The 57,671-nt window shown below is 72.2% G+C and carries 48 protein-coding genes (2 of these 48 running past the window's edge); 33 read left to right on the top strand and 15 right to left on the bottom strand.

All coding sequences use genetic code 11. The features are described 5' to 3' along the window. On the top strand, positions 1-1,160 hold the 3' portion of the coding sequence (locus O7631_RS23920) for an ROK family transcriptional regulator (RefSeq protein WP_278146280.1). 40 nt of this gene lie to the left of the window's left edge; only the last 1,160 of its 1,200 coding nucleotides appear in the window; its start codon lies beyond the left edge, outside the window; the stop codon is at positions 1,158-1,160. 228 nt (positions 1,161-1,388) lie between these two features. Continuing rightward, positions 1,389-3,614: a discoidin domain-containing protein gene (locus tag O7631_RS23915; protein WP_278146278.1), complete on the top strand. Its 2,226-nt coding sequence runs from the start codon at positions 1,389-1,391 to the stop codon at positions 3,612-3,614. 98 nt (positions 3,615-3,712) lie between these two features. Here O7631_RS23915 and O7631_RS23910 read toward each other — a convergent pair whose 3' ends face one another. After that, entirely contained in the window at positions 3,713-5,038 is a 1,326-nt protein-coding gene (locus O7631_RS23910) for an FAD-dependent oxidoreductase (RefSeq protein WP_278146277.1), read from the bottom strand. Positions 5,039-5,758: 720 nt separating this feature from the next. On the opposite strand from O7631_RS23910, the gene O7631_RS23905 reads away from it, so the two are divergent. Next, the gene (locus O7631_RS23905) at positions 5,759-6,118 is read left to right on the top strand and encodes a YciI family protein (protein ID WP_278146276.1); all 360 of its coding nucleotides are present in this window, start codon (positions 5,759-5,761) and stop codon (positions 6,116-6,118) included. Positions 6,119-6,120: 2 nt separating this feature from the next. Then, complete coding sequence (locus O7631_RS23900; protein WP_278146275.1) at positions 6,121-7,329, top strand: RNA polymerase sigma factor; 1,209 nt, start codon at positions 6,121-6,123, stop codon at positions 7,327-7,329. A 12-nt stretch (positions 7,330-7,341) separates the two neighbouring features. Here O7631_RS23900 and O7631_RS23895 read toward each other — a convergent pair whose 3' ends face one another. Next, entirely contained in the window at positions 7,342-8,070 is a 729-nt protein-coding gene (locus O7631_RS23895; RefSeq protein ID WP_278146274.1) for a hypothetical protein, read from the bottom strand. 164 nt (positions 8,071-8,234) lie between these two features. Here O7631_RS23895 and O7631_RS23890 point away from each other — a divergent pair, with 164 nt between their 5' ends. Next, entirely contained in the window at positions 8,235-9,368 is a 1,134-nt protein-coding gene (locus tag O7631_RS23890; protein ID WP_278146273.1) for a glutamate--cysteine ligase, read from the top strand. 32 nt (positions 9,369-9,400) lie between these two features. Here the strand turns inward: O7631_RS23890 and O7631_RS23885 are convergent, their stop codons facing one another. Further along, positions 9,401-11,185: an N-acetylglutaminylglutamine amidotransferase gene (locus tag O7631_RS23885; protein WP_278146272.1), complete on the bottom strand. Its 1,785-nt coding sequence runs from the start codon at positions 11,183-11,185 to the stop codon at positions 9,401-9,403. 143 nt (positions 11,186-11,328) lie between these two features. After that, on the bottom strand, positions 11,329-11,748 hold the full coding sequence (locus O7631_RS23880) for a MarR family winged helix-turn-helix transcriptional regulator (protein ID WP_278146271.1): 420 nt from the start codon (positions 11,746-11,748) through the stop codon (positions 11,329-11,331). Positions 11,749-11,846: 98 nt separating this feature from the next. Between O7631_RS23880 and O7631_RS23875 the strand changes: the two genes are divergently transcribed. Then, on the top strand, positions 11,847-13,625 hold the full coding sequence (locus tag O7631_RS23875) for an ABC transporter ATP-binding protein (RefSeq protein WP_278146270.1): 1,779 nt from the start codon (positions 11,847-11,849) through the stop codon (positions 13,623-13,625). Positions 13,626-13,672: 47 nt separating this feature from the next. On the opposite strand, the gene O7631_RS23870 is transcribed toward O7631_RS23875, so the two are convergent. Further along, positions 13,673-14,455 (bottom strand): TetR family transcriptional regulator, encoded by a 783-nt coding sequence (locus O7631_RS23870; RefSeq protein ID WP_278146269.1) that lies wholly within the window; start codon positions 14,453-14,455, stop codon positions 13,673-13,675. A 109-nt stretch (positions 14,456-14,564) separates the two neighbouring features. Here O7631_RS23870 and O7631_RS23865 point away from each other — a divergent pair, with 109 nt between their 5' ends. The 5 genes from O7631_RS23865 (at position 14,565) to O7631_RS23845 (ending at position 20,015) form a co-directional block, all read left to right on the top strand. Next, on the top strand, positions 14,565-15,602 hold the full coding sequence (locus tag O7631_RS23865) for an ABC transporter ATP-binding protein (protein WP_278146268.1): 1,038 nt from the start codon (positions 14,565-14,567) through the stop codon (positions 15,600-15,602). After that, positions 15,599-17,224: an anibiotic ABC transporter gene (locus tag O7631_RS23860; protein ID WP_278146267.1), complete on the top strand. Its 1,626-nt coding sequence runs from the start codon at positions 15,599-15,601 to the stop codon at positions 17,222-17,224. The genes O7631_RS23865 and O7631_RS23860 overlap by 4 nt, the downstream gene beginning before the upstream one ends. Positions 17,225-17,355: 131 nt before the next feature. Next, positions 17,356-18,873, top strand: a complete 1,518-nt coding sequence (locus O7631_RS23855; protein ID WP_278146266.1) for a hypothetical protein — start codon at positions 17,356-17,358, stop codon at positions 18,871-18,873. Between the two features lie 51 nt (positions 18,874-18,924). Further along, positions 18,925-19,263 carry a hypothetical protein gene (locus tag O7631_RS23850; protein ID WP_269679144.1) on the top strand — a complete coding sequence of 113 codons (339 nt, stop codon included), beginning with the start codon at positions 18,925-18,927 and terminating at the stop codon, positions 19,261-19,263. A gap of 182 nt (positions 19,264-19,445) precedes the next feature. After that, positions 19,446-20,015, top strand: a complete 570-nt coding sequence (locus tag O7631_RS23845; RefSeq protein ID WP_278146265.1) for a carboxymuconolactone decarboxylase family protein — start codon at positions 19,446-19,448, stop codon at positions 20,013-20,015. Between the two features lie 352 nt (positions 20,016-20,367). Here the strand turns inward: O7631_RS23845 and O7631_RS23840 are convergent, their stop codons facing one another. Beyond that, positions 20,368-20,661, bottom strand: a complete 294-nt coding sequence (locus O7631_RS23840; protein ID WP_278146264.1) for a DivIVA domain-containing protein — start codon at positions 20,659-20,661, stop codon at positions 20,368-20,370. A gap of 313 nt (positions 20,662-20,974) precedes the next feature. Between O7631_RS23840 and O7631_RS23835 the strand changes: the two genes are divergently transcribed. Both O7631_RS23835 and O7631_RS23830 read left to right on the top strand, forming a co-directional pair. Next, complete coding sequence (locus O7631_RS23835) at positions 20,975-21,214, top strand: winged helix-turn-helix domain-containing protein (RefSeq protein ID WP_030490587.1); 240 nt, start codon at positions 20,975-20,977, stop codon at positions 21,212-21,214. 120 nt (positions 21,215-21,334) lie between these two features. Further along, positions 21,335-22,294, top strand: coding sequence for a DUF559 domain-containing protein (locus O7631_RS23830; protein WP_278146263.1), 960 nt, complete (start codon positions 21,335-21,337; stop codon positions 22,292-22,294). Positions 22,295-22,429: 135 nt separating this feature from the next. On the opposite strand, the gene O7631_RS23825 is transcribed toward O7631_RS23830, so the two are convergent. Next, on the bottom strand, positions 22,430-23,266 hold the full coding sequence (locus tag O7631_RS23825; protein ID WP_278146262.1) for a hypothetical protein: 837 nt from the start codon (positions 23,264-23,266) through the stop codon (positions 22,430-22,432). Positions 23,267-23,534: 268 nt separating this feature from the next. On the opposite strand from O7631_RS23825, the gene mptB reads away from it, so the two are divergent. The 17 genes from mptB (at position 23,535) to O7631_RS23740 (ending at position 43,855) form a co-directional block, all read left to right on the top strand. Next, complete coding sequence (gene mptB / locus O7631_RS23820) at positions 23,535-24,938, top strand: polyprenol phosphomannose-dependent alpha 1,6 mannosyltransferase MptB (protein WP_278146261.1); 1,404 nt, start codon at positions 23,535-23,537, stop codon at positions 24,936-24,938. Then, positions 24,935-26,137: a glycosyltransferase 87 family protein gene (locus O7631_RS23815; RefSeq protein ID WP_278146260.1), complete on the top strand. Its 1,203-nt coding sequence runs from the start codon at positions 24,935-24,937 to the stop codon at positions 26,135-26,137. The genes mptB and O7631_RS23815 overlap by 4 nt, the downstream gene beginning before the upstream one ends. 252 nt (positions 26,138-26,389) lie before the next feature. After that, complete coding sequence (locus tag O7631_RS23810; protein WP_278146259.1) at positions 26,390-27,331, top strand: hypothetical protein; 942 nt, start codon at positions 26,390-26,392, stop codon at positions 27,329-27,331. Between the two features lie 37 nt (positions 27,332-27,368). Beyond that, entirely contained in the window at positions 27,369-28,538 is a 1,170-nt protein-coding gene (locus O7631_RS23805) for a hypothetical protein (protein WP_278146258.1), read from the top strand. Positions 28,539-28,555: 17 nt separating this feature from the next. Next, positions 28,556-28,984, top strand: coding sequence for a hypothetical protein (locus tag O7631_RS23800; RefSeq protein ID WP_278146257.1), 429 nt, complete (start codon positions 28,556-28,558; stop codon positions 28,982-28,984). Between the two features lie 28 nt (positions 28,985-29,012). Continuing rightward, on the top strand, positions 29,013-29,267 hold the full coding sequence (locus O7631_RS23795) for a hypothetical protein (RefSeq protein ID WP_088989350.1): 255 nt from the start codon (positions 29,013-29,015) through the stop codon (positions 29,265-29,267). A gap of 2 nt (positions 29,268-29,269) precedes the next feature. Then, positions 29,270-32,503 carry a hypothetical protein gene (locus tag O7631_RS23790; RefSeq protein ID WP_278146256.1) on the top strand — a complete coding sequence of 1,078 codons (3,234 nt, stop codon included), beginning with the start codon at positions 29,270-29,272 and terminating at the stop codon, positions 32,501-32,503. Beyond that, complete coding sequence (locus O7631_RS23785; protein ID WP_278146255.1) at positions 32,500-33,978, top strand: hypothetical protein; 1,479 nt, start codon at positions 32,500-32,502, stop codon at positions 33,976-33,978. The genes O7631_RS23790 and O7631_RS23785 overlap by 4 nt, the downstream gene beginning before the upstream one ends. 2 nt (positions 33,979-33,980) lie before the next feature. Continuing rightward, positions 33,981-34,481, top strand: a complete 501-nt coding sequence (locus O7631_RS23780; RefSeq protein WP_053659787.1) for a hypothetical protein — start codon at positions 33,981-33,983, stop codon at positions 34,479-34,481. Continuing rightward, positions 34,481-35,146: a hypothetical protein gene (locus O7631_RS23775; RefSeq protein ID WP_278146254.1), complete on the top strand. Its 666-nt coding sequence runs from the start codon at positions 34,481-34,483 to the stop codon at positions 35,144-35,146. The genes O7631_RS23780 and O7631_RS23775 overlap by 1 nt, the downstream gene beginning before the upstream one ends. Then, on the top strand, positions 35,143-37,170 hold the full coding sequence (locus O7631_RS23770) for a hypothetical protein (protein WP_278146253.1): 2,028 nt from the start codon (positions 35,143-35,145) through the stop codon (positions 37,168-37,170). Before O7631_RS23775 ends, O7631_RS23770 begins: the two co-directional genes overlap by 4 nt. A 10-nt stretch (positions 37,171-37,180) precedes the next feature. Then, the gene (locus tag O7631_RS23765; protein WP_278146252.1) at positions 37,181-37,504 is read left to right on the top strand and encodes a hypothetical protein; all 324 of its coding nucleotides are present in this window, start codon (positions 37,181-37,183) and stop codon (positions 37,502-37,504) included. 1 nt (position 37,505) lies between these two features. Beyond that, positions 37,506-38,009, top strand: coding sequence for a hypothetical protein (locus O7631_RS23760; RefSeq protein WP_278146251.1), 504 nt, complete (start codon positions 37,506-37,508; stop codon positions 38,007-38,009). Next, positions 38,002-39,438: a baseplate J/gp47 family protein gene (locus O7631_RS23755; RefSeq protein ID WP_278146250.1), complete on the top strand. Its 1,437-nt coding sequence runs from the start codon at positions 38,002-38,004 to the stop codon at positions 39,436-39,438. The genes O7631_RS23760 and O7631_RS23755 overlap by 8 nt, the downstream gene beginning before the upstream one ends. A gap of 11 nt (positions 39,439-39,449) precedes the next feature. Beyond that, entirely contained in the window at positions 39,450-41,795 is a 2,346-nt protein-coding gene (locus tag O7631_RS23750) for a hypothetical protein (protein WP_278146249.1), read from the top strand. Between the two features lie 13 nt (positions 41,796-41,808). Beyond that, positions 41,809-42,936, top strand: a complete 1,128-nt coding sequence (locus tag O7631_RS23745) for a hypothetical protein (protein WP_278146248.1) — start codon at positions 41,809-41,811, stop codon at positions 42,934-42,936. A gap of 136 nt (positions 42,937-43,072) precedes the next feature. Beyond that, complete coding sequence (locus tag O7631_RS23740) at positions 43,073-43,855, top strand: BTAD domain-containing putative transcriptional regulator (RefSeq protein WP_278146247.1); 783 nt, start codon at positions 43,073-43,075, stop codon at positions 43,853-43,855. A 324-nt stretch (positions 43,856-44,179) separates the two neighbouring features. Here O7631_RS23740 and O7631_RS23735 read toward each other — a convergent pair whose 3' ends face one another. From O7631_RS23735 to O7631_RS23700, 8 genes are all read right to left on the bottom strand, one after another. Next, complete coding sequence (locus O7631_RS23735; protein WP_278146246.1) at positions 44,180-45,667, bottom strand: FAD-binding oxidoreductase; 1,488 nt, start codon at positions 45,665-45,667, stop codon at positions 44,180-44,182. 146 nt (positions 45,668-45,813) lie between these two features. Then, positions 45,814-46,539, bottom strand: a complete 726-nt coding sequence (locus O7631_RS23730; RefSeq protein ID WP_278146245.1) for an HD domain-containing protein — start codon at positions 46,537-46,539, stop codon at positions 45,814-45,816. A gap of 84 nt (positions 46,540-46,623) precedes the next feature. Beyond that, positions 46,624-47,967: a polysaccharide lyase family 1 protein gene (locus O7631_RS23725; RefSeq protein WP_278146244.1), complete on the bottom strand. Its 1,344-nt coding sequence runs from the start codon at positions 47,965-47,967 to the stop codon at positions 46,624-46,626. A 49-nt stretch (positions 47,968-48,016) separates the two neighbouring features. Next, the gene (locus tag O7631_RS23720; RefSeq protein ID WP_347403519.1) at positions 48,017-49,276 is read right to left on the bottom strand and encodes a Gfo/Idh/MocA family oxidoreductase; all 1,260 of its coding nucleotides are present in this window, start codon (positions 49,274-49,276) and stop codon (positions 48,017-48,019) included. Between the two features lie 24 nt (positions 49,277-49,300). Beyond that, positions 49,301-50,794 carry a mannitol dehydrogenase family protein gene (locus O7631_RS23715; RefSeq protein WP_278146243.1) on the bottom strand — a complete coding sequence of 498 codons (1,494 nt, stop codon included), beginning with the start codon at positions 50,792-50,794 and terminating at the stop codon, positions 49,301-49,303. After that, positions 50,785-52,089 carry an enolase C-terminal domain-like protein gene (locus O7631_RS23710; RefSeq protein WP_278146242.1) on the bottom strand — a complete coding sequence of 435 codons (1,305 nt, stop codon included), beginning with the start codon at positions 52,087-52,089 and terminating at the stop codon, positions 50,785-50,787. Before O7631_RS23710 ends, O7631_RS23715 begins: the two co-directional genes overlap by 10 nt. Beyond that, positions 52,086-53,519 (bottom strand): glucuronate isomerase, encoded by a 1,434-nt coding sequence (gene uxaC / locus O7631_RS23705; RefSeq protein WP_278146241.1) that lies wholly within the window; start codon positions 53,517-53,519, stop codon positions 52,086-52,088. Before uxaC ends, O7631_RS23710 begins: the two co-directional genes overlap by 4 nt. Before the next feature lie 24 nt (positions 53,520-53,543). Next, complete coding sequence (locus O7631_RS23700; RefSeq protein WP_278146240.1) at positions 53,544-54,872, bottom strand: Gfo/Idh/MocA family oxidoreductase; 1,329 nt, start codon at positions 54,870-54,872, stop codon at positions 53,544-53,546. A gap of 238 nt (positions 54,873-55,110) precedes the next feature. Here O7631_RS23700 and O7631_RS23695 point away from each other — a divergent pair, with 238 nt between their 5' ends. The 3 genes in view from O7631_RS23695 to O7631_RS23685 are tightly spaced (at most 31 nt apart) and all read left to right on the top strand, a layout consistent with a single transcriptional unit that may run on beyond the window. Next, a complete protein-coding gene (locus tag O7631_RS23695) occupies positions 55,111-56,241 on the top strand; it encodes a LacI family DNA-binding transcriptional regulator (RefSeq protein WP_278146239.1) in 1,131 nt (376 codons plus the stop codon). 19 nt (positions 56,242-56,260) lie between these two features. Then, the gene (locus tag O7631_RS23690) at positions 56,261-57,610 is read left to right on the top strand and encodes an extracellular solute-binding protein (RefSeq protein ID WP_278146238.1); all 1,350 of its coding nucleotides are present in this window, start codon (positions 56,261-56,263) and stop codon (positions 57,608-57,610) included. 31 nt (positions 57,611-57,641) lie between these two features. Then, positions 57,642-57,671, top strand: the 5' end (the start) of a protein-coding gene (locus tag O7631_RS23685) for a sugar ABC transporter permease (RefSeq protein ID WP_278146237.1). Its footprint extends 954 nt past the window's final position; the window shows 30 of its 984 coding nt (coding positions 1-30); its start codon is at positions 57,642-57,644; its stop codon lies off the right edge, out of view.

Here is a 57,671-nt window from a genome sequence, read left to right as displayed (position 1 = left end):
GCAACAGGTCCGCCCTGCTGACCAAGCTCTTCCTCGACGGTCCGCTCACCCGGCAGGACCTGGTGCGCAGCACCGGGCTGAGCCAGCCGGCGGTCAGCAACGTGGTGGCCGACCTGATCGACGAGGGGTTGGTCGTCGAGGCGGGGGCCGCCGAGTCCGACGGCGGCCGGCCCAGCATGCTGCTGCGCATCGCGCCCCGCTACGCGTTCCTGGTCGGCGTGGACGTCGGCGAGACCCGGGTCCGGGTGGAGCTGTTCGACTTCGCGATGACCCTGCTGGCGAGCATCGAATACCCGCTCGACCCGGCCCGTACCGAGCCGGACCTCGTGGCCGGGCACGTCCTGGCCGGGATCGACGCGGTCACCGGTCGGGCCGGCGTGGCCACCGGCGACGTGCTCGGCGTCGGCATCGGCGTCTCCGGCGTGGTCGAGCAGGGCACCGAGGCCGTCGTGCACGCCCAGGCCCTCGGCTGGGACCGGGTGCCGCTGGAGCGACTGATCGGCGCCGGCACCGACCTGCCGCTGCACATCGACAACGGCGCCAAGACCCTCGGCCAGGCCGAGATGTGGTTCGGCGCCGGTCGGGGCACCCGGCACGCCGTGTTCGCGCTGGTCGGCTCCGGTGTCGGCGCGTCGGTGGTGACCAACGGCGCCACCTACCGGGGCGCGTCCAGCAGCGCGGGGGAGTGGGGACACACCACCCTCGTGTACGGCGGGCGGGCCTGTCGGTGCGGCGCGCGCGGCTGCCTGGAGGCGTACGTGGGCGCGGAGGCGATCATCGACCGCTACCGGGAGGCGCGCCGGGGTCGACCGGTGCCCGGTGCGGACGAGGAGTCCCAGATCGCCGCCCTGGTCGACGCCGCCGCGACCTCGGCCACCGCCCGACGGGTCCTCGACGACACCGCCGGCTACCTCGGGGCCGGGGTGGCCAACCTGATCAACCTGTTCAACCCGGAGCGGGTGGTGCTCGGCGGCTGGGCGGCGATGGCGTTGGGCGACCTGCTGCCGGCCGTCCGGGAGGCCGCCGGCCGGCAGGCGCTGCGCCAGCCGTTCGACCAGGCGTCGATCGAGCTGTGTCAGCTCGGGGTGGACGCGGTGGCGCTCGGCGCGGCCACCCTCCCGATCGCCCGCTTCCTCACCGAGGGTGGCGTCCGGCGCTGACGGGGCGCGACTCCGCAGGCCGGCGGCAAATTACACAAACAGAATGCTCGGGATAAATAACGAAGTTATAGATCGATGTCTTGACGCCGTCGCAATCTCGCCGCAACACTCCTACGAGAGCGCTCTCCATCCCGCGGCGTCGCCTCGGCGGCACCACCCCCGGCGCTACGGGCGAGCCTGACCCCCATCCGTGCGGCAACCCGTAGCCCTCTATCGACAGGCGATGTCATGACATCTCGCGCTACATCCGTACGCCCGCGTCCCCGGGTCGTGCGGCACCTGCTCGCCGGGCTCACCGTGGCCCTGGTCGCGGCGCTCACCCCGACCGGCACCACGGCACCCGCGCAGGCCGCCCCCGTCCTGCTCTCCCAGGGCCGCACGGCCACCGCCTCGTCCACCGAGAACGGCGGAACCCCCGCCGCCGCCGCGGTCGACGGCAACACCGGCACCCGCTGGTCCAGCGCGTTCAGCGACCCGCAATGGCTCCAGGTCGACCTGGGCGCCCGCGCCACCATCACCCAGGTCAACCTGCTCTGGGAGGCCGCCCACGGCCGGGCCTTCCAGCTCCAGACCTCCGACGACGGGTCCACCTGGACCACGATCTACTCGACCACCACCAGCACCGGCGGCACGCAGAACCTCACCGTCTCCGGCGCCGGCCGCTACGTCCGCATGTACGGCACCGCCCGGGGCACCGGCTACGGCTACTCGCTCTGGGAGTTCCAGGTCTACGGCGAGACCGGCGGCGGCACCAACGAGCCCCCGGTGACACCCACCGACCCGTACAACCCCAACCTCGGGTCGAACACGTTCGTCTTCGACCCGAGCACGCCCACGTCGACGATCCAGAGTCGACTGAACACCCTCTTCACCCAGCAGGAGACCAACCAGTTCGGCCCGCAGCGCTACGCGGTGCTGTTCAAGCCCGGCACCTACACCGCCGACGTCAACCTCGGCTTCTTCACCCAGGTCGCCGGCCTCGGTATGAGCCCGGACGACGTCAACCTCAACGGCCACGTCCGCGCCGAGGCGTTCTGGTTCGGCGGCAACGCCACCCAGAACTTCTGGCGGGCCGCCGAGAACCTCTCCGTCACCCTGCCCGCCGGGCAGACCGTGGAGCGCTGGGCGGTGTCCCAGGCCGCCCCGTACCGGCGGATGCACCTGCGCGGCGCGCAGAACCAGATCCAGCTCTGGAACGGCGGCGACGGCTGGTCCAGCGGCGGCCTGATGGCCGACACCCGCGTCGATGGGCTGGTCGTCTCCGGCTCGCAGCAGCAGTGGTACTCCCGTAACAGCGAGTTCGGCAACGGCTGGACCGGCTCGGTGTGGAACATGGTCTTCCAAGGCGTCACCGGTGCCCCCGCGCCGAGTTTCCCCAACCCGTCGCACACCGTCATCGGTCAGACCCCGCAGGTCCGGGAGAAGCCGTTCCTCTACGTGACGAGCAGCGGCGAGTACCGGGTGTTCGTGCCCGCCCTGCGCACCAACTCCACCGGCACCAGCTGGTACAACAAGACCCCGGCCGGCTCGTCGCTGTCGCTGTCGCAGTTCTTCGTCGTCCAGCCCGGCACCAGCGCCGCCACCATCAACGCGGCTCTCGCCCAGGGCAAGCACCTGCTCTTCACCCCGGGCGTGCACCGCATCACCGAGCCGATCCAGGTCAACCGGGCCGACACGGTGATCCTCGGCCTCGGCCTGGCCACCATTCAGGCCGACAACGGCACCGTGGGAATGCGGGTGGCCGATGTGGACGGCGTCAAGGTCGCCGGCATCATGTTCGAGGCCGGCACCACCAACTCGCCGGTTCTCATGGAGGTCGGGCCGTCCGGTTCGTCCGCGAGCCACGCCTCGAACCCGACCTCGCTGCACGACGTGTTCTTCCGCATCGGCGGCCCACACGTCGGCAAGGCCACCAACACGTTGACCGTCAACAGCGACAACGTGATCGGCGACCACATGTGGCTGTGGCGGGCCGACCACGCCGCCAGCGGCGTACCCACCGGGTGGACGCTGAACACCGCCGACACCGGGCTCACCGTCAACGGCGACAACGTCACCATGTACGGCCTCTTCGTCGAGCACTACCAGAAGTACCAGACCATCTGGAACGGCAACGGCGGCCGGACGTACTTCTACCAGAACGAACTGCCCTACGACCCGCCCAACCAGGCCGCCTGGATGAACGGGTCGACCCGGGGCTACGCCGCGTACAAGGTGGCCGACTCGGTGACCAGCCACCAGGCATGGGGGTTGGGTAGCTACAGCTACTTCAACGTCAACCCCGCGGTGGTGGCGGAACGCTCCTTCGAGGTACCCAACAACCCGAACGTGCGCTTCACGAACATGGTCACCGTCTCGCTCGGTGGCGTCGGCACCATCAACCGGGTGATCAACAACGCCGGTGGCACCGCGAACGCGGCCAACCAGACGGTGTACCTGACCACCTACCCCTGACCGGGGCGCCCGCGCCGACCCGGTCGTCTCATCGGACCGGGCCGGTGCGGGTGGCACCCAGGGCCGAGGCCGGCCCGGTCCCGCCGAGACCGGGCCGGCTACGGTCGTGCCAGCACCTCCGCCGCCGCCCGCTCACCGGCCCGCACCGCGCCCTCCAGGTAGCCGGTCCAGCGGGTCGCCGTCTCGGTACCCGCCCAGTGCACCCGGCCCACCGGGGTCCGCAGGTGCGGGCCGTACGCGCCCCAGGCCCCCGGGGTGAGCGCGCCGGAGAAACAGCCCCGCGTCCACTCCTCGGCCGACCAGTCGTACTCGATCAGGTCCACCGGATCACCGGCCTGCGGCCCGACCACCGTGGCGAACGCGTCCAGCAGGCACCGCCGACGTCGCTCGGGGGACATCTCCCGCAGCGCGGCGGCGTCCGAGGCGTAACTGAACCCGGTCAACACCCCGAGCGGCGAGGTCGGGGTGGAGTTGTCGACCGTCTCGGTGAGCGGACCGGCGCTGCTCGTGGACACCCCGGACAACCCGTCGGCGCGCCAGAACGGTTCCGGGTAGACGGCGTGGACCTTCAGCGCCGAACCCATCGGCATCCGCTGGGTCAGTCCGTCGCGCAACGGAGGCAGCGGTGGGGCGTACCGGATGCGACCCGCCAGAGCCGGGGCCAGCGCGACCACCAGAGCGTCGCCGTTCACGCGCCCGGTGTCGGTCCACGCCGTCACCCCGTCGACGCTCTGCTCCACGGCCCGCACCGGCGCGGCCAGCGTCAGTGCCCCCGGCGGCAGGGCGGCGGCCATCCGCTCGGCCAGTGCCGGGGGCCCGCCCACGATCCGGTCCTGCTGCGCGCCGCCCGCCATTCCCAGCAGGGGCCCGGTCCCACCTGCGCTGCGCAGGTAGAACAGCAGGTGCAACAACGACACCTCGTCCGCGCCGGTGGCCAGCAGCCCGCCGGCGAGCAGCCGCCCCAGGTAGTCGGCGGTGTCGTCGTCCCCGGCCGTGGCGCGCAACCAGCCGCCGAGGACCGTCCGGTCCCACTGCGTGGCCTCCGGCGCCTGCCAGGGCGCGGCCGGGTCCAGGCGGGCGGCGTATTCGTCCAGCAGATTGAGGACCCGGGCGGCCCGCGCCGGAGGATCGGCCCGACGCTCCCCCGCCCACAGCACAGTGGGCGCGCCGAACGCCGCCGACGCGAACGTGGCCAACCCGTGCTCGGCGACCAGCGCGTACATCCGATCCTGCGTCGGGCCGATCCACTGCGCGCCCAGGTCGAGTTGGGTGACGTCGGGCAGCCAGCGGGTCAACACCCGACCGCCCACCCGGTCGCGGGCCTCCAGCAGTCGCACCTGCGCGCCGGCACGGGTGAGCGCCAGCGCGGCGGCGAGCCCGGAAAAACCGGCGCCGACCACGACCACCCGCAAGCCGTCGGCCACGTTGGGGTCTACCCACAACCACGGAAGGCATGACTACCGGCCTCAGTCCCGGCTGCTTGCTCTGGTCGGCTGCCTGTCCCGGCTGCTTGCCTTGGTCGGCTGCTTGCTCCGGTTGCGGCTGCGGCTGCGGCTGGGCCGCGGCCGCGGCCGCGGCTGCAGCTGCGGCTGGGGCTGCGGCTGGGGCTGCGGCTGCCGGCGGACCGTACCCCTGTCCTCCGTCCTTTGCTCTGCACCTGCGGAGGCACCACCCGGGCCGGCGCCCCCGTCGCATCCGTGGGTGCAGAGCAAAGGGCACAGCACCACCGGCCGGCCCGGGTGGCCTGGGCGGCCCGGGTGGTCTGCGCGGGCCGGGTGGTCTGCGCGGGCCGAGTGGTCTGCGCGGGCCGAGTGGTCTGCGCGGGCCGGGTGGTCCGCGCGGGCCGGGTGGCCTGGCTGGCCTGCGCGGCCTGGGCAGGTCGGGTGGCCTGGACGGGCTGGGCAGCGCGGGCCGACTGGCCTGGGTGGCCGCGACGGCCTAGGCGGTCCGGGTGGCCTGTGACGGGCATGGCGGACCCGGTGGTCCGGGTGGTCCGGGTGGTCTGGATGGTCCGGCCGGCCTGGCCGGGCCGTCCCGACCCGGGACGCCGAGAATTTTCTGCCGGGCCTGTCGATCCGGGCGGTCGCCGATCGTGTGGAGGATGAGAGGTCGGTGTACGGCCGGCCGCCCCGCGAGGAGGAACGATGACGTTGTACCTGCTCAGCCTTCACCAGCCCCAGGGTGAGCTGCCACCGGACCCGGAGTTCCTGGCCGGCGTGATGCGTCAGCTCGCCGATTTCCGCGACGAGTTGGCGTCGACCGGGTCGTGGGTGTTCGGGCACGGTCTGCACGGCCCGGAGACCGCCACCGTGCTGCGGGCCCGCGAGGGCGGAGAAGTGCTGGTCACGGACGGGCCGTTCGTCGAGGGCAAGGAGTACCTGGGCGGCATCGCCATCATCGATGTACCGGACCTGGACGTCGCCCTGGACTGGGGCCGCCGCTACGCGGTGGCCACCACGCTGCCGATCGAGGTCCGCCCCTTCCAGGACGGGTCCGGAGACTGACCGTGCCAGACGTCGAGGCGGTGTTCCGCGCGGAGTACGGGCGCGCGGTCGCCGTCCTGGTTCGCCTCCTCGGCGACATCGACCTCGCCGAGGAGGCCGTCCAGGAGGCTTTCGTCATCGCGGTGGCGAAGTGGCCGACGACCGGCCCGCCACCCAGCCCGGCCGGTTGGATCATCACCACCGCCCGCAACCGGGCGTACGACCGGCTACGCCGCGAGGCGTCGCGGGTCGACCGGCACGCCCAGGCGTCCCTGCTCTTTGCCACCGACGGCCCCGTCGAGGAGGGACCCGTGCGCGACGACCGGCTACGGCTGATCTTCACCTGCTGTCATCCGGCGCTCGCCCCGACCGCCCGGGTCGCGCTCACCCTGCGCCTGCTCGGCGGACTGAGCACCGCCGAGATCGCCCGAGCGTTCCTGGTGCCGGAGCCGACCATGGCGCAACGGCTGGTCCGCGCCAAGTCGAAGATCCGTCACGCCCGGATCCCGTACCGGATACCCCGCGACGCCGACCTACCCGACCGGCTGTACGCCGTCCTCGCGGTGCTCTACCTGATCTTCAACGAGGGGTACACGGCCAGTGCCGGGCGACATCTGGTCCGCGCCGAGCTGTGCGTCGAGGCTGTCCGGCTGACCCGTCTGCTGGTCGAGCTGATGCCGGACGAACCCGAGGCGCTCGGCCTGCTCGCACTGATGCTGCTCACCGAGTCGCGCCGCGCCGCGCGGACCACCGCCGACGGCGACCTCGTGCCGCTGCCCCGGCAGGACCGGCGCCTGTGGGACGCCGAACTGGTGGCCGAGGGGCAGGCGCTGGTCCGCCGCTGCCTGCGTCGCGACCAGCCCGGGCCGTACCAGATCCAGGCCGCGATCGCCGCCGTGCACAGCGCCGCACCGCGTGCCGCCGACACCGACTGGGGGCAGATTCTCCAGCTGTACGACCACCTGACGAGGATCGCCCCCAGCCCGGTGGTAGCGCTGAACCGTGCGGTCGCCCTCGCCGAGGTGGCCGGACCGACCGTCGCGCTCGCCGAGGTGGACCGTCTCGACCTGGCCGGTTACCACCCGCACCATGCGGTCCGCGCTGACCTGCTGGCCCGGCTCGGCCGCAACGCCGAGGCCGTCGACGCGTACCGGACCGCCGTCGCGCTGACGGACAACGCGGCGGAACGGGCCTTCCTCACCGCCCGCGCGGCGGCCCTGAGGCCGCAGTGACCCGGGCCGACGCTACTGGCCCGCCACCGCCGACCGTCGTGTCGGCTGACCGGGAACTGTCGGTGGTTCGGCGATGATGCCGCCCATCACGTCCTCGACGTTGGGCACCTGGGCGAGCTCGCCCAGCCCCTCGACATAGCGCAGCAACCGGAGCTGCATCGCCGCCAGCTCCGCGCGGCACTCCGCGTCGTCGGGCCAGGCCGACTCGGGCGCGTCGGGGTTGGCCAGCTCCCACGCCCGCAGGCGCGGATGCCACGTGGAGAGGAAGGGCCGGAGCTCGTTGTTGAGCATGGCGATCCCGAGATGCTCGACGGTCGGACGACCGGTGGTCCGGATGGTCGGCGCCGCCTCGCTCAGCACCTCCCGGGTGATCGCGAACAGCTGGTAGAGCGACGTCATCGCCTCCCGGACGAGACCCGTGCCGGTCGCCAGCGGTTGACCGGACACCCGGGTGACCGCCTCCACGAACAGACGCCAGGCGGTCTGCTTGTTGTCCCTGGTGACGGCAAACCTCAGCTCGCTGAACTGCGGAACCGAGACGGTCACCTCCGCCAGCTGGAAGAACCGCGAATAGGCCGACGCCACCACGGCCGCCACGCCACCCGCCGTCGTGCCGCAGAGCACGAAGAGGGCGGGCCCGGTCAGTCGACTGGCCAGGTACACCGCCAACCCCACGGCGGCACCGGCCACCAGACCCAGGGCGATGTGGAGCCAGCGGGAACCACGCCAACGCATCAGCATCCCTGCATCGTCCCAGACGTTTTCCACTGTGTGCCGTCGGTGTCCGGTTCGCTCGACGGCGGGGGAGAACCCCGGGTGGGCGTGTTTGCCGCCGGGTGCGCCGGGAACCCGAGCCGCCCCGGCCATGGGTCCACCCGTGGCCGCAGCAGTGGATGGAGGCGGCCATGGCATACCGTCCGACCGTCGCCGACACCACGCCCGACCTGTCCACCCTCACGCTCGGCGTGGAGGAGGAGTTCCTGCTGCTCGACCCGGACAACGGGCGCAACCTGCCGGTGGCGGACCAGGTGCTGGACGCACTGCGTGGCCACGCCCGCGACCAGAGCCGCCAGGAGTTCCGGCACAGCATGGTGGAGATGGTCACACCGGTCTGCGCCGACCTCAACGAACTGCGCACGCACCTGGTGTCGCTGCGTCACTCCGCCGCCGAGGCCGCCACGGCGGCCGGGGCCCGACTGGTGGCCGTCGGCGCGACCCCCGTGGCCGAGCCGCACCTGACCGTGCCCGACCGGCCCCGCTACCACGCGATGTCGCGCCGGTACGGTCCGGTGGCGCACGACCCGGCGGTCTGCGGCTGTCACGTGCACGTCGGGCTGCCCGACCGGGAACTGGCCGTGCAGGTCTGCAATCATCTGCGCACGTGGCTGCCGGTGATCCAGGCGATCACCACCAACTCGCCGCTGCACGACGGGCGCGACACCGGCCACGCGAGTTGGCGGTCGATGCAGCTGGAACGGTGGCCCAGCATCGGCCCGACGCCGTACTTCGACTCCGCCGCCGACTACGACCGGACCGTGGACGAGCTGATCGCCGCGGGCATCATGCTCGACGCCGCGATGGTCTACTGGTACGCCCGGCCGTCGTCGGCGTACCCGACGGTGGAGGTGCGGGTGGGCGACGTCTGCTCCGACGTGGACGACACGGTGCTGGTTGCCGCGCTGGTCCGGTCCCTCGTCGCGACCCTGGCCGACGACGTACGCGCCGGGGTGACCGCACCGCGCACCCGGAACTGTCTGGTCGCCGCCGCGCACTGGCGGGCCGCCCACGACGGCCTCGACGGCGAGCTGATCGACCTGCGCGCCGGCGGCACCCGACCGGCCTGGGCGATGGTCGACGAGCTGATGGCGGTGATCGCCCCGGCCCTGCTGCGCCACGGCGACCTCGGGTACGTGCTGGCGCACCTGGCCCGGCTACGCCGCGACGGGACCGGCGCGACACGGCAGCGCCGGGTGCTGGAGCGTACCGGTGACCTGCGCGCCGTCATCGACGACCTGGCCGACCGCACGGCCGCCACCTGACCGCGACCTGACGTCACGGGGAGCAGCGCGGCTCAGCTGATGTCGTGCGTCTGCAGCCACAGCTCCAGCAGGCCGAGCTGCCACAGCTTGTTACTGCCGGCCGCTGCCTCGGCCCGGTCCGGCTCGGCGAGCAGGTGGGCCACGTACTCCGGTCGGAACAGCCCTCGCTCGCGCGCGGCCGGCGCCTGCAACGCCTCGGCGACCAGTTCCCGCACCGGGCCGTCCACGTTGCGCAACGCCGGAACGGGGAAGTACCCCTTGCGACGGTCGACCACCTCGGCGGACAGCACCTCCCGGGCGACCTCCTTGAGGACGCCCTTGCCGCCCTGCGCGACCTTGTGCTCCGGCGGGCAGTGCGCCGCCAGGGTGACCAGGTCCTGGTCGAGGAAGGGCGTGCGCACCTCCAGGCCCCACGCCATGCTCATGCTGTCCACCCGTTTGACCGGGTCGTCGGGGAGCATCAGGTGGGTGTCCAGGCGCAGCACGGCGTCCAGCGCGGTCTGCGCCCCCGGCGCGGCGAGATGCCCGGCGAGCAGTTCCCGGCTGGCGTCGTGCTCCAGCGCGTACTCCGGGCTGACGAGACTGCGCAGCTCGTCGTGGTCGCGGTCGAAGAACGCGGCGGCGAACGTCTCGGCGGCGCTGTGCCGGGGCGCCTCGGTGAGCGGCTGGTGGTAGCCGTAGCCGGCGAACACCTCGTCGGCGCCCTGCCCGGACTGCGCCACCTTCACGTGGCGCGCCACCTGCTCGGACAGCAGGTGGAACGCGACCACGTCGTGGCTGCCCATCGGCTCGGTCATCGCCAGCACGGCACGCCGTACGGCGGGCACCAGGTCGTCGTCGGCCAACCGGATGCGATGGTGGTCGGTGTCGAACGCGCGGGCCACCAGGTCGGAGTAGTGGAACTCGTCGCCGGACTCGCCGTCGCGGCTGTCGAAGCCGATGCTGAACGTCCGCAGGTGCTGCTGGCCGGCCTCGGCGAGGAGCGCCACGATGAGGCTGGAGTCCAGACCACCGGACAGCAGCACCCCGACCGGTACGTCGGCGACCAGCCGTCGGCGTACCGCCGCGCGCAGCGCGTCCCCGATGGCGGCCCGCCAGTCGGCGGCGTCCATGCCGGTGTCGGCGGGTTCCCGCACGTAGTCGGGTCGCCAGTACACCTCCTCGCGGCTGCGCCCGTCCGCCTCGATCACCCGCAGGGTGGCCGGCGGCAGCTTGCGCACACCGCGCAGCACCGTCCGGGGCGCGGGCACGATGGAGTGCCAGGACAGGTAGTGGTGCAGCGCCACCGGGTCGATGCCGGTGTCGACGTCGCCGGCGGCCAGGAGCGCCGGTAGGGTGGAGGCGAACCGGAGCCGCCCGGGGGTCTCGGCGAGGTAGAGCGGCTTGATGCCGAGCCGGTCGCGGGCCAGCACCAACCGCTGCCGGGCCCGGTCCACCAGGCCGATCGCGAACATGCCGACCAGGTGGTCGACGAAACGCTCACCCCAGTGCGCGTACGCCACCAGGATCACCTCGGTGTCGCTGGTGGAGTGGAACGCGTACCCGGCGTTGCGCAACTCCTCGCGCAGCTCCGGGTAGTTGTAGATGCAGCCGTTGAAGACCAGCGCGAGGCCCAGGTCGTCACGGACCATCGGTTGCCCGCCCGCGTCGGACAGGTCGATGATGGTCAACCGGCGGTGCCCGAGGGTCACCCAGCCGTCGGCGAACAGGCCCTCGTCGTCCGGGCCACGGGAGCGCATCGCCTCGGTCATCCGGGTGACCGCCGCCGCGTCGGGGGACCGGCCGTCGAACCGTGCCTCCCCGCTGATCCCGCACATCAGGCGGGGCGGTGCTGGTCCAGGGCAGACATGGCCCCTCCTGTCAGGTCTCCCCGACTGGTGGTGGCGGGGCCCGCGGTGGGAACGGGGCCGCTGGCTACCCGGGTAGCGGGTGGGCAAACTTGCAGGTGGTCCCGTGGCCCTTAATCGAGCAGGGTGCGCAGGATGCGGGCCAGTTCGGCGCGGTCGGTGTCGTCGAGGTGCCCGAAGAAGCGGTCGGCTTCGGCCCGACGGGCGGCTCGGATGGCGGCGCCGACCCGGTTGCCCTCGTCGGTGAGGGCGACAAGTGTGGCGCGCCGGTCGGCCGGGTCGGGGCGGCGCTCGACGAGCCCACGGGTCTGCAGGTCGTCGATGACCTCGGTCGCCGAGCGGGGCGCGATGCGCAGGTGTTCGGCGAGTGTGCCGGGGCGTACCTCGCCGTGGCGGCCCAGGACACCGAGCGCCCGGGACTGGCTGGGGGTGATGTCCCACGGTGCCAACGACTCCCGGGACTGCCGCCGCAAGCGGGACGCGACCGCCCAGAACGTCTCGGCCAGGTTGTCGTCGGCGGTGTCCTCGGTCACCGGAATACGGTAGCAGGAGATGTGGTTGTTCCCTCATGTTGAGGTAACCTCAGTAATGTCGTCGACCGAAAGGCAGTTGCTCCTTGGAACCCACCCCCATGGGCCGCGACCGCGGCCACCGCACCGTCAGCGCCGAAGAGAAGACGCAGGCCCGCCAGGTGTCCCTGCGCCGGATCGGCCGCCTGTTCACCAGCCACCGGCCCGCGCTCGCCGCCGTCACCGCGATCATCGTGCTCTCCTCGATCATCGCGATGGCCAGCCCGTTCCTGCTGCGTGCCGTCATCGACCGCGCGCTACCGCAGGGCGACGTGACACTGTTGGTCTGGCTGGTCCTCGGCATGGTCGCCGTGGCGGCCGTGACCTCCGCCCTCGGCGTCGTGCAGACCTGGATCTCCACCCAGGTCGGCCAGCAGGTCATGCACCGGCTGCGCACCGACGTCTTCAGTCACCTCCAGCGCCAGTCGCTGGGCTTCTTCACCCGCACCCGCACCGGCGAGGTGCAGTCCCGGATCACCAACGACATCGGCGGCATGCAGTCGGTCGTCACCTCCACCGCCACCGCCGTCGCGGCCAACCTCACCACTGTGGTCGCCACCGCGGTCGCCATGGTGGCCCTCTCCTGGCAGCTGTCCCTCGTCTCGCTCGTGGTGCTGCCGCCCGCCGTCTGGCTGACCCGCCGGGTCGCCCGGATGCGCCGGGAGATCACCGCCCAGCGCCAACGCGAACTCGCCGACCTCAACGTCACTGTCGAGGAAGGGCTCTCGATCAGCGGCGTCCAGTTGGCCAAGACCCTCGGCACCGGGCCGGCGCTCATCGAGCGGTTCAGCGCCTCCTCGGCCCGCCTGGTCGACCTGGAGCTGCGCAGCGAGCTGGCCGGCCGCTGGCGGATGGCGTCGATGAGCATCATCTTCGCCGCCGTACCGGCGGTCATCTACCTCGCCGCCGGGCTACCCGGCGCCGCCGGGACGTTGAGCATCGGCACCCTGGTCGCCTTCACCGCCCTTCAGGGCGGCCTGTTCCGGCCACTGATGGGTCTGCTCAACGTGGGTGTCTCGCTCACCGCGTCGCTGGCGCTGTTCGCCCGGATCTTCGAATACCTGGACCTCCCTGTCGACGTGGCCGATCCCGCCGAGCCGGTCCGCCTCGACCCCGCCCGGGTGCGCGGCCACCTGCGCCTGGAGGACGTCACCTTCGGCTACCCCGGTAACGACACCGCCGCCCTCGCCGGGATCACACTGGACGTGCCCGCCGGCACCAGCCTCGCGCTGGTCGGGGAGACCGGATCCGGCAAGAGCACCCTCGCCGGGCTGGTCAGCCGGCTGCACGACCCGACCGCCGGCCGGATCACCGTCGACGGCGTCGACCTGCGCGACCTGCGCCTGGCCGACCTGGCCGCGATCGTCGGCGTGGTCAGCCAGGAGACGTACCTGCTGCACACCACCGTCCGGGAGAACCTGCGCTACGCCCGGCCGGACGCCACCGATGCGGAGATCGAGGACGCCGCCCGCGCGGCCCAGATCCACGACCTGATCGCCGGGCTGCCCGACGGGTACGACACCATGGTCGGCTCCCGCGGCCACCGCTTCTCTGGCGGCGAGAAGCAGCGGCTGGCCATCGCCCGCACGTTGCTGCGCGACCCGTGCATCCTCGTCCTCGACGAGGCCACCAGCGCGCTGGACACCGAGACCGAGCGCGCCGTGCAACGCGCGTTCGACGTGCTCGCCGAAGGCCGGACCACGATCACCATCGCCCACCGGCTCTCCACCGTCCGGGACGCCGACCAGATCGCGGTGCTCGACCACGGCCGCATCGTCGAGGCCGGCACCCACGACAGCCTGCTGGATCGCAACGGCCGCTACGCCACATTGGCGGCCTGAGCATCCGCTCAGAAAACCGTCTCACAACCGTCGCTAAACCCGTCTCATTATTCCGATTCGAGGTGTCGGTAGACGGTGGCCCGCGAGACACCCAGCGTGGCGGCGATGGCATCCACCGAGTGGGTGCCCGCCGCGTGCATCCGCCGGGCCGTCTCCACCTGCTCCCGACCCAGCGCCCGCGGTCGTCCCGGCCGCCGCCGGCTCCCGCTCGTCGGGGCCGCGTCCGGTGCGGTGCCGCGCGCCGGCGCCGGGGCCGCCGTGGTCCCGTCCGGCTCGGGTACGGCGGCGGCCGGCGTCAACAGCCGGCGTACGCCGTCGAGCATGTCGGCGCGCAGCACCTCGTCGGACACGTCGACGAAGAAGACGATCGGATCGCTGCACGCCGCCACCGCCTGCGTCGCCAGGACCCGCTCCCGCCGGCCGGCGTCCGGCCCGGCGATGAGGTCGTTGGCCCGCATCGCGATCTCCATCAGGCGGTGGTACGTGTCGCCCCGACCGACCAGCGCGATGTCGTGGAACAGCATGCCGAGCGGGCGGCGGTGGGCGAGCATGACGTCCACCCAACCCTCCAGCACCGTCCACCGCGCCTGCTCGACGGGCTGCGTCCGCGCGGCGTCGAGCAACGCCTCCAGATCGGCCAACAACGGCTCGACCAGCGCAGAGAGCAGGTGTTCCTTGGCCGGGAAGTGGTACAGGATCGCGGCTTTGGTCAGCCGTAACCGCTCGGCGATCTGCCGCAGCGAGGTGCGCTGGTAACCGTGCTCGGCGAACAGGTCGAGCGCGGCGCGCAGGATCCGGGTGCGGGTGTCGTCCCCGGGCTCGACGGTCATGCCGGCCAGCCTAGCCACGTCCTGACCGGTGGGCACCATCACCGTTGATTCGACTGACCATCGGTCAGTACAGTGGTGGTGGTCGACGCAGCCAACGGCAGGAGGGGCGATGCCCGTCATCTCGATCGGCAACCTGGTCAAGACCTTCGGCGCGATCCGGGCACTCGACGGGCTGGATCTGCGCGTCGAGCAGGGGGAGGTGCACGGCTTCCTCGGGCCCAACGGCTCCGGCAAGTCCACCACCATCCGGATCCTGCTCGGGCTGCTCCGCCGCGACTCCGGAGACGCCCAGGTGCTCGGGGCCGACCCGTGGCGCGACGCGGTCCGCCTGCACCGCCGGCTGGCGTACGTGCCGGGCGACGTCAGCCTCTGGCCCAACCTCACCGGCGGAGAAGCCATCGACCTGTTCGGGCGGCTCCGCGGCGGCCTCGACCGGCAACGCCGTGACGAGCTGCTGCAACGGTTCGACCTGGACCCGACCCGCCGCTGCCGCACGTACTCCAAGGGCAACCGGCAGAAGGTCGCCATCGTCGCCGCCTTCGCCTCGGCGGTGGAGCTGTACGTGCTCGACGAGCCCACCTCCGGCCTCGACCCCCTGATGGAGGCGGTGTTCCAGGACGAGGTCCGACGGGTCAAGCGGGCCGGCGCGACGGTGCTGCTCTCCAGTCACGTGCTCGCCGAGGTCGAGGCCCTCTGCGACCGGGTCAGCATCATCCGCGAGGGCCGCACCGTCGAGTCCGGCACCCTGGCCGAGCTGCGCCACCTCACCCGCACGGCGGTCACCGTCGAGACCGCACGTCCGCTCACCGGCCTCGACGCGCTGCCCGGTGTGCACGACGTGCACGAGGTCGACGGGCGTACCCATCTGGAGGTCGAGCCGGCGCACTTCGACGAGCTGCTCGGTCAGCTCGTCCGCTCCGGTGTCCGCGCCCTGACCAGCACCCCGCCCACGCTGGAACAGCTCTTCCTGCGCCACTACGGCGACGACCCCGCCGCCGGTGCCGGACCGGTCGATGCTGCGGGGCCGGTCGATGCTGCCGGGTCGGCTGACGGTCCGGCCGTCGATGCCGCGTCGGCTGGTGCTCCGGCCGCCGGTGCCTCCGACACCGACTCGCCGGCTGACGCCCCGCAGGCCGGTGCCCGGTGAGCGCCCTCACCGGCACGGCCCTGCTGGCCCGGCTCGTGCTGCGCCGCGACCGGATCCGGCTGGTCATCTGGGTCCTCGGCACGCCGCTGCTCGGCTACGCCCTGGCCGGCAGCGTCGCCGGCATCTACCCGGACGAGACAGCCCGCCAGGGCTACGCCGCCACCTCCGCGTCCAGCCTCGTCGCCCGCGCGTTCAACGGTCCGATCGCCGGCACCGACCTCGGTGCCGTGGTGGTCGCCGAGACGTACGTGACGCTGGCCCTGATCGTCGCCCTGCTGAGCACCTTCGCGGTGACCCGGCACACCCGGCAGAACGAGGAGACCGGCCGGGCGGAGCTGCTCGGGGCCTCAGTGGTCGGCCGGTACGCGCCGCTCACCGCCGCGCTGCTCGTCATCGTCGCGGCGAACACCCTCGCTGCCGTACTGCTGGTGTTCGCACTGGTCGGCGCCGGTCTGCCGCTCGCCGGCTCCGTCGCGGCCGCCGCCGCGATCGGCGGCGTCGGGGTCGCCTTCACCGCCATCGCCGCTGTCACCGCCCAGCTCTCCGTCACCTCCCGGGGCGCCAACGCGCTCGCCGCCGCCACCGTCGGGATCTCCTTCGTCCTACGCGCCGCCGGTGACGTACTCGGCGAACAGAGCGCCGACGGCACCCGCGTGCAGAGCGCCTGGCCGTCGTGGATCTCCCCGCTCGGCTGGGGCAACCAGGTGCGGGCCTTCGGCGGTGAGCGCTGGTGGGTGCTCGCCCTACCGGTAGCGCTGCTGCTCGCCGGCGTGGCCGTGGCGTACGCCCTGGCGGAGCGACGCGACCAGGGCGCCGGGCTGATCGCACCCCGACGCGGGCCGGCCCGCGCCGCGCCACGACTGCTCAGCCCTGCCGGCCTGGCGTGGCGCATGCAACGCGGCACGCTGCTCGGCTGGGCGGTCGGCCTGGCCGTACTCGGGTTCTCCATGGGCATCGCCGCCGACGAGTTCAACGCCATGATCGACCAGAACCCGGCCGCCGCCGAGGCCATCAACGCGATGGGCGGCGGCGGGGCTCTGGTCGACGCGTACCTGGCCGCGATGCTCGGGCTCTTCGCGCTGACCATCGGGGCGTACGTGGTGCAGGCTCTCCTTCGGGTACGCGGCGACGAAGCCGACGGCGTCCTGGAAGCCGTGCTCGCCACCGCCGTCAGCCGTACCCGCTGGCTCGGTACCCAGGTGCTCGCCGCGACCCTCGGCGCGGTCGCGCTGCTGCTGCTCGCCGGCCTGACCACCGGGCTCGGCTACGGCCTCGTCACCGACGACCCGCTCGGACAGGCCCTCGACCTGGGCGGTGCCGCGCTGCTGCGACTACCCGCCCTGCTCGTGGTGGCCGGGGTGGTGACCACCCTGTTCGGGCTGCTGCCCCGCTGGTCGGTGGTGCTGTCCTGGACGGTCCTGCTCGTCTTCCTGCTGCTCGGGCAACTCGGTGCGGTGCTGAAGCTGCCCCAGGCCGCGCTCGACCTTTCGCCGTACACCCATGTGCCGTCCGTGCCCGCCGTCGACCCGGCAGCGCTGCCCCTGGTGGTGCTGACGGCGGTCGCCGCGGCGCTCCTCGCCGTAGGGGTGACGGCCTTCCGCCGCCGCGACGTGCCGAGCTGAGGCGCGCCTGACGCAGCTTCCGGGCGGACGCCCTCCGCCGCGAGGCCGCACATACTCGCGAATGGTGGCTGACGGCCGGCACTGCAAGATTACGGACAGCGAATTGACGGTGCGGGAACTACGGTCCCGGCATGGCATCGTCAATCTCCAGAAGGCTCAGTGCGAAAGGCGTTGCCGACACGGTGAGCGACCGTGCCAGTGGGGGGTCGGCGCTGCCCTCGGTGCCGAAAGACCTGGCCAGCCGAGAGTTGTGCTGCGCCATGCACCTGCGTCCGCCGCTGGCTGCGCACGTGTTGCTGCACTACAGCATCGACAACCCCAAGGCCTGGTGTCCCCCTTTCGGGGTGGACGCGGTTGCGGTGGTGCGGCACGCCCAGGCGGCCGACACCCATTGGCGAAAGCTGTACGGCGCGGTCGCGATGACGCGTTATTCGTTGCTCGGTCTGGTCGCGATCGGTCTCTTCCTCCTCTGGCGCGACGGTCCGGTGACGGCGATGCTCTCGCTGCCTCTCATAGCTGTCGCGTGCGGAGTCGGGTGGCGCACGACGTTCCTCAGTCTTCAGGAAACCCGCGCGGCGGCGATCGACACCATGGTGGAGGGAAAGGCTCTGGCCACCCAGGTGCCAGAGGTCGACTTCGACCTGGAAGAGGAGCTTGCCGCCCTGCAGGACGCCAACATGATCGTCTTCGACGGTGCCGTGGGCAGCCCGTTCGTCGGCAGCGGCACCGAGATCGGCCGATGGGCCCTGCCACCCGTCGACGTCAGCCGCAGCCGGGAAGAAGACGACACGAAACCACCTGCGACCTTCTCCATCCGAGAGCTGCACGACGATCTGATTCGGCTCGCTCGGTCACGGCTCGGCCTGAGCGGCATCGAGGTGACCAAGCGGATCTATGTGCGGGGGGACGTGCTGCCGGATTGTGAGGGTCTGTTCCATCCCGACGAGGTGCGCCCGCCCTCCCGGCTGGACACGACCTGGGTCGATTTGGGCAGCGACGCGCCCGGGGAGCAGGCCAGGACGTATGTGTGCCTGGCCAAGAGCCTCGTCGGTGGCGAAATCGTCGTCACTCTCTTCGTCCGCTACACCCTCGAACAGGGCATTCTGTCCTGCGAGTTCGCCGCGTTCGTCCTGCCGCCCATCCTCCGCGGCTCGGCGCCCGCCACAGGGTTCTACGGGCTGTTCGACGATGATCTGAGCCCGTTGCACGGGCGCTCCACCACGTGGGCCCTCGCCGTCGCGGCGTGGCGCACCTACGTTGCCGAGCTGTTCCTGCGCTCGTACCGGGGCATCGATCTGGACGAGGCGCACGACGACCGGACCCGGCATCACTACGAGGCGCTCCAGGAGGGTCGACGCTACGACTACGGGGCGGCGTTCAGCGTCCGGGAACTGGCGGCGACCACGAGCATCGAGAACTATTTCGAAGTCGCGGATGTGCGTGACTGTCTGTTGCGGATGCAACGAGGCGTGATCGACTGTCTGCTCGGCTTTCTGCGGGACAAGGGAATCGACACGTCCGAGCTGGTCGCCGGACGACAGCGGATCATCAACAACATCACCAACATCGGGGAGGTGTCCGGTCGGGGGAACATCTTCGGGAACCACGGGCGGGTGTCGAATGTCGACCGCTTTGACGAGTCGGACTGATCGCCTGATGTTCTGCTTCTGTTCTGCGGATCCGGCCGGAAGGATGAGTAGATGAGCCAGTTCAACTTCAGCGGTGACATCAGCGGCGAGGCGAACGTCTTCGGGGACCACGCGCAGGTGCACAATCGGAGCAACGACTTCAGTCGAGGCTCGGACCTCGCCGGGCTCGTCGCTGCCCTGATCGAGGAGATCGCGAAGCACCGGACGGAAGTCCGCGAGGCCGACCGGCTGACACAGTTGGCGGGCACTGCAGCGGCCTACGCCGCCGAGCCGCGACCAAACGTGGAGGGCATCCGCAGCCTGCTACCGGCTCTGCTGGCCGGTGCCGGAACGGTGACCGCCGTCGCCGATGCCGTTCTGCGCGTCTCCCAAGCCGTCAACAGCCTGTAACGCGAGGGCGCGTCGACGGGACACCCTCAACCCGGGAGCACGGGGGACGCGTCGCTCCCGGCAATCAGCCCGAACGGCACCCGCACCTTCGACAACCCTCCGCATCTCGCTGAGCTCGATTACCCGACAGCGTTCGCAGTCCCAACGGCGTACCGTCCGGGTCCACCTATGGGAGGAGTCGAATGAGTTTCTTGCAGCAGGCAGGGCAGTCCCCGGACACCGCGCGGATGTTCGACAGCGACACGAAGATGATGGGCTATCTGCCCAACTACACCAGGTTGTTCGCCCACAGCCCGGCCGTGTACCTGGCATGGCAGCAGCTCAACGGTGCGGTGAAGGACGGGATGGAACTGCGCCGCTACGAGTTGGCGACCCTCGCCGCAGCTCGGGCCCTGAAATCCTCCTACTGCGGTCTGGCACATGGAAAGGTCCTACGGGACAAGTTCTTCGACGCGCCGACCGTGGCCGCCATCGCGTCAGACCACGGAAGCGCCGGTCTCTCCGCGCAGGAGGTCGCAGTCGTCAACTTCGCCGGCAAGGTCGCGGCCGATGCGAACTCCGTCACCGAAGCCGACGTTGCGGACCTGCGGGGTCACGGTCTCGATGACACGGACATCTTCCACGTGATCCTCGCGGTCGGCGCCAGATGCTTTTTCAGCACTGTCCTCAGCGCTGGTGGGGCTGAGCCCGATCCGCAGTACAACGAGAGCCTGGACGTGGATCTGCGGCAGGCGCTGAGCTTCGGCGGTTAGACCCAGCGAAGACGCAGCGACCGGTCTTTCCAGCGCCAGCGAGCGAGCCGCCGCGACAGGCAATCGACTGGCGTCGCTCAATGAGCGGCTCGAGACTGTAAGCCCCGCCCACGCCGAGGCGGCGAGGCGGGCGTGGTTGTGGGTCGGAGGCCGGCGAGTTGGACGTAGACCTCGCGTCTGCCGGTCGCGTCGCCTCGGCGGTTGATGACGTAGCCGGTCAACCAGACCCAACCCTCGTGCGCCGGCCGGTCGCAGACTGAGACGACGCGGAAGGTCAGCGCGCGGTCTCCGGAGAACTGCACCGAGGCTCGGCCGTCGATGACGAGCAGGTCGCCGGGGGAGGGTCGCGCGGTCACCAGCGGCCGGTGTTGCGGCCCTGCTCCGGCGCAGGCGAGCACTCCCGCGCGTGCATGGTCTGCCAGTCGCGCAGCGCTCGCTTGATCCGGTCGTTCTCCTGGCTGAGTAGCCGTACCGTCTCGTTGAGCATGGCCAGCTCGTCGCTGACCCGAGCCTGGAACTCGCGTACCTCATCGGGGTCGACGCCGCGCCGGCAGGCGGCGAAGTCGCGGGTCCGCACCTCGTGCGGCGTCAACCGGCCCGGGTAGCCGGCGGGGTAGGGCTGGCCACCTCGATACACCTGAGCCACGACGATCCTTTCTGAGGGCCGGGGGAAAGCGCAAAGGGTCCTTGTGGTGGGTCGGGAAGGGCGGGTCGTCCGCGCGGGGGCCGCAGGCGACCCGCCCGCTCCGCCGCCGCAGCCCAATTCGGCGGTACGACAGCAGAGCAGTCCGGTGGGTCGGGACGGGCACAGGCACCCGCCCCGACCAGGGGTTGAACCGAACTCGTTGCCACGCGAGGATCGGTTCGGAATCAACATAGCTAGACATGTCAGATGAGTCAACGCTGCTTGTTAGGCGCGTCGCGGTGTGATCAAATCGGGTTGCCACGCGAGGAGTGCCATGCGAGAAGTGCCGGATTACTGGCGCATCGCCGATGATGTGATCGCCGACGTCAGGTCGAAGAAGTTGAAGCCCGGGGACAAGCTGCCCTCAATCGCTGAATTGCGTGCTCGCTATGACGTCAGCCACGGGACCGTGCAGATGGCCTACGCCCGGTTGGAAGCGCTGCGGGTGATTCGACGGCAGCAGGGCAAGGGCGTCTTCGTGACCGACCCGAAGACCTGGATGCGGGAGCCGTAGCCAGCACGGATATCAGCGGGCTCTTACCACAACCTCCGGCGGCCCGGGTGATCGTCCACAGGTGCGTTCGCTGTCCACAGCAGCCCCTGGCCTGACAGCGATCAGAGGCACGGTGGGCTCGTGGACGCGCGCTTGCAAGACCTGCTCGATCGACGTGGTGGCCTCGCCATGCGGCGCGAGATGCTCAGGTTGGTGCCTCCCTGGACGCTTCAGGGCGCCTGCCGGGCAGGTCGGATGGTCCGGGTACTGCCCGGGATCTACGTTGACGCCGCGCTGGTCCGCGAAGCGGAGCCCAGCCTGCCGCTGCTGGCCCGAGTCGGGCCCGAGGTGGCTCGACGGGCGGCGCTGGCGTACGCCGGGGGGCGAGCGGCTCTGAGTCGGCTCACCGCGCTCGACGTGTGGGGACTACGCCGCCAGCCGCCTGACGAGCCGGTGTATCTGGACCTGCCCAGGGAGGCAGGCCTGCGGCACCGCCCTCAACTCGTGGTGCGCCACCGGTCCGACTTCGCGGTGGCGCCACCGTACGTCGTGACCCGGAACGGATTGCTGGTCACCCGGCTTGACCGAACCCTGGTGGACTCGTGGTCGCTATTGCCGCCGGTCGACCGATCGAGTCTGCTTATCCGTGCCGTCAACGACCGGCTGACCACGCCGCAGCGTCTGGTCACCGCGCTCGCGGACGTGCCGAGGGTTCCCGACCGTTCGGTGCTGTGTGGTCTGCTGGACCGACTGGCGGCTGGTTGTCGCAGCGCGCTGGAGATCTGGGGTCATGAGCACGTCTTCACCGGCCCGGGCATGCCCGCGTTCGTCCGGCAGGCGCGGGTGCGGGTGGGGGCGCGCACGTTTTACCTGGACATGTTCGCCGAGGCGGAGCGGGTCAACATCGAGCTGGACGGCGCTACCAGCCACGGCGATCCGGCTGAACGCGAGATCGACCTGCGCCGCGACGCACTGCTCGCCACCGTCGGAATACTCGTCGTCCGCTTCACGCATCGTCGCCTCACCGCGAATCCGCTCCAGGTCCGGCAGGAAACCCTCGCCATCCTCGCGGCCCGACGCCGCCTAACCATGATCAAGTGATGAAAAGTAGCTCTCAGAGCGCCCGGGAACCTACTTTTCATCACTTGATCATGGGGGCGGAGGGGTGGCGAGGGGCAAGGTGCGGCGGGGGCAGGGGCAGGGCGAGGGGCGAGGAGGCAGGGGTGGCGGGGCGGCTCAGTCGACGGTGGGCTGCGTCGGACTCTCGTGGCTCTGCTGAGGCGGGATCGGGGGCGTGCTTGGCTGCTCTGGCTGGTGGTCGCCGTTGCGCCGGAGGAGGTCGGTGATCCAGCGGGCGGCTTCCCGCTGCGCGGTGAGCATCTGGTCGCGGGCGTCGGCTACGTCCTGGTCGTCGGCGTCGTCGTTGAGGATCGTCGCCCACTGGCGGCTCAGGTGTTCGGCGTACCGGGCTTTGCGGAGTTGCTCCTCGAACTGGTATTCGAGTTCCACCATGCGGTCGACGTGCGGCTGGAGCGCCGGCATGATCCGCTCGTCGAGGCGGACGGTGGCGTCGGGGCGGCAGGTGAGCGTGATGTCGCCCCGCTGGTAGTGCCACCGGGGGTCTTCGGCCAGCGCCTGCTGCAACGCCACCTCAAGGTCGGCGGCCCGGTGCGGTGGCAGGTCCCGGGCGGCGTCGGCGGCGAGCCGGGTCAGCCGCTGGATCGCGTTGGGCTGGAAGTACTGCACGTACCAGCTCAGCACCTCGGCCCGCATGGTCGCCGGTGAGGACCAGGCGAACGTGGCGCGGACGTAGAACGAGTACACGTAACCTCGGGCAGGCACGGCGATCAGCCGGGGCGCGTCGCGTTGTTCGACGAGGGGGCCGGAGGGTGCCGGGGCGGCACCGGATCCGACAGGTGCCTCGTCCTGGAGCGCGGCGACCAGCCGATCCCAGTTCCGCGCCCACCAACGCCAACCGCGGACACTGCCGTCGCGGGCGACGACCAGCGCACGAGTGCCCCGACGTCGCCACAGCTCCGCGGGCCTCGGCCTCCCGTCGGGGGCGTCCGTCATGGCACCCCTCCACGGCCTCGGTTCCGCGTCTCACGCTAACAACCAGTGCCCGAAATGCCCGTCGCCACGCCGGCACGGGAGCGCCGCCGCCGGTGGAGCCGGTACGACAGCCACGCCGGCACGCGAACGCCGCCGCCGGTGGAGCCGGCACGACAGCTACGCCGGCACGGGAGCGCCGCCGCCGGCGAAGCCGGCACGACATCACGCTGTCGTCTGGTGATCGTCGAGGAGTCGCGTGCCGGTCAGTCGGGGACGACATCCTGCCCGGGTGCGCACACTGCCGACCGTCGTCGCGTACCGGCTGCTCGGGGGCGTCGGTGCCACGCTGCTGTCCGGCGCCGGCCTGGCCGCCGGGGCGCTGCCCGTCGGCGCGCACGCCGCCTGGTGGAGCGCGTTGCGGCAGCTCGCGGGGCCGGGGCTGATCTGCGGGTACGCCGGTCTGACCCTCCTCGTCGCCGCCTGGTGGTGGGCGGGCCGGCACCGGCACGCACCCGACGAGGTCGTCGACCGGCGGTCCGCCGCGCTCACCCTGGCCTGCTGGGCGGGGCCGCTGCTGGTGGCGCCGCCGTTGTTCAGCCGGGACGCGTACAGCTACTTGGCGCAGGGGGCGATGGTCCTCGCCGACATCGACGTGTACCGGCACGGGGTGGCCCAGTTGGGCGGCGCGTTGGCCGTCGAGGTGCCGCAGATGTGGCAGCAGACCCCCGCGCCGTACGGGCCGGTGTTCCTCGCCGTGGCGGCGGTCGTCAGTGGTGTGACCGGCGGCAAGCTGGTGCTGGGGGTGCTCGGCCTTCGTCTGGTGGCGGTGGCCGGGGTGGCGTTGCTGGTGGCGTACCTGCCCCGGCTGGCTCGGCACTGTGGCGTCGACCCGTCGGCCGCGCTCTGGCTGGGCGTGCTCAACCCTCTCGTACCGTTGCATCTCATCGCCGGCGCGCACAACGAGGCGGTGATGCTGGGCCTGCTGGTGGCGGGGCTCAGCCTCGCCTTCGAGCACCGCTACGGCGCGGCGACAGTGCTGGTCACCCTCGCCGCGCTGGTCAAGGTGCCGGCGGTGGTCGCGCTGCTGGTGGTCGTCTCGCTCGCCGCGCGTCACCGCGGGCTTGCGACCTCGGTGGCACGCACGGCCGGCGTCGCGGTGGGCACCGCCGCGGCGGTCACCTGGGCCACCGGCATGGGGTACGGGTGGGTCGGCGCGCTCGGCACCCCGATGTACCGGCACAGCTGGTCGATCTCCAGTGCGCTGGGTCGGGTGGCGCTGCGGGCGGCCGGACGGTCCGGTCTGCACCTGGGCGACGCCCCGATGCGGCTCTGCCTGGCACTGGGGGTGGTCGCCGCACTGGCCGTGGCGGTCGCCGCGTGGTGGCATCGGCGGCGGCTCGGCCCGGCGTACGCGCTGGGGTTGGTGCTGCTGGCGGCGGCGCTGCTCGGCCCGGCGACCCGGCCCTGGTACGCGCTCTGGGGTCTGGTCCTGGTCGCGGCGGCGGCGCACGGGCGGGCCCGGCCGGCGGCGGCGCTGGGGGCGGTGGTGCTCGCGTTCGTGGCGTTGCCCAGTGGATTCGGACCGGACGCGGCGCAGGCGGCGCTGGCCGCCGCCGGGGTGCTGGTCGGGCTGCTCGCTGTCGGATCACTGCGCCTGCTGCTGCCACCGGCTGCCGTGCGGGTGGCCCGATGAGCGCCGACCGCCGTCGGGCGGCGACGGTGGCGCTGCTGGCCGTCGTCCTCACGGTGGCGATCGCGGTGCTCCCCGGTCACCGGGGTTGGTTCGACGTCGGCGTCTACCACGGCGCGGTCGGGCACTGGGCGCGCGGCGGTGACCTGTACCAGTGGACCACCGGCAACGGGTACGGCTTCACCTACCCGCCGTTCGCGGCCGTCAGCATGCTGCCGATGGCCGGGCTGGCCTGGTACCCGACGATCGTGGCGAACCTGCTGCTCACCGCGCTGGCCGTCGCGTTCCTGCTGCACCTGCTCGTGGATCCGGTGGCCCGACGCCACGGGTGGAGCCGCTGGTACGCGCTGGCGCTGTCGTGCTGCCTGCTGGCCGGGCTGAACCCGGTGCGGGACACGGTCAGCTTCGGGCAGGTCAATCTGGTGCTGGTGGCGTTGGTCTACCTGGACCTGTGTTTGCTGGAGCGGGGCAGCCGGTTGGCCGGCGTCGGGACCGGGCTGGCCGCCGCGGTCAAGCTCACCCCGGCGGTCTTCATCGGTTATCTGCTGGTCACCGGACGCTGGCGGGCCGCCGCGACGGCCATCGGCACCGCCGTCGCCGCCACCACCGTCACGGCGGCGTTCGCGCCGGACGCCACCCGCACGTTCTTCACCGAGGCGTTGTGGGACACCGACCGGGTGGGCCGGTTGGCGTACGTGTCGAACCAGTCGGTGCTCGGCGTGGTCGCCCGGCTCGATCCGACGCACCCGGACCGGCGGCTGTGGGTGGCGCTGGTCGCCGTCGTGCTGGTGGTGTGGGCGACGCGGGTACGCCGGGCGGTGCGCAACGGCGACGAGCGCGCCGGCTTCGCGGTGACAGGTGTCGTCGCGTGCCTGGTCAGCCCCGTCACCTGGGTGCACCACCTGGTGTGGCTGGTGCCGGGGCTGGTGGTGATCGCGGCGTCCACGCTGCCGTGGCCGCCGGCCGACCCGACGGCCCGTCGGCGGGCACGTGCGGGCGTCGCCGGGTACGTCGTGCTCTGTAGCGGGCTGGTCTGGGTCTTCGCCAACGGGTCGGCCGGGCCGCTGGGGTTCCTCGGCGCGAACGCGTACGTCTGGGTCAGCGTCGGGATGCTCGTGCTGGTGCCGGTCGGACGCCGCGTTCGCCGCCCCATGCTGAGTCGCTGCCGGCCGCAGGGGTCGACGACGGCTCACTGTGGGTGACGGAGTCCGGCGGCGGATGGTCCGATCAGCGATATGACTCAGAGGTATGAATATGACTCTGAGGTATATCGCTCGGTAGTAACTCCGCCTGCCCGCCGCCGGCCCGCACCTGTGTGGTTGCTCAGTTCCCGACAGTCGGGGCGGCAACCGGGCGCGGTGACGGTGGCGGTGACGGTCGGGTGACGGGCCCTTCGCGATCCTCGTGCCGAGCCGGGCACTGTGCACCGGCGCGGGCAACGGGGAGGCCGTGCGGTGGACTTCGTCGACGGGGTGCTGGTGCGGTTGGCCGACCCGGGCACCCGCGCGTCGCTCTTCGACGAGGCATCGCTGGCGCACCTGGTCGAAGCCGCGTACGACACCGAGGCGATGCCTGTCGCTCCGCCGTACGCGGCGGTCTTCGACGAGCTGACCCTCGGCTTCGCCGCCGCCCCCGTCACCGTGGCCGAGGGGGAGTGGCTGGGCTCGGGCGGCACCACCCGTACCGAGTTGCGGGTACGCCTGCACGGCCTCGGCGGCTCGGCGCTGCGCATCGACGCGTTGTGGCGGGGCAGTCTCGTGGTGCGTACCAGCGCCGCCCGGGACCGGGTCGAGGACCTGGACGTGGCGGTGCCCGCCTTCGACGTGGACCCGCAGATCATCGCCGACCTGGGCGCGTTGCCGGCCGACCCGGCGCAGTTGGAGACCGAACGCCGGACGCGGCTGGTGACCCGACTGCGGGCCGGGCTGCACCAACCGGCCGCGTTCACCGACGCGCACCTGGACCGGCTGCTCGCGGGTGTCGGCGCCACGAACGCCGGTGACCTGGTGACGCGGATGCGCGGACAGGCCGCCGGGGCCACCGTGAAGCTGCGCTACGCCGCGCCGTCGGCTGCCCCACCCACCCCGCGCCCACTGCCGTTCGCCGCCGCCGTGCTGGTCCGCGACAAGGGTTTCTCCCTGGCCGACCTGCTCGTCGAGACCCGCCTGGTGCGGGCCCGCGCCGAGGAGTTGGGGCTGGACGTGCCCGCACCGGACGACGTCCGGCGACGACACCGGGTGGTCGCCGTCTGGGTGGTCCCCGTCGAGACGTTCGACGACGACGGTTGGCCCGGCGGTGACACCGGCACCGACGTACAGAAGCGGGCCGCCCGGTTCGCGAGGGCCGGCCAGTGGCTCGCCCGCAGCGGCATCGGACTCGCCGCCGTCTCGACCTGAGAACTCAGACCAGTAGCAACTTCGTCCGGGAGGACCCGTGGCACCGACAGCAGCATTCCCGTTCATCGAGGTCCGGATCGTGCCACCACCGGCCCCGCTGGCACAGCGTTCTCCGGGCGTCATCGCCGTGGTGGGCAAGGCGCCGTCCACCGCCGACGGGGGCTCGGCGCCGGCGAACACGCCGGTCCGGATCGAGACCCTCGACGACGCGGTCACCAACTTCGCCCGCCGGCAAACCGGCAACGTCGTCCGCAACGCCCTCTACAACTCGTTGGAGTTGGCGTTCCTGCAGGACCCGCGCCCGGCCAAGGTGTACGGGGTCAAGGTCGCCGGTGACGACTACGCCGCCGCGCTCGGCGGTCTCGAAGCCGCCGACGACGTGACGATGGTGTCGCTGGCCAACGAGTCGAGCGTCGGCAACCCCGCCGGGGCGGGCGCGCCCACCGGACTGCACGCCCTCAAGGCGCACGTGGAGACGATGTCCGCGGCCGGTCAACGGCGGATCGGGTTCGCCATGGTCAACCCGGCCACCGACAAGAGCCCCACCTACGTCACCGACATCACCACCGCCGCGAACCCGCTCAAGAGCAGCACCAGCCGGATGGTGATGATCGCCGCCCGGGGCGCGGACGGTGACGCGGCCACCGCCGCGATGGCCGCCGTGGCCGGACTTCCCGTGCACCACAGCATCGTGCTCAAGAAGATCCGTGGGGTCGCCATCCCGGTGGCCAAGCAGTACAGCCCGGCCGAGATCAAGGGCCTGTCCGAGGCGAATCTCACCCCGATCATCGACCCGACCCTGATCACCGGGGAGAGCCTGCACTTCGCCGACGGACGACTGTTCACCTCCGACGCCAGCCTGCTGCACGTCGACCTGGTGCGCACCCTCGACCAGATCGAGTTCATGCTGCGCGCCGGCCTGATCGGCCTGGTCGGCGACGCGCGGATCACCAAGCCCGGCATGACCCTGCTGAAGACCCAGGTCGACGGCATCCTCGGCCCCCTCAAGCGGCAGGCGGTGATCGACGACTACACCATCGAGATCCCGGTGCTGGACATCCTCGCCATCCCCGAGGTCGCGCGTACCGCCACCGACACCTCGATCGTCACCGCCGCCCGGGCCGACCGCACCGTCGACCTGGTCGTCACCGTCACGTACGGCCCGGCCGTGAGCCGCCTGCTGGTCACGCTCGTGGCCAAGTTCTGACCCGGAGGAACCAGACCATGGAGTGGAAGACCCGCCTGGCGGTGCAGTACACCAAGGGCACCGAGACGGTGCTGATCAGCCCCATCGACTCGTTCAGCCCGTCCTTCTCGCTCAACGTCGAGGCGCTGCACTCGTGCGAGGTGACCCACCTGGGTGTCATCCACGCGCCGGTGTCGATGAACTTCACGATGACCGTCAAGGCGATCGGGGACGTCGCCGGCCGGCTCACCAAGCTGGCCCTCGACGGGGACCTGTTCGACATCGCGCTGCTGGAGCACACCGGCGACGACTGGGCGTTCTCGTCCTTCGTCCTGCGGGACTGCCTGATCACCAGTGCCACCCCGACCACCGCCACCATCTCCGGCGCTCCCGCGGCGACCTTCAGCGGCTTCAGCCTGGCCGCCACCGTCGACCCGAAGACCGGCGACCAGTCCGTCCTGCCGTAACCCCACGAGGATCAACCGGAGGTAACGAATGGCGACCGGTGCTGGGCGTGCCGCCCGGGTCACCCGTACCGGGCTGGCCCTGGTGCACGCGGGTGAGTTGGTGCTGCCGGCGGCCGGTAGCGAGGCGGAAGCCGAGCAGGTCGCCGAGGACGATCGCGCGGTCATCGCGTACCACTTCCCGGTGGAGATCGAGGTGGTCGCGGCCGGCGGCGCCCTCGACGCCGACGCGCTCGCCGACCTGGCGTTGGCCCGCCTCGCCGAGCACCTGGACGGGCGGTTCTGACGGTGGCCATCTCGGTGCACGTGCCGGTGCGGATCCGGCTGGACGCCCGGTCGGTGACCGAGCGGCCGGAGGTCGTGACCGAGGCGCTCGGCGCGGCCCTGGCCCGCGCGTTGGAACGTTCCCGCCGCGAGGTGGTCGCGCCCCGCGGCGGCTACCTGGAGGTACGCCCCGCAGCGCCGGAGTTCGGTTGGACCGGCGCGGGCGTGCGGGAGGTGTCCCCGGACGACCGACGGGCGTTCGAGGCCCGGCTGCGCCGGCGCATCGACGAGGTGGTCACCGCGGCGCGGCTGGACCCGGGGCTGCCCGCCGGGGTGGCAGTGCCGCTGAGCCGGCCGGCGGCCGAGCTGTTCGATGCGTCTCGGATGCGCCACCTCCTCGCGGTCTACCGGGTGCCGTCCTACGACGACGGCGGGGACGCCGCCGAGGTGCCGGTGGACGGCGACGAACCACCGCCGGTGACCTACCAGTGGCTGCTGCGCCCCGCCGCCTACCTGGCCAGTCACCTCGGCGAGCTGGGTCAGGAGGCGGTACGACAGCACGGTGGCCTGCCGTCGGGCACCCCGCAGGGCGTGATCGCCCGGGTGATCGGCACCGACGGTCGCCAGGTCTGGGCGGTCATGGTGAACACCACGCCATGGTCGGTCCTCACCTTCGAACGGTTCGGTGAGACGGTGTTCCAGCCCACCCCGCAGCCGCACTTCGAGGTGGAGGAGCGGATCCCCAGCCCACAGCCCGGCACTGTGACGCGGCGGCCGGTGGCCGGGCGCAGCGCCCTGGTGTCGATGGTGGACGAGGAATTGAGCGCCGACATCCGGCAACGGCTGCGGATCGCCCAGCCGCGCGGTGAGACCACGAGTGTGGACGAATACCAGGCGCAGATCGAACGGGCCGTCGACGCCGAGGTGACCCGGCGGGTCGACGCGATCCTCGCCTCGGTGGGCGGGGCCGCCCCGACCAGCCTCGTGGTGGTCAGCATCGGTGGGACCTCCCTGCTGCTGGTGGGCACCGAGGAGACCGAGGGTTCACTGCACTGGACCGGCACGGCCAACCTTTTGCCGATCAGTGTCGAGCACCGACCGGTCACCCCGCCGGATCCGAACGCGCCGCCCGGCGGAAGCATCGGCGACGGCACCAGCAGCGGTGCCGGCGGTGGATCCGGCACCGGACCGGGTGGCTCGGGGAGCGGACCGGGCGGCAGCGGACCGGGCGGCAGCGGCTCCGGCGGCCTGGGCACCGGCACCGGGCCCGGTGGGGGTGCCGGCGGCAGCGGCGGGGACGGCACCGGCGGTGCCCGGCGGGGAGGGTTCGTCTTCGACCCGAGCAGCCCCAGCGCCCCACCCGGCACCGACGGCCGACGGTTCCCCGTCGTCACCGGCGCGCACTCCGAGATGCGGGCCTGCGCCCCCTTCAACGGCGAACCGGAGCTGGCCGCCCTCGGCCCGGACGGCGACGAGCTGCGCCGGCTGATGGACGACATCGCGTTCCGCCTACAGATGGGCGAGCCGTGCCACTATCCGGCGAACTTCTGCCTCCAGGCCGCCGCCATGCTGCGCGGCCGGGCCGCGGCGATCAGCGCGCTGGTCGGCTCGGCCGAGCGGGAGGCGTTCACCCGACCCGTGCCAGAGGGCAGCGGGCGGCTCGGCCCGCTGGACTTCCGGCCGGTCGCCTCGCCCGCCGTGCAGTTCCTGCGCCACCTGGCCGGTGTGGTGCCCCGCCTGGACCGCCTCGCCCAACTGGTGATGGGCCGCTACAGCCGGCCCGAGCACTTCGCCCGAATCCAGGGCGGCTGGATCGACACGTCCGCGTCCTGGAACCTGCACTTCGTCCAGGCGTTCAGCTCGGCCATGAAGGGCGCCGTCGGGCAGCTCTTCGTCGTCGGCAGCCAGGCCATGCTGGTGCAACTGCTGCTCAGCTCGCGTACCGGCATCGACGCCCGGATCACCAACTTCGACAGGTACGCCCCGATCTTCGAGCGGCTGATCGTCTCGCAGCTCACCGACTACGCCGAGCTGCAGGGGTTGCGGGAGCGGCTGCGCCGCCACGAGGCCGCCCGGTGGACGCAAGCGCACACCGACCTGGGCGGCGGCACCGTCGCCACGCTGAGCATGGCCAACCCGTCCACCGCCTGGTACGGGGCCGCCCGTGCCATCTCCAGCGCGTTCCTCGCCACCGAAGCCGCCCTGAGCAGCCCCGGCGCGGCCGGCGAGATCGTCGAACGCGACGGCACCACCCGGATCCGTGACTCGCACGCGGTGCTGTGGACCCTCGCCGAGATCGAACAGGCGCTGGTCATCCAACGCGGCGAGGCCGAGGGCGTCGACCCGCTGGTCAAGCAGATCACCGACCTGCCCGACGTGCTGGCCCGCTTCGCCGGCAACCGTGCGGCGATCCGCGACGAGCTGTGGCGGGTGCTGCAGGACATGCGGCGCAACAACACCGAGATGCTCGGCCGTGCCCGCACCGACGCCCGGTTCCCGTTCCGGGCCAGCCGCATCAGCGAACACATCCCGTCGGCGACGATCCCCCGGGGACGGTACGCGCTGCAGGGCATCCACCTGGTCACCCACCAGCAGATCGGCGAATTCTTCGGCGGCAACCTCTACTACGCCACCGGCGTCGACGACCTGTTCAGCACCGAACTGGGCCGGGAGGCGCTGAGCGCCTTCGCCACCATGGTGGGGATCATCGCGTTGTCCGTCCTCTGCCCGCCGCTGGGTTTCGTCGTCGGGGTGGCCGTCGCCGCCGTCGACGTGGCGCACGCGCACGGTCGCGAGCGCCTCTACTCCTCGATGCTCGACCCGGAGCTGGTGCTCACCCGCACCGAGGTCGAGGTCGAGCTGTTCGCCGCGTACCTCGGGCTGGCGATGTCGTTGATCCCGGAGGCCGGCACCATCGGCGGCGCGGCCGTGCGCGGCGGCCGGGTCGCCCTGCGCTTCGGCGTCCGCGCGGGGCTGCGCGCGGCCCGGGGGTACGTGGTGCGCCGGGTCACCCGGCAGATCGTCGAAGCCGCGTCCCGTGACCTGCTCCAGGCCTTCCTCACCGAGATCCTGCTCAACGAGGTGCTGGAACGGGTCGTGCAGAAGCTGATGGAGCCGATCCTCGCGTACGTGGAACGCGAGGCGATGCTCAGCGGCGCGGTCGGCGGCCCGGAGGGCGCCCGGTTCATCCTCATGGTGCTCGACTCCCAGCCCGGTGGTGCCGCCGCCGGGCCGCGCGTACCGGTGGTGCGGCCGTGACCGGGCCACGCCGGTTCCGCGCCGGCCGGTTCCTCGACGCCGCCGCCGTGCATGCCGCCGCCGACGCGAACCCAAGGCTGCGCCGCTTCATGCGGACAATCGCCGAGCACAGCGAAGCCGGCGAGGTGCGCTCGCGGCGGCTGCTGGAACATCTCATCCGCCGCATCGTCGACGACGTCGGTGACCTGCACCTGGGCAACGCGCTCAACCGGTTGGAACGCATCGCCGTGCTGCGCGACAACATCGCGGCGATCCTCGACCACGTGCTGGAGGGCGGCACCCTGCCCGAAGGGGTGCGGGTGGCCACCCTCGGCGAGTACTTCGACCAGCTCAGCACCGAGATGCGCGAGCTGAGCCGACCCCGCGACGGCATCGTCGGCGACGCGCCGCTGCGGTTGGCCGACGACGCCGCCGCGTACGCCGACTCGCTGCTGCGCGAGTTCGACGCCGGCAGCGGCGCGGCCGGCCGGCACGTCGAGCCCGCCGCGATGGTCGGCGACGCGTTCCGGGCCATGCCGGCGGACCGGCAGGCCGCGCTGCGCCGGGCCGCCGAGCTGGAACCGGCCGCGCTGTGGCGCACGGTGGCCGCCGAGACCGAGGGCGGCAAACGGGCCGCCGTCGCGGACCTGGAGACCCGTCTCGGCGGACGACTGACGCCCGACGAACTGGCCCGGCTGCGGACCGCCGTCGACGACCTCGGTCGGGCCCGTTCCCGCGCCCTGCAGGTGAACGACGCCCGGCTCGCCGAGGCCCTCGCCCGGATCGGGGACGCGGACCTGCGGGCCGTGGTGGCCGGCGGCGACGTCTGGCTCACCCAGCAGCTCGCCCTGCACAACCCGGAGGCACTGACCACCCTGTGGCGGCGTTTCCGGGACCGGGGTGGCCGTGCCGACGACGGCCCCGGCTTCCGTGCCTACCTGCGCCACGACATGGTCACCTACGGTCGGGGCGTCCTCGGCGAGTACAGCGCCGCGTTCTCGTTGAGCAGCATCGAGCTGTTCCTCAAGGGCCCGGACGCCAACGTCAAGGTCGCCGGCACCGACCTGGTCGGCATCGGCCACGACGGCTGGGTGTGGTTGATCGACGACAAGTCGCACCGGGCCACCAGCGTCGCCGGGGTCAGCGCGCTCACCGACAACCTCGTCGCCAACCTGCGCCGCGACGCCGCCGACTTCCGCGACGCCATCGCCCGGCTGCAACGCGACGACCCCGGGTTCACCCCCGACCCGCGGATCCTCGACGCGATCTCGCGGATGGAGGACGCCGCCGCCGAGATCGACCGGATCAACCGGCGCGGCTCCGCGTCCACCCGGCCCGCGCGGATCAGCGCGGCACTGGAGGAGCGCCGGCTGCGGCTGCGCGTCACCAGCGCCGCCGGCGAGGTCCGCGAGATCACCCAGGCCCTGCGCGACCTGGGCCTGGCCGTCGAACCCACCGGTACGCCGGTGCCGCTGCCACCCGTCGGAGGGCGCTGACCATGGCGATCACCAGCAGCTTCATGCGGTACGGCACGGTGCCGTCGGCGATCATCAGCGACGGGGTGCTGCCGATCCCACTGTGGGCGGTCACCGCCATCTCCCTCGCCCAGACGTACCACCTGCCGCCGATCGGCTCCACCGCGCACAAGGCCATCGTGGCCACCCACGACGACACCATCACGCTGACCGGGGTGCTCGTCGGCGCGGAACGCTACGCCTGGAAGTTCGCCCTGGAGACGATGGCCGAGGCGAGCAAACGCGGCACGGCCCTCGCCGCGTACTCCGGGGGGAAGTTCGGCGGGCTGATCCTGGTCACCTCGATGACCATCCGCACCGACATGCAGGTGCAGTCGTTGACTTTCAACGCCTCCGCCGCCCGCCGCGACGTCCTGGACACCACCATCACCCTCGTCCACGTGCCCCGTCCCAGCCTGCTCGGCAAGCTGCTCGACGTGGCCAGCATCGGAGTCGGCGCGCTCGCCGACGGGTTGGGCAACTGATGCCACCGTTCCCGATCGACCGCTACCTGCTGCCGGAGACGCCCGTCATGGTGCCCGAGGGGTTCACCGAGGTGCGGCAGAGCCTCACCGCCGGCCTCCCGCACCGCGTCGAGCTGGGCGCCGGTGTCCACGCGGTGCTGATCCTGCCCACCGGGCTGGCCCGTCAGTGGCTGGCCACCGACCCGCTCGCCGTGGTGAGCAGCTCCGCCGACGACCTGGCACCCCGACCCGCGCCGCCGGCCGCACCCCCGCCCCCGGCGCTGGTCGGCCGGGTGCCGCTGCGCCTCGTCGTCCGCCAGGGCACCCGGATCCTCGGCTCCCTGCCGCTCGCTGCCGGCCTGCGCCGGGTCTGCCCCGACGCCGGCCTGACCACCGACACCGGCTCGTCGACCGCCGCCGGCTCGGCTCCGATCGCCGTGGAGCTGCTGGTGCTGACCTGGCTGCTGCACGCCGGGACGGTACGCGGATCCGGCGACTACGGCTCGTCCATCGTGCTGGCCTGGCGTCGGGCCGACCGCGCGGTGGACCAGTTCGGGCCACCTCCGATCAATCAGTTCGTCTGGCGTCGCCGCCCACCCGCGCAGCGCGTCGAGTCCGAGCTGGGCCCGGCCCGCCTGCGCTACCGGTACCTGCTCGACAAGAAGCTGCGGAGGATGCTGCGATGACGCTCACGCCGTTCCAGGCCGGTCAGGTCCGCCAAGGCGCGGTCGGCAACGACGCCGGCTGGACCATCACCTTCCACCGGGAGACCCCGACCGGGCTCAGCCCCGACGTGGCGCTCACGCTGACCAGCGCCGACTACTACGCGGCCATCGACGCCGCCCTGCCCGACGGGTTGGGCGCCGGCGCGTACACGGTCACCGTGCAGGGGCTGATCGACGAGCACTTCGCCGCGCTGCGCACCGCCGAGGGGCAACCGCCGCTGGTGGCGAAGCTGCACCTGTACTGGCGCGACGCCAACACCTCGGTCGGCGCGTTCTTCACCAACCTCGTCGGCGTCAACGCCGGCCCCACACCGGCCGAACTGACGCAGGCGCTGGTCGCCGTGCTGCGCGTGACGAAGGTCCGCCGGCTCACCGGCGAACGGACGTACGACACCGAGCTGACCCTCGTCGAGCAGGCGTACGCCCGACTCGGGCAGCGGGTCGCGCAACGGTTCGAGGCGGCCACGTTCAACGCCGCGGTCCAGACCATCGCCCAACGAACCGGAGTGGACATCACCACCTGGGGTGCCAACCCGGACGGCACGATGACCCGGGGCGCCACCGAGGCGGCCGGCGACGAGCGGGCCGCCTTCGGCGCCGGGCTGCTCTACCGTGCCGCGCTGGAGCGGATCGGCGGTGCGGTGCAGCAGTCGCTCAACGCGTACGGGCGGGGGATGCTGCTGATCCGCGACGGCACCGTGCACGTCGGCAAGCGCCCGATCCCGTACCCGGAGGGCGAACCGAAGCCGCTCACCCTCGCCACCGGCCTGCTGGCGTGCACCGAGAACGGCAGCCAGGACACCGACCCGTACGCGGCCACCGAGGCCGGCGGCACCGCCGCGCCCCGCCGTCGGGCGTGGACGCTGACGCTCAAGGGCCGCCCGGACCTGAAGCCCGGTGACCTGGTGCGCTTCGACCCGCCCGCCACCGACGAGGCCACCACGCTGGGTAGCGTCGGCGCGGCGCTGCTCGGCTCGTTCGCCGCGCCGTTCGCCCCGTCGACCGGGGAGTTGGGTGCGGGGGCGAAACTGCTCTACCTCAGCGCCGCCCGGCACACACTGTCGCGTACCGCCGGTTTCGTCACTGTGGTGCAGGGCGTCGAGGTCGCCGCCGCCGCACAGGCCTGGGACAGCTGGAGCGACGCCTCCGGTGTGGCCGCCGCCGAACCGGCCGGCCCGACCTCGTCGCCCGGGGTGGCCGCCGCCGACGCGGTGCGCCGCGCCGCCCGGGCGGCCCGGGGCGAGACCCGCGGCCTGGAGATCGGCGAGGTACGCGCGGCGGCCACCAACGCCAGCGGCGCTGTCGAACCACCGGCGCAGACCGAGACGGTGTGGGAGGGCCTCGTTCGCCCGGACGGCCGACCCAACGGCGCCCGCCGTCTTCCGGTACGCCGGGAACAGCCCGCGCCGCTGCCCGGGGTGACCTACCTGACCCCGTTCGCCTGGGGCGGCTGCGGGCTGATTCTGCCCCGCTACCCGGGCACCCGGGTGGCGCTCGCCTACCGCAACGGCGCGCCGGACGACCCGGTCGACGTCGGCGCGCTCTGGCCCACCGGGCACGCGCCGGTGTCCGAGCCGGGGGACTGGTGGCTCTCCCTGCCGGTGGGGGTGGCCAGCACCAGCCGCTCGTCGATCGGTGACACGGTGACCCCCGCCGACCACGACGGCAAGGTGGCGCACGACCTCACCGACGGCGACGGCAACCGGGTCATCGAGCTGGGCGAGCTGACCGTGCGGGTGGGCCGGGCCCAGCTGAAGGGGCGCGGTCAACGCCCGGCCCGCGCCGACGAAGCCGACAGCATCACCATCGAACACGCCGCCGGCGGGTCGTCGATCGTGATGAAGCAGGACGGCTCGATCACCATCACCGCCACGCAGATCGACCTGGACGCGGGCAACGGCGCGGTGAACATCAGCGGCGGCACGGTCAGCATCGCCGCCGACGACGTCGACGTCCAGGTCAGCAACGCGATGAACGTCCACTGAGGGGAACGACATGGCCTTCGTGCTCACCACGTCGAGCGACGTGCACTGCCCCAGCCAGGGAAAGGTCTCCCCGGCCGGGCAGGGCAAGCTGACCGTCGACCACAAGCCGGTGGTCCGGCTCGACGGCATCAGCGGCAAGTCGGTGACCGGCTGCACCATCGCCACCAGCAACTCCACCAAGCAGTGCAGCACCGTGGTCTCGGCCACCGGAGCCGCCGGCAAGCTGACGGTGGGCGGAGCCGGGGTGGCACTGGGCTCGCTCAGCGGCGCCACCGACGGCAGCACCTCCGGTCTGGCCGCCACCGCCGGGCAGACCAAGCTCAAGGCGGTCTGAGATGAACCGCACCGAACGGGAACGGCAGGCCGCGCAGCGCCGCTACCTCGGCTGGGGGCTCGCCTTCGAACCCACCATGCCCGGCGTGGACCTGGCCCGCGATGTCGTCTTCGACGACGGCCCCAACGGCCGGGTGCTGGCCCTCGTCGCCGGCACCGACAACGTGGCCCAGAGCCTCGCGGTGGCACTGACCACGCTGCGCGGCTCCAACGTCTTCGACGCCACCTTCGGCTTCGACGGTCTCAACGCCCTCGCCGAGCAGATCGAGCCCAACCTGATCCGCGAACAGGTACGCATCGGCATCATCACCCTGCTCGACCGCGACCCGCGCGTACGCAAGATCGTCGACGTGAACCTCGACGACGGCCGGCTCGGCGCGGGCACCCCCGACGACGCGGCGCGGGCCGCGCTGCGCTCGTCGCGCACCCTCCAGGTCCAGGTCCAGTTCGAAACCATCACCGACGACCGGCTCTCGGTGCATCTCGGGGAGCTGCCGAATGTCTGATCCGACCCTCCCGGCCGAGCTGGCCGACGTCCTGGCCGTCGACGCCGCCGCCCTGCGGTCCACCGGCTCGACCGGCTTCGGCATCGTCGAGAGCGGATTCGTGCCGAAGTCCTTCGCCCGGCTGCTCGCCGAGAAGCTGGCCACCGCCCGGCTGCTCTTCGGCGACGACATCGACCTGACCAGCGGCGCGGTCCTGCGCAAGGTCCTCGAACTGGCCGCGCTGGAGGACGCCCGACTCTGGGCGGCGATCGGGGCCGTCTACGACAACTCGTACGTGGTGTCGGCGACCGCCGACGCGCTGACCCGCCTCGGCGAGGAACTCGGCATACCCCGGCCGTACCTGCCGGCGCGCGGCACCGTGAAGCTGAAGCTGAAAGCCGCGCTGCCCACCGGCCGTACTCAGCTCACGCTGCCCCGGGGCGCCCGCCTGTCCACCCCCGGCGGGCACCACGTCGCCCTGGACGAGACGGTGGTGCTCTCCGCCGCCGTGGGCGAACGCGTGCCGGCCGTCGCCGCCTTCTACCCCGGCCCCGCGCACAACCTCGACCCCGCGCAGCCCAACCAGAAGATCGACAGGTGGAACCGGGCCGACACCCTGCTGGCCGACCTGGACGACGCCGAGCAGGCCGCCGGCAAGGAGTTGGTGGAGATCACCCACACCGTCGCGCTGACCGGGGGTGACCAGCAGGTCCCGGACGCCCGCTACCGGCAACTGCTGCTGGCCGCGCCCCGCTCCATCTGGACGGCCGAGGCGATCGGGTTGGCCGTGGCAACCGTGCCCGGCGTACGTCAGGTGCAGGTCTTCGACGGCCGAGGAGGGCTGGACCTCAACCAGTCCATCTTCGGCAACTTCAACTTCATCGAGCGGGTCTTCAGCACCGAACGGGACCTGGGCAACCCGTACTACGTCACGGTGCTCGTCGCGCCGACCGCCGCCGCCATCTGGGACGGCCCGGACGGTCTGCACGCCGCCGTCGAGTCGGTCATCGAGGACCTCCGCCCGGTGGGCATCTTCGCCTCCGTGGACCGCGCCGACGAGGTGGGCATCGGCGTCGAGGCGGACCTGGTGATCCGGGGCCTGCCCCTGCCCACCGGCTCGAAGGAGACGGTGAACGCGTCCACCGCCGCCACCGAGCTGCGCGCCCGCCTGCACGCCCGGCTGCGCCGCTACGTCGACGAGTTGCCCTTCGGCGAGCCGGTCCGCGCCGCCGAGGTGATCTGGACGCTGATGAACGAGCCCGGCGTCGCGGACGTCCGCGACCTGCGGCTGGTCCGCTTCCCGGCCGACTCGGCGGTGGTGGTCACCGGCAGCGCACCCACCGGCGACGGCGTCCAGCGACTGCCGGTCGGCGACAACGCGGTGCTCGCCGCGAACCAGGTGCCCGTCTACGTCGACCGGGACGACCCCCGGCCGTTCCGGATCGTCTGAGCGGGGGCCCGATGACCGACATCCGGGTACCGGTGGACGGCGCCGACCCGTCCGTCGAACGTAACCTCGTCGACCAGTTGGAAGGCCCGTACCCGGGCACGGTCCGGCGGGTCGTGGTGCCGCTCGCCGGCACCGGCGCGGCGGTGGTGGACTGGACCAGCCGGCACCCGCTGCTCGCCGTCGTGCTGCGCCGCGACCTGGCCGAGGAGACCGTGCGGGTGACCGTCACCGTCGACCCGGGCGGCGCGGGGGAGCGGGCGCTGCCGCCGGTGGTCTTCGCGCCCTGGTCGGCCGCCGGGGCGTCGGTGCCGGCGTACGTGCCGGACACCGCCGACGAGCCCCTGGTCGCCTCGTTCGCCGTCGCCGTCACGGCCGAACGCACCGTCGACGGTGCGGCCGCCACGGCGGTCACCGGTGCCGCGCTCACCGGGCTGGTCGAGCTGGCCGTGCTGGAGGGCAACCTGGGCCGGCTGCTCTACCTGGTGTCGTACGAGAAGCACCGGCTGCGCCGCGCGGCCCGGGAGGTGCACGCCTACCGCACCCTGGCGCACGCCCGGCGCGACGCGCTGGACCGCATCGGCGCGGACGTCGGGGTGGCCCGCTTCGTCGACGAGTTGGTGCACGAGCCGACCAACGGCGAGGTGTACGCCCGCCGCCTGGCCCCGCCGGCCCGCGAGCCGGACGCCGCGTACGCCCACCGGATCGGGCTCTACCGGCGGTTCCTGTTGCCCACGCCGGGCGCGGTACGACGACTGCTCAACGGCCCCGGCGCGGACACCGACCCGAACGCCGGACTCTTCGCCGACCTGCCCGGCGGCGCGCGGTTCACGCTGCGCGAGGACGACGACCGGTTCGCGGTGGCGATCCGGCTGGTCGCTGCCGGCGATCCGCAGCACCGCACGAACTTCCTCGCCCAACTGCGCCGCGACCGTCTCGTGCTGCCCGCTAACACCCCGCCGAACAACACTGTGCACGCCGGCCGGGCGCTGCCGGCCAACCGGCTGACCGAGATCACCGCGCTGCGGGCCAGCCTGCGCCAGTCGTACACCTTCGAGAGCACGCACGGCATCGCGCCGCCGCTGGCCGCCGCCCTGGACCGGGCGGGGCGGGTCTGTCGGGCACTCGGCTCGTCGATCGTGTGGCAGGTGACCCGAGCGCAGGACGACGCCGGCGGCAGCCGCTACGAGCTGGGTCTCGGCGTGGACGTCAGTTGGCCGACCCCCGCGCAGGCGACCGACCTGCGCAATCGGGTGCTGGACACCGGGCGCGCGGTCACCGCCGACCGGACCGCCGAGGCGCTGATCGCCGCCGCCCGTGCCGCCGGTGTGCCCACGGCGGCGGCCGACGGCGAGGTGGCGTGGCTGTGGCGGGTGTGCGGCCTGCCGACGACGCACCGGATCAGCACCACCCGGATGTACCTGTCGCACCTGCCCACCCGAGGGTTGGCGGTGACCGCGCCGCTGAGCGCGGCGGTCGGCGCGGACACGAACGTGGAGGCGCAGTTCCACGCCCCGGGTGACCCGGGTGGCAACGCGTTGCTGCTGGCCGGGTTGACCGCCGCCAGGACGGCCTGGACGAACGCCGGCGAGCCGACGTGGAACCCGTTGACCGACGCGGTGGCGCGCACCCGGTGGGCGGCCGTGCCGACCCGGCCGGCCGGGCAACCGGTCGATGCGGTCCTGGCCGCCGCCGGGCTGCCCGCGGTACGGGACCCGGCGCCGGTGGTGGCCGCGCTGAACCGCCTGCCCGACGAGCTGGTGGAGACCCTCGAACTGCCGGCGGCGTTGGCCGCCGCGTTGATCGCCGGGCAGCCGGCCGCCGGTGATCGGCTGGCCCGGCTGGTCGGGCTGCTGCGCGACCAGCACCTCGCCGCCGCGCTGCCACTCGTCGAGACGGGCAACCGGGTACTGCTGGTGTGCAGCGTGATCGGCCTGCCACAGGCCGGGCTGAACCTGGCCGAGCGCCGGGCCACCGGGTTCCGCTGGTACACCGTCGGGCTCGGCGGCGGCACCGCGGAGATCAAGGCGGTCGGCGCGCGGACCGTGCTGCGACCCACCCACACCGGGTTGGTCGCCGTGGTGGCGCTCTCCTACGTGCGGACCGGTCTGACCGACCCGTACGAGTTCCGGGTGGAGCTGCCCGACGGGGTGACGGTGAACCTGGAGCAGTACGAGCGGCTGATGAACGCGCTGTCGCGGGTCTGCCCGCTCGGCGTGGAGGTCAACACGTTCGGCATTCGTCGCGACCACGTCGACCTCGACGACGACGGCACCGCCGAGCCGCTGCGCCCGGCGGTGGCGCGCACCTTCCGCACCTTCCAGCAGCGCCGGCACCGCGGCGTGTACGACCAGCTCTGAGAGGGACACCACCATGGCGAGTGAGATCAACTACGACGGGGTGACCGTCACCGAGCTGTACGAGGCGTTCACCAAGCACGGCATTCCGGCCTCGGACGCCAGCGTGCTGGTCTCGTCCTGGATCTACGAGAACGTGGGCACCGCGAAGCGGGTGTTCAGTTACGCCGAGGCGTTTCCGGCCGTCGAGCCGGGCTGCGCGCCGCCGCCGTTCGCCCGCACCTTCGCCCACACCGACTGGATCGACGGGGAGGACGTGGTGCAGGCCGGGCAGACCCCTGGCGAGCAGGGCTTCAACGAGCGGTTCCACCGCATCGAGCACGACCTGGACCACCTCGGGGCCGACCTGGCCAAGGCGTTCTCCTGCATGGCGGCCATGCGGGTCAGCCTGCGCCGGCTGCTCGACGAGATCCGCGCGGAGATCAACCGGCTGCACTCCACGGTGCACGAGAACAAGATCGTGCCCGGTCCGTACACCTTCGAGCAGATCCCCAACTACATTGGCGCGCTGGACTTCGGTAAGTACATGGGCACCACGATGTTCATGGACAAGAAGGTCAGCATCTGGCAGACCAAGGCCGGCACCATCGTGCTGCCCGCCGTGGAGACCCTCGGCGTGGACGTGGTCGTCGGCCCGAAGGTCCGCGGCGCCGCGCAACTCGCCCGTCACGCCGCCGAGCACGGCGACGTCCGGCAGCGTTTCCCCCGCGAGGTGAAGCTCGTGGAGTTCGTCCGGTTCTTCGGCGAGGACGAGTTGGCCGACGGCCGGACGATCCGCGACGTGCTCAAGGTGCTGCCCGCCGACACCAGCTACCCGAGCCTGGACGCGATGTTCGGCGAGGTGAGTGAGCGGGAGGCGGCGATCGTCCGGACCACCGTCGGCGCCCAGTCGGCGGTCTCGGCGGCGCTCGGCATCGAGGCCGAGCTGGAGAACGTCGCCGACGCCGACATCGCCATGCTCGCCGGGGTGCCCACCAAGGCTCGCGCGGCGCTGACCCGCGCCGGGATCAGCACCCTCGGCAAGCTGGCCGACGCGAAGCCCGAGCAGGTGCTCGGCATCATGAAGGACGCCGGGGTACGCGCCGACGTCGGCGACGCCGCCGAGTGGACCGGGTACGCCCAGACGCTGAGCAAGCTGCGCTGAACGGCCGGCACCGACTCCGGCGAACGGTTGATCCACGCCGCTCGCCGGGTCGGTGTGACGACACTGCGCTGGCGTGCCGATCGTCCACACCCGACCGTGGAACTCCCACGGGGCGATCGGTGCGAAGGGCGCGGGCATGGCTGTTCACGAGGTGACGCGGGATGATCGCACCGGGACACCCGAGGCCGACACGGGGCTGCCTCCCCGGTACGTGCTACGACTGCTCGGCGGGTTCGGGCTGGAGCGCGACGGACTGGCGGTGGCGGTGCCGCAGGGCGCCCGCCGACTGCTGGCCTTTCTCGGCGTACGGCAGCACTGTGCCCGGTCCGAGGCCGCCGGCACGCTCTGGCCGGGCTCGCACGAGGAGCGCGCCCGTGCCAACCTGCGCACGATGCTCTGGCGGTTGCACCGGGTGACCCCCGAGCCGCTCGTGCAGGAGGACGACCGGCTGGCCCTGGCCCCCGGGGTGACCAGCGACGTGGCTGCCCTGGGCGTGGCGGCCACCGCGTTCCTGGCCGGCGGGTCACCGACGGTGGGCGTCGGCTTCGGCGTGCCGGCGCTGGCGACCGGCGAGTTGCTGCCCGGCTGGTACGACGACTGGGTGCTGACCGAGCGGGAACGCCTGCGCCAGACCCGGCTGTACGCGCTGGAGGCGCTGGCCGAGCGACTCACCACGCAGGGCCGCTACAGCGAGGCGGTGCAGGTGGCGCTGACCGCCGTCCACCTGGAGCCGCTGCGCGAGAGCGCCACCCGGGCGTTGATCGCCGTGCACCTGGCGGAGCGCAACATCAACGAGGCGGTACGGCGGTTCGAGCTGTTCCGCGCCGACCTGGGCCGGGAGTTGGGCGTCGCGCCGACACCCTGGCTGGAGCAGCTCGTCCGCGCCGGTGTGACCGGTGCGACAGTGTCGTCTCCGTAACCGGACCCCCTTCCGGCTCTCGCCGGCCCTACCCTTCGCCCTGTTTCGTCCGTCCACAGCCGCGGCCCCCGGACACCTCACTCCCGTCCTTTGCTCTGCACCCACGGAGGCGACAGTCACCGTCTGTAGCTGGTGCGCCCATGGGTGCAGAGCAAAGGATGCCCATGAGGTGAGGCGCGGCGCGGTGGGGCGCGGTGTGGCGCGGCGCGGTTAGGTGTGGCGCGGTGAGGTGGGGCGCGGCGCGGTGGGGCGCGGTGGGGCGCGGCGCGGTGGGGCGCGGTGGGGTGGGGCGCGGCGCGCTGAGGTGGGGTGCGGTGGGGCCGGTCAGTGTGTCGCGGGTGGGATGCTCTGCTCGTACTGGAAGACGTTGTGGGGGTCGTACTTCGCCTTGATCCGGCGCAGCCGGTCGAAGTTGCGTCCCCAGTAGGCGGTCTCCCACTCGGCCATCCCCACGTTGGGCACATTGACGTAGGCGCCGTCCACGTAGGGCCGCAATGCCTGGCTGAATTCGGCGATCCACGCCTGGGCAATGGGGGTGAGGGCATCACCGCTGTCGGGCTCGCCGCGGGTACCCCAACCCGCTCCTGGCTCGGAGTAGAAGAGCGCGTCGCGGTGCGGGAAGGCTGCCCCGCCGAACGGCTCGTGTCGCTGCGCCCCGGTGCCGAAGGCCTGGGTGAAGAAGTTGCTGTCGTCGGTGGGTGCGTCCCGCATGAACGCTCGGATCACGCTGATCGCCTCCTGCGGGAACGGCTCCCTGGTGAACTGGGAGAAGAACTTCCAGTTCGCGGGCTCGTCCTCGGTGGGGATCTGGAACCCGGCGTAGGTGTCGCCCCAGCCGCCGATCTGCACGGTGACCGTGGGATCGCCGATCGACAGGACCGACGCCAACAGCTTCCTGGCCTCGGCCTCCGACCCTTCCGCGAGCACCCCGAACAGCAGGATCTCGTTTCGGTGGATCTCCAGTTGGGTGCCGAGGCGTGGGTCGGAGAACGGTGCGGTGCGCTGCCACGTGTCGAAGACCCCGTGCAGGTCGTCGAGACCCGGCCAGGTCGCCTGTAGGTAGGCGACGCTCTTGAGGGGGGCGACCTTGTAGGTCAGTGCGGTGACGATCCCGAAGTTGCCGTTACCGGCGCCGCGAAGCGCCCAGAGCAGGTCCGCGTGGTTCCACGGGTCCACCTCGAGCACCTTCGCGCCGTCCGCGCCCGCCGCTACGACGATCTCCGCCCCGATCAGGTTGTCGCAGGCCATCCCGAGGTAGCGGGTGAGGAAGCCGAAGCCGCCGCCGAGGGTCGCGCCGGACAGGCCGACCGTCCCCTCCGTGCCGGTGGTGGCAGCCAGGTCGTGCTCCCCGAGCGCGGTCACCGCCTCCAACTGGTTCAGCCCCGCGCCGACCTTCGCGATGCGACCGGCGGGATCGATGTGGCTGGCCTTCAGTTCGCTGACGTCGATCACGATGCCGTTGTCGACGTTCGACCAGCCCTCGAGGCTGTGGCGTCCACTGCGCACCCGAAGCGCGACGTTGTGCTGCCGTGCCCAGGTGAGGGCGTTGACCACGTCCCGGGTCTCTTGGGCGAAGACGATGACCAGCGGATAGTGCACGAACAACTCGTCCCAGCCGAGGCTCGCGTCCGCGTAGTCGGGGTTTTGGGGACGGACGACGCGGCCGGTCAGCTCGGCCGGCGGGAACCTGTCACCCGAGGACGGGCCGTCGGCCGCGATCGCCGAACTGCCGGCGACCACGCTCGGAAGAACGACAGCGCCGGCGCCGGCGGCCGTCGCCCTGAGCAGATCGCGTCGGGACAGGTCGCGCATGGTCCGAGTCCTCTCGATCGGGGTACGCCAGGAATCGGAAGTGAGAGGGCGAATGCCCCATCTGGCGCGAACCAACCGTACGGTTGAGGACGTGAACGCAGCTCCGAGAATGCGTCGCGGAACCCGGTCGGGTGACGCGGCGAGCGTCAGTTCGGGGCCGGCTGGTCCAGGATGGCGCTGAAACGCTCCTCGGCGAGGTCGAGCTGGGCGAAGATGTGCCGCTTCACCGCGGGCGACAGTGGTGTGTCCGGCCGGCCGATCAGGTCCCGGAAGAGCGGCACCAACGGCCGGTACTTCCGGGCCGACGAGACGACCTTCGGCCCGACCGTGTGGATCACCCCCACCCCGTTGTCGGTGAAGTCCGACACCTTGATCACCCGGGCCCAGGGCTCCCGGTCCAGACTGACCGCCAGGTGCTCCCGGTACTGCGTGTTGCGGTCGCGCTCGGGGTCGTACACCGGGTTGGTGACGGCGGCGACCAGGGTGGCCACCCGCGCCCCGAACCGGGCGGCGAGCGCGCTCAACGCGGCCCCGGTCGGGTCCGCCCCCGGGTCACCGTCGGCCAACTCGGACGGGTGGTCCTCGACCGCGTCGTGCAGCAGACCGGCGACGATCACATCCACGTCCCGCACCTGGTAGTGGTGCATCAACCGGATCGCCACACGCAACAGGTGGTTCAGGTACGGCTCACGGACGCGTCGGTCGTCGCGGTGCAGGTCGGCGGCGAGATCGAGCGCGGCGGTCAACCGCGTCCGGGCGGCGTCGTCGAACTGCTGGACCTCCAACCGGAAGCGCTCCAGCAGGCCCGGTTCGCCGTGGATCTCGGTGATCGCGTGCATCGGCATGCTGCCCAGGTGCGGCGGGAAGTCCATGCGTCACTTATAGCCGATCTTCTCCACATCGATGAGCCCGTACGTCGCCGACCCGACCGCGAGTCGCCGCCCCGGGCCGGGTGGTCAGACCGGTAGGCGGTTGGCGCCGGCCAGCGGACCTACCAGGAGGGGGACCAGTGGGGTCGGGAGGACCGGGTCGCGGCGTAGGGTCGGCGTCCAGCCCGCGTCTCCGGCGAGGTCGGGATCGTGGCTCGCGTTGTACGCCGCCAGCAGGTCTACCGGCTGCGCCGGCCCGTCGCCCTGACGCACCCAGGAGCCGCGCTCGGTCAACGCCGTGCCGCCCCAGTCGTAGAGCAGATCGGCCGGGTCGACCGACGCGTCCACGGTGAAGAAGTTGTTCTGCGCGTAGATCGCCGACTGCACGCCGACGCCGAGCGCGTACTGGAAGTCGTCCCCACCGAGCCGGTAGTGGTTGTTGTAGACGTCGACCTGCCCGAAGCGCACCCTCGGCAGCCGTTGCAGGACACCGTCGAAGAGGTTGTGGTGCAGCGTGACCTTCAGCCGTCCCACGTCCGGGCCGACGGTGTTGGACGAGCCGATCAGCAGCAGCTTGTCCCGGCCGGTGAAACGGTTCCACGACGCGGTGACCAGGCTGGCCGTGTGCGTGACGTCCAGCGAGCCGTCGTGCACCTGGTACGGCCGCCCGAAGTGGACGGGTTGGGCACTGTCCGGGTTGTCGCCGTCGGTGAAGGTGTTGTGGTCGACCCAGACGTTCTCGCTGCGGCGTACCGAGATCTGGTCGTACTGGCTGTTCCAGTTGCCGGACTCACCGTCGGTCGGTGACCAGGCGGGAAAACAGTCCCGGGCGTCGACGAGGGTCAGGTTGCGGACGATCACGTTCGACGCCCGGTCGATCATCAGCGTCAGGCCGGTCAACCGTGCGCCGCGCAGCCCGACGATCGTGGTGTTCGGACCGACGTTGATCTGCGTCTGCCGGGTCTGGTTGGCCACCGAACGCACCCGGGCCTCCTCCAGCGGCCCGCTCGGGGCGACCCGCCCCCACACCGCCGGGTCGTAGGCCTCCAGGTAGGCGTCCAACCGGTACGCCGGGTCGGCCAGGTCGGCGCAGCTCAGCGGAGTGCCGTCGGGCCCTTCGAAACCGTCGACGACGCCGTCGACGTAGACGAGTTTCGGCGTCGCGTCGGTGGCGTTGGTGGCGTTGTCGCCGCCCAGCGCGGCGACCAGCTCGGCCCGGCTGCGCACCACTGTGGTCCGCTCCGGGGTCGCCGCCGAACCGCCGGTGGTGCCGGTGCCCTCGGCCGCCCAGCCGTCGCGCGCGGGCAGCGTCTGCCGACCGAGCTGGCGGGCCGACCAGGAGAGTCGGTCGTCCGGGCGGGCAACGGCGGCGGCCGGGGCGGCACCGAGCAGGAGGGCGACCACCGTCGCGCCGGTGAGGACTCTGCGCATGACTGTCTCCATTCACTGGAGGTGGGGGAGTGTGGGGTTCGTCGTCCGGCTATCTCGTCAACTCGGCGCGGTACGCGGCGACCGCCCAGGGCACCGCCAGTTCACTCGGGAGCGCCCCGCGTTCGGCCGCCCGACGCAGCACGTCGACCACGCCCCGTAGGTGACGGACCCGGTCCCCGCCCTCGCCGACGGTGGTCACCAGGTCACCGTCGAGCAGCCGGGGCTCCGGGGCGGCCCGCAACGCGTCCAGCAGCGCGGTGAACGGCGCGGTACGGGCCAACGGCGCGATCAACGGCACCCCGGCCGGGTCGGCCCGGTGCGCGAGCAGGTTCTCCAGCAGTCCCGACCGCCCTGGAACCCGGCGGGTCACCACGTCCCCGGGCAGCCGCAACCGGTCCGTCGGGTACTCCAACACCGCTCGCCCGGCCGTCCCGGTCACCACGACCTCACCCGCCACGAACTCCTCGGCGGCCAGCGTCACCGCCACCAGCACCGGCGGGCCGGCACGGAACAGGATCCGCAGCACCGCGGTGTCCTCCACCTCGATCGGGCGGACCCGATAACGCTCCACCTCGATCGCCACCGGCCAGGGCGTCGCGCCGCCGAGTGCCTCGGCGATGGCCAGGCACTGCATCACCGCGTGCGCGAGCGGGTTGGCCAGCGCGCCGTCCAGCACCGGTCGGCCGTCCAGTGTGCGACGACCGGCCCAGGGGGAGCGGGCGTAGTAGCCGTCCGGCCGTTGCCACGCGGCCACCGTGGAGATGCCGGTGACGGTGCCCAGTCGGCCGGCGGCCAGCGCGTCGGTCAACGCGGTGAGGGCCGCCGAGCCGAGTGCCTGGAAACCGACCTGGGCGACCCGTCCGGCGGCGGCGAGAGCCCAGGTCAGCTCCTCGTGTTCGGCCAGCGACAGCACCGGGGGTTTCTCCACCAGCAGGTCGGCGCCGGTGGCCAGGGCGTCGCGGGCGATCGCCAGGTGGGTGTGCGGTGGCGTGCAGATCACCACCACGTCCGGCCGGGTGGCGGCGAGCATCGCCCGGTGGTCGGTGAACACCTGGACGCCGGGGGGCACCGGCGCCGCCGGGTCGTCCTCCACCGGCCGGACGTCGACCAGGGCGACCAGTCGCAGCCGGCCGTCGGCGTGCAGCGGTGCGATCACCCGCCGATGCCACCGGCCGTGCCCGTTCGCGCCGATCACCGCCACCCGGGGTGGCGGCGTCGCCCCGTTCACCACCCACCGGCCAGCGTCGGCCCGCTCATCGGGCGCCGGCCGGTCTGCGGCCCGCTCATCGGGCGCCGGCCGGTCTGCCACCGGGCATCGGCCGTTCGCGGCCGGTCACCGGGCACCGGCCACTGTCGCCTCGACGCCGTATCGTTCCAGCGCCGTCAACCAGGCGATCACGTCGGCGCGGACCTCGTCGTCCTCGGCGACCTCCACCGGGATGACCTCACGGAGCGCGAAGAGCGCGTCGACAACGCCCGCCGGGCTCTGCCCGCCGGCGCTGAGCGCGGCGCGGATCGGCCCGGCGAGGGGGTCCTGGAACGGCAACGGTTGGCCGTCGTCGGCGTACCCCAGCGCGAAGCGCAACCAGGACGCCACGACCAGCGCGCCCCAGCGGGCGGACCGACCGGTCGCGCGCAGGTCGGCGATGGTGTGCAGGACGCGCTGCGGCAGCTTCTGGGAGCCGTCCATCGCCACCTGGAGGGTGCGGTGGCGGATTGCCGGGTTGCCGAACCGGGCGAGGACCTGCTCGCCGTAGTCGACCACCCGGACCCCGTCCGGTGGGCTGAAGCTGGCGGCGACGTCCTCGGCGATCAGCCGGCGCAGCACGTCGCCCAGGTGCGGGATCTCCAGCGCCTCGGCGACGGTCTCCCGGCCGGCCAGCGCCCCCAGGTAGGCGGTGGCCGAGTGGACGCCGTTGAGGGCGCGCAGCTTCAACCGCTCCCACGGGCCGGCGTCGTCGGTGAGCACCGCCCCGGCGTGCTCCCAGCCCGGCCGTCCACCGGGGAAGTCGTCCTCGATGACCCACTGCGAGTACGGTTCGGCGGCGACCGCCGCCAGGTCGGTGACGCCGAGCGCCCGGCGCACCGCCTCGACCGTCTCCGGGGTGCTGGCCGGGACGATCCGGTCCACCATGGTGCCCGGGCAGGAGACGTTGGCGGCCACCCAGTCGACCAGCCCGGTGGGCACCCCCACGGCGCGACCGACCGTCTGGTCGAGCATGCCCCGCAGCCGACGGCCGTTGGCCGGCAGGTTGTCACAGCTGACCAGGGCCACCGGCCCGGCGTCCGCGGCGGCCCGGGCGGCCAGCCCGCGCAGCAGCAGCCCTGGCACCGTGCTCGGCGGACGGCCGCCGGCCAGGTCCGCGGCGAGCGCCGAGTCCGGGGACAGGTGGCCGGTCACCGGGTCGAGTTGGTACGCCTTCTCGGTGACGGTCAGCGTCACCACGCGAACCGCCGGGTCGGCGAGCAGCGCCACCACGGCGTCCGGGTCGCTGGCCGCGTGCCGGACGCCACTCAGCGCGCCCACCACCCGGGTGGCGCTGCCGGTCGCGGAGAGGGCGCTGACGGTGAACAGGTTGTCCTGGGCGGTGAGCGCCTCGACCACCGCGGTGCTGCGCGGCGCGACGGCCACGATGCCCCAGTCGCCGCCGGCCGCGCCGACCGCCGCCTCGGTGAAGACCGCCTGGTGGGCCCTGTGGAACGCGCCCAACCCCAGGTGGACGACGCCGGTGGGCACCGTCCCGGGCCGGATCAGGGGGCGGGCCTCGACGGGGAGGTGGCGCACCATGCCCAGGCCGAGCCGGGACGCGCCGACGGTCACCGCCACGCCGGACCGTCCGGGAAGCGGAACTCGGCGATCGACGCCGGTTTCATCGTGGCGCTGTATCCGGGCCGTTCGGGCAGGAGGTAGCGGCCACCGCGGGTACGCACCGGGTCCACGAAGTGCTCGTGCAGGTGGTCGACGTACTCGATCATCCGCCCGTCGAGCGCGGTGCCCACCCGCAGGTAGTCGAAGATCGCCAGGTGTTGGACGTACTCGCAGAGGCCGACCCCACCGGCGTGCGGGCAGACCGGCACACCGAACTTCGCCGCCAGCAGCAACTCGGCCAGGACCTCGTCGACACCGCCGACCCGGCAGGCGTCGATCTGCATCACGCCGATCGCCTCGGCCTGCAACAGCTGCTTGAAGATCACCCGGTTGGCGGCCACCTCACCGGTGGCGACCCGGCACCGGCCGCCGGTCAGCTCGGTCACCGCCCGCGCGATCCGGGCGTGACCGAGGATGTCGTCGGCGTGCGTCGGCTCCTCGATCCAGTACGGGTCGACCTCCGCGAGGGTGGCCATCGCGGTGATCGCCTCGTCGACGTCCCAGACCTGGTTGGCGTCCATCATCAGCAGCGCGTCCGGGCCGATCTCCTCCCGGATGATCCGGGCCCGCCGCAGATCGTCGGCGAGCGGGCCGCCGACCTTCATCTTCATCGCACGCCAACCGTCGTCGTACGCCTGCCGGGTCAGCGCCCGCACCTTGTCGTCGGGGTAGCCGAGCCAGCCGACCGAGGTGGTGTACGAAGCGAAACCGTCGCGTTCGAGCGTCGCCAACCGGTCGGCCAGGCCGTCGCGTCCCTTGTCGAGGATCGCCGCCGCGTCGTCCGGGGTGAGCGCATCGCTGATGTGCTTGAAATCGACGCTGGCGACCAGGTCGTCGGTGGGCAGTTCGGCGAGGAACCGCCACATCGGCTTGCCGGCCAGTGCCGCCCGCAGGTCCCACACCGCGTTGACCAGCGCCCCGGTCGCCATGTGGATGACGCCCTTCTCCGGGCCCAGCCAGCGCAGCTGCACGTCGGCGCTGAGCGAGCGCCAGAACGCCACGGGCTCGGCCACGATCTCCTCGACAGTGCGTCCCCGTACGTGGTGGGCCAGCGCGCGGACCGCCGCGCAGGTGATCTCGTTGCCCCGGCCGTTGGTGAAGGTGAACCCCGCCCCGGTCGCCCCGACGTCGGTGCCCAACTCCACGTACGTCGCCGAGTAGTCACCGCGGTTGATCGCGTCGGAGCCGTCGCCCCGCGCGGCGGTCGGGAACCGCACGTCGTGCACCTCGACGGAGGTGATGGTGGTGGTCACTGGCCTACGCCTCCGAACTTGAAGACCCTCTTGGGCAGCCGGTACGCCAGGTCGACGATGGTCTCGGCGGCCTCGTCCATCGGCAGCCGGTGCTCGGCGACCAGCCGGGCCAGGAAGCCGGCGTCGACCCGGCGGGCCACGTCGTGGCGTACCGGGATGGAGCAGAACGCCCGGGTGTCGTCCACGAACCCGGTGGTGTTGTAGAAGCCGGCGCTCTCGGTGACCGTCTCCCGGAACCGGCGCAGCACCTCCGGGGAGTCCAGGAACCACCAGGGCGCGCCGAGCAGCAGCGCGGCGTACCCGCCGGCGAGGGGCGCCAGCTCGCGGGTGAAGGTGTCCTCGTCCAGGGTGTAGAGCACGACCCGCAGCCGACTGTCGTTGCCGTAGCGCTCCAGCAGTGGGGCGAGCGCGTGCACGTACTCGGTGGCCTGCGGGACGTCGCCGCCGACGTCGCGGCCGTGCCGGGCGTGCAACCACCGGTTGTGGTTGCGGACCGCGCCCGGGTGCAGCTGCATGACCAGCCCGTCGTCGAGCGACATCCGGGCGAACTCCACCAGCATGTGCGCCCGGAACGCCTCGGCGTCGGCGGCGTCGGCCTGGCCACGCCGGCCCCGGTCGTACAGCCGCTCGGCCTCCTCCGGTGTCAGGTCCAGGGTGCGCGCGGTGGGGTGGCCATGGTCGGAGGACGTCGCGCCGGCGGCGATGAACGCCGCCCGTCGGGCCCGCAGCGCGGCCAGGTAGCCGGCGTACGTGCCGGTGTCCTCCCCGGCCCGCTCGCCGAGCCGCTCCACGTTGGTCGACCAGCCCTCGAACTCCATGTCCACCACGTCGTCGGGGCGGAAGGTGGTGACGACCCGGCCGCCCGGCCCGCCCCAGCCGTCGGCGGCGAGCTTGGCGTGCTGGCCGAGGTCGTCGAGCGGCGACTCGGTGGTTGCGAGGACCTCGATGCCGAAGCGTTCGAACAGCGCCCGGGGCCGGAAGTCCGGCTCGGCGAGCCGGGCCGCGATCTCGTCGTAGAGGGTGTCGGCGGTGGCCGGGCCGAGCGGGGTGTGCACACCGAACACGGTGCGGAAGGTCTGCTCCAGCCAGAGCCGCGACGGGGTGCCCCGGAACAGGTGCCAGTGCGCGGCGAAACGTCGCCAGATCACCCGCCCGTCGGTCTCCACCGGGCTGCCGTCGCGAGTGGGCACACCGAGGTCCGACGGGGGTACGCCCTGACTGAGCAGCATCCGGGTCAGGTAGTGGTCGGGCACGATGAGCAGCTGCGCCGGGTCTCCGAAAGGCCGGTCCTCGGCCAGCAGGGCCGGGTCGACGTGCCCGTGCGGCGAGATGATGGGTTGCTCCGCCGCGAGGGCGTACAGCTCCCGGGCCAGCGCGCGCTGGCCCGGTTCGGGCGGCAGGAGCAGGTCGGTGTGGTCGAACGTCGGCACGGGGATGGGCTCCTCGTCTCCTGGTCAGCGGGGGGTGAGCAGGTCAGCGACCCGGACCGGTCGACCGGTCTCGAAGGACCGGTTGGCCGCTAGGCCGGTGAGCAGGGCCAACGCGCCGTCGTCGGCGGTCGCGGCGCGCTCCAGCGGGTCGGGTTGCCCGCCGAAGAGCACACCTGTCATCCGGGCGTCCGCGCCGCCGTGACCGTGCCGGCTGCGCCTCTCGACGGGGATCTGCCGGGGCGGCTGCCAGAACGGGCGCACCGTGAGGGTCGCGCCACCGCCCTCGGGCGGGGCTTCGACACCGTGCAGGGCGGCGCCCTTGACCGCGCCGGCGGTGCCCCGGTCGACGAAGTCGTTCTCGGTGACCTCCAGCTCCAGCCGGCCCCGACTGCCGTTGACCATCACCCGGTAACCCTCCCAGGGGGCGTACGCGGTGAGGTGGTACGTCATCGTGGCGCCGGTGGAGTAGCGGGCGAGCACCGCCATGTCGTCCTCGATGCTGACCCCGGGGGCGAAGACGTTGCGGTCGCGCTGGTAGCCGTCCTCGGCCTCGGCGTCGAGGTACAACTCGCGCAGCCGGGGATGCGCGTCGAGTCGCAGGGCGAACGGGTCGTCGGCGGCGGCGGGGGAGCCGTACGCCCGGTCGTAGTCGCGGGCGTAGCCGTGCCGGCGGCCGTCCTCGCCGTAGAAGAAGAGCCGCCCGGCCGCGTACACCTCGACGGGCGTGGCGGCGAGCCACCAGTTGACCAGGTCGAAGTGGTGGCTGGCCTTGTGCACCATCAGCCCGCCGGAGCTGGCCTTGTCGCGGTGCCAGCGGCGGAAGTAGTCGGCGCCGTGGCGCACGTCGAGCAGCCACTCGAAGTGCACCGAGCCGATCTCGCCGACCGCGCCCTCGGCGAGCAGCCGGCGAACCTGTTCGTGCAGCGGGTTGTAGCGGTAGTTGAACGCGACGGTCACCCGGCCACCGGTCTCGGCCACCGTGTCCAGGATGCGCTGGCAGCGCGGCACGTCCACCGTCATCGGCTTCTCGGTGACGACCTGCCGGCCGGCGCGCAACGCGGCCACCACGTACTCGTCGTGGGTGACGTCGACGCTGGTGACCAGGACGACGTCGACGCGTTCGGCGTCCAGCATGGCCGGGAAGTCACCGGCCGGGTACGTGGGCACCGGACGGTGACCCAGCTCGGCCAACCAGCGGTTGTGCGCGTCCATCCGGGCCTGGTTGACGTCGGAGAAGGCGACCAGCTCGGTGGTGTCGGCGTGGTCGAGCACCAGGGCGCGGACGAACATCTCGGCGCGCGCGCCGGTGCCCACGACGGCGTACCGGACCCGGCCGTCGGCTGTCGGTAACATGCGGTCGCCTCTCCGATGATCCTGCAAAGGTTTGCAGTGAAGTAATCACGATCGATGTGATCGCGTCAACGGCGTCGATACAAACGGCGGTGAATGTCCGTGTTTGCGACGCGTTAGTTCACCAAGAGGAGTCCGGATGCAACAAAGCTGTAGCCATTGACCGTTGACACTGGCGCAACCGTTTGCATTAATGGGCCACACCCACGTGACCGCCACCACATCGGACGAAGGGGCCGCCGTGCCAGTCACCATTCGGGACGTCGCCCGGGCGTCCGGTGTGCACATCTCCACCGTGTCCCGCACCTTCTCCGCTCCGCACCTGGTCAACCCGGAGACCCGGGTCCGGGTGCTGGCCTGCGCGGAGGACCTGGGCTACCGGCCGAACCGGGCCGCGCGGGCGCTGATCACCGGGCGTACGCACAACATCGGGCTGATCATCGCGGACATCGCGAACCCGTTCTTCCCGCCGCTGATCAAGGCGGCGGAGAGTCAGGCCCGGCACCGCGACTACCACGTGTTCGTCGCCGACACCAACGAGGACCCGACCGCGGAGGAGGAGCTGGTCCACGCGTTGGCCAAGCAGGTCGACGGCGTGCTGCTCTGCAGCCCACGGATGAGCAACAGCCTGATCGAACAGCTCAGCCGTGAGGTGCCGCTGGTGGTCGTGAATCGCCAGGTGACCGGCCTGCCCTGCGTGCTGATGGACGTCGGGCAGGGTGCCCGGTCGGCGATCGAGCACCTGGTCGGCCTCGGACACCGCAGCATCGCGCTGCTCGGCGGCCCGCGCAGCTCGTGGACCAACCGGGAGATGCGCCGGGCCGCCGGCGCGGCCGCCCGGGCGGGCGGCGCGGAACTGACGCTGCTCGGTCCCAACGCGCCCACCGAGACCGGCGGATCCGCCGTCGCCGAGCAGGTGCGGCGCAGCGGTGTGTCGGCAGTGCTCGCCTACAACGACCTGATGGCGATCGGCCTCATCGAAGGGCTGGACGCGCTCGGGGTCCGGGTGCCGCAGGAGGTGAGTGTCGTCGGGGTCGACGACATCACCCTGAGCCGGCTCACCCGACCCAAACTGACGACGGTGGCCACACCCACCGGGGCCGCCGGCCGGACGGCCGTCGACATGCTGCTGCAACAGGACACCGAGTCACCGCGCGGCGCGCGAGGGCTGGGTGCCGGCACGGCGCTCGGCGTCCGTCGTACCACCGCACAGGTAATGCTCCAGACCGACCTGGTCATCCGCGACTCGACCGGCCCGGGCCCGCACGCCCGACCGGCACGTCCCCTGGCCGCGCCGCAGGGCCCGGACCCGCATTGCCCTGCGGGCCCGGGCATCCCGACCGCGGCCACCGGTGACGCCGTCGCCTCCTAATGCCGAGGAGTGAGCGCACATGCACCCCGCAACGCCCCCCACCACTGACGCGCCCGTCGGGCGCGCTCACCGTACCGCGCTGCCCCGGCGGCGCCTGCTGCGTGGCCTGCTCGCCGTGACGGTCGCCGCGCCGCTCATGTTCGGCGCTGCCGCCTGCGGCGGAGACGACGAGCCCTCCGCCGATCCGAACGCCCCGGTCAAGCTCTCCATCTTCTGGTGGGGCGGTGACGCCCGGGCCAAGCTGACCGAGGACGCGCTGGCTCTCTACACCAAGAAGCACCCGAACGTGACCTTCGAGAAGACCTGGCAGGCCAACCAGGGCTACTTCGACAAGCTGGCCACGCTCACCGCCGGCGGCAACCCACCGGACCTGTTCCAGATCGACGACAACTACCTGGCCGAGTACGCGGCCCGCAACACCACGCTGGACCTGACCTCGTACCAGAAGTCCGGCAAGCTGGACACCTCGAAGTTCCCGGAGAGCCTCTGGCAGTACGGCGTCGTCGACGGCAAGTTCGCCGGCCTGGCCGCCGGGGAGAACACCCAGGGTCTGGTCTACAACAAGACGCTGCTGACCACTAACAACCTGCCCGAGCCGACCACCGGGATGACCTGGGAGCAGCACATCGCCTGGGCCGAGGAGGTCACGAAGAAGACCGGTGTGCCCGGCACCCAGGACCCGAGCGCCGACTACAAGGCCCTCTGGGTCTGGCTGCGGCAGCAGGGCAAGGATCTCTACAAGGGCAAGGAGCTGGGCTTCACCGCCGAGGACGTGACCAAGTGGTTCGACCTGTGGAAGGGTGCCCGGGACCGCAAGGCCACCCCGACCGCCGACGTGATCCACGAGGGCAACTCCAGCGACGTCACCAAGCAGCTGGTGGTCACCGGCAAGTCGGCGACCTCCTGGGTCTGGGCCAACCAGATGCCGGACCTGAAGAAGAACACCAAGGACGAGCTGGGCGTGATCGCCTACCCCGGTGACCCCAGCGCGCAGTGGGCCCGGGCCTCGATGTACTGGTCGGTGTTCAAGGGCAGCAAGAACAAGGACGTCGCGGTCGACGTGATCAACTTCCTGAACAACGACCTGGAGGCCGTCAAGCTGCTCGGCACCGACCGTGGCCTGCCGTCCAACCTGGACCTGCGCCGGGTGGTCAGCGACGACACCACCGATCCGGCCATGAAGCAGTCGATCGCCGTGGAGGCGGAGCTGACCCAGAAGTTCGGCCCGTCCCCGCAGGTGCCGATCAAGGGACACAGCAAGGTCAAGTCGGAGCTGATCAAGGCGGCCGAGAACGCACAGTACGGCCGGGCCACCCCCGCCGAGGCCGCCACCCAGTTCGTCGAGGCGTGCAAGTCCGCCATCGCCTGACCGCCGCACCAGGCAAGGAGAGGAGCTGTTCGTGGCGTTGACCACGGCGCCCGACCCGACC

It is taken from the genome of Micromonospora sp. WMMD967 (assembly GCF_029626165.1).
Classification (GTDB): Bacteria; Actinomycetota; Actinomycetes; order Mycobacteriales; family Micromonosporaceae; genus Micromonospora; species Micromonospora taraxaci.
This window is presented reverse-complemented; position numbering and strand designations above follow the sequence as displayed.

Coding starts and splice junctions, on each gene's coding strand:
- O7631_RS23915 (WP_278146278.1), top strand. CDS start 1,389: ATGACATCTCGCGCTACATCCGTACGCCCGCGTCCCCGGGTCGTGCGG.
- O7631_RS23905 (WP_278146276.1), top strand. CDS start 5,759: ATGACGTTGTACCTGCTCAGCCTTCACCAGCCCCAGGGTGAGCTGCCA.
- O7631_RS23895 (WP_278146274.1), bottom strand. CDS start 8,070: ATGCTGATGCGTTGGCGTGGTTCCCGCTGGCTCCACATCGCCCTGGGT.
- O7631_RS23890 (WP_278146273.1), top strand. CDS start 8,235: ATGGCATACCGTCCGACCGTCGCCGACACCACGCCCGACCTGTCCACC.
- O7631_RS23885 (WP_278146272.1), bottom strand. CDS start 11,185: ATGTGCGGGATCAGCGGGGAGGCACGGTTCGACGGCCGGTCCCCCGAC.
- O7631_RS23875 (WP_278146270.1), top strand. CDS start 11,847: ATGGGCCGCGACCGCGGCCACCGCACCGTCAGCGCCGAAGAGAAGACG.
- O7631_RS23870 (WP_278146269.1), bottom strand. CDS start 14,455: ATGACCGTCGAGCCCGGGGACGACACCCGCACCCGGATCCTGCGCGCC.
- O7631_RS23865 (WP_278146268.1), top strand. CDS start 14,565: ATGCCCGTCATCTCGATCGGCAACCTGGTCAAGACCTTCGGCGCGATC.
- O7631_RS23855 (WP_278146266.1), top strand. CDS start 17,356: ATGGCATCGTCAATCTCCAGAAGGCTCAGTGCGAAAGGCGTTGCCGAC.
- O7631_RS23850 (WP_269679144.1), top strand. CDS start 18,925: ATGAGCCAGTTCAACTTCAGCGGTGACATCAGCGGCGAGGCGAACGTC.
- O7631_RS23845 (WP_278146265.1), top strand. CDS start 19,446: ATGAGTTTCTTGCAGCAGGCAGGGCAGTCCCCGGACACCGCGCGGATG.
- O7631_RS23835 (WP_030490587.1), top strand. CDS start 20,975: ATGCGAGAAGTGCCGGATTACTGGCGCATCGCCGATGATGTGATCGCC.
- O7631_RS23825 (WP_278146262.1), bottom strand. CDS start 23,266: ATGACGGACGCCCCCGACGGGAGGCCGAGGCCCGCGGAGCTGTGGCGA.
- O7631_RS23815 (WP_278146260.1), top strand. CDS start 24,935: ATGAGCGCCGACCGCCGTCGGGCGGCGACGGTGGCGCTGCTGGCCGTC.
- O7631_RS23800 (WP_278146257.1), top strand. CDS start 28,556: ATGGAGTGGAAGACCCGCCTGGCGGTGCAGTACACCAAGGGCACCGAG.
- O7631_RS23795 (WP_088989350.1), top strand. CDS start 29,013: ATGGCGACCGGTGCTGGGCGTGCCGCCCGGGTCACCCGTACCGGGCTG.
- O7631_RS23780 (WP_053659787.1), top strand. CDS start 33,981: ATGGCGATCACCAGCAGCTTCATGCGGTACGGCACGGTGCCGTCGGCG.
- O7631_RS23775 (WP_278146254.1), top strand. CDS start 34,481: ATGCCACCGTTCCCGATCGACCGCTACCTGCTGCCGGAGACGCCCGTC.
- O7631_RS23770 (WP_278146253.1), top strand. CDS start 35,143: ATGACGCTCACGCCGTTCCAGGCCGGTCAGGTCCGCCAAGGCGCGGTC.
- O7631_RS23765 (WP_278146252.1), top strand. CDS start 37,181: ATGGCCTTCGTGCTCACCACGTCGAGCGACGTGCACTGCCCCAGCCAG.
- O7631_RS23760 (WP_278146251.1), top strand. CDS start 37,506: ATGAACCGCACCGAACGGGAACGGCAGGCCGCGCAGCGCCGCTACCTC.
- O7631_RS23755 (WP_278146250.1), top strand. CDS start 38,002: ATGTCTGATCCGACCCTCCCGGCCGAGCTGGCCGACGTCCTGGCCGTC.
- O7631_RS23750 (WP_278146249.1), top strand. CDS start 39,450: ATGACCGACATCCGGGTACCGGTGGACGGCGCCGACCCGTCCGTCGAA.
- O7631_RS23745 (WP_278146248.1), top strand. CDS start 41,809: ATGGCGAGTGAGATCAACTACGACGGGGTGACCGTCACCGAGCTGTAC.
- O7631_RS23740 (WP_278146247.1), top strand. CDS start 43,073: ATGGCTGTTCACGAGGTGACGCGGGATGATCGCACCGGGACACCCGAG.
- O7631_RS23735 (WP_278146246.1), bottom strand. CDS start 45,667: ATGCGCGACCTGTCCCGACGCGATCTGCTCAGGGCGACGGCCGCCGGC.
- O7631_RS23730 (WP_278146245.1), bottom strand. CDS start 46,539: ATGGACTTCCCGCCGCACCTGGGCAGCATGCCGATGCACGCGATCACC.
- O7631_RS23725 (WP_278146244.1), bottom strand. CDS start 47,967: ATGCGCAGAGTCCTCACCGGCGCGACGGTGGTCGCCCTCCTGCTCGGT.
- O7631_RS23700 (WP_278146240.1), bottom strand. CDS start 54,872: ATGTTACCGACAGCCGACGGCCGGGTCCGGTACGCCGTCGTGGGCACC.
- O7631_RS23690 (WP_278146238.1), top strand. CDS start 56,261: ATGCACCCCGCAACGCCCCCCACCACTGACGCGCCCGTCGGGCGCGCT.